Annotated in this window: 42 protein-coding genes and 2 tRNA genes (2 of these 44 running past the window's edge); 7 read left to right on the forward strand and 37 right to left on the reverse strand. The window is 65.6% G+C overall.

All coding sequences use genetic code 11. From position 1 onward, the window contains the following. On the forward strand, positions 1-110 hold the 3' portion of the coding sequence (locus AC24YW_RS34510; RefSeq protein ID WP_487486884.1) for a hypothetical protein. 13 nt of this gene lie to the left of the window's left edge; the window shows 110 of its 123 coding nt (coding positions 14-123); its start codon lies off the left edge, out of view; its stop codon occupies positions 108-110. 166 nt (positions 111-276) lie between these two features. Here the strand turns inward: AC24YW_RS34510 and ntrC are convergent, their stop codons facing one another. Genes ntrC through dusB form a run of 3 tightly spaced genes read right to left on the reverse strand, consistent with a single transcriptional unit; the run spans position 277 to position 3,902 of the window. After that, entirely contained in the window at positions 277-1,719 is a 1,443-nt protein-coding gene (gene ntrC / locus AC24YW_RS34515) for a nitrogen regulation protein NR(I) (protein ID WP_025036261.1), read from the reverse strand. A 9-nt stretch (positions 1,720-1,728) separates the two neighbouring features. Further along, positions 1,729-2,904: a two-component system sensor histidine kinase NtrB gene (locus AC24YW_RS34520; RefSeq protein WP_487486885.1), complete on the reverse strand. Its 1,176-nt coding sequence runs from the start codon at positions 2,902-2,904 to the stop codon at positions 1,729-1,731. Beyond that, positions 2,901-3,902 carry a tRNA dihydrouridine synthase DusB gene (gene dusB / locus AC24YW_RS34525; RefSeq protein WP_487486919.1) on the reverse strand — a complete coding sequence of 334 codons (1,002 nt, stop codon included), beginning with the start codon at positions 3,900-3,902 and terminating at the stop codon, positions 2,901-2,903. Before dusB ends, AC24YW_RS34520 begins: the two co-directional genes overlap by 4 nt. 275 nt (positions 3,903-4,177) lie before the next feature. Between dusB and AC24YW_RS34530 the strand changes: the two genes are divergently transcribed. Both AC24YW_RS34530 and AC24YW_RS34535 read left to right on the forward strand, forming a co-directional pair. Further along, positions 4,178-5,359 (forward strand): bifunctional 2-C-methyl-D-erythritol 4-phosphate cytidylyltransferase/2-C-methyl-D-erythritol 2,4-cyclodiphosphate synthase, encoded by a 1,182-nt coding sequence (locus AC24YW_RS34530; protein ID WP_487486886.1) that lies wholly within the window; start codon positions 4,178-4,180, stop codon positions 5,357-5,359. A gap of 4 nt (positions 5,360-5,363) precedes the next feature. Then, positions 5,364-5,972: a CinA family protein gene (locus AC24YW_RS34535; protein WP_157284384.1), complete on the forward strand. Its 609-nt coding sequence runs from the start codon at positions 5,364-5,366 to the stop codon at positions 5,970-5,972. Between the two features lie 6 nt (positions 5,973-5,978). Here AC24YW_RS34535 and AC24YW_RS34540 read toward each other — a convergent pair whose 3' ends face one another. The 3 genes from AC24YW_RS34540 to lipA form a co-directional block, all read right to left on the reverse strand. Continuing rightward, on the reverse strand, positions 5,979-6,761 hold the full coding sequence (locus AC24YW_RS34540) for a mechanosensitive ion channel family protein (protein ID WP_487486887.1): 783 nt from the start codon (positions 6,759-6,761) through the stop codon (positions 5,979-5,981). Between the two features lie 149 nt (positions 6,762-6,910). Further along, positions 6,911-7,381 (reverse strand): type II toxin-antitoxin system RatA family toxin, encoded by a 471-nt coding sequence (locus tag AC24YW_RS34545; protein ID WP_487486888.1) that lies wholly within the window; start codon positions 7,379-7,381, stop codon positions 6,911-6,913. 6 nt (positions 7,382-7,387) lie between these two features. Beyond that, positions 7,388-8,344: a lipoyl synthase gene (gene lipA / locus AC24YW_RS34550; RefSeq protein WP_487486889.1), complete on the reverse strand. Its 957-nt coding sequence runs from the start codon at positions 8,342-8,344 to the stop codon at positions 7,388-7,390. 131 nt (positions 8,345-8,475) lie between these two features. Here lipA and AC24YW_RS34555 point away from each other — a divergent pair, with 131 nt between their 5' ends. After that, positions 8,476-9,078: a DNA-3-methyladenine glycosylase gene (locus AC24YW_RS34555; protein ID WP_487486890.1), complete on the forward strand. Its 603-nt coding sequence runs from the start codon at positions 8,476-8,478 to the stop codon at positions 9,076-9,078. Positions 9,079-9,188: 110 nt separating this feature from the next. On the opposite strand, the gene AC24YW_RS34560 is transcribed toward AC24YW_RS34555, so the two are convergent. The 11 genes from AC24YW_RS34560 to AC24YW_RS34610 all read right to left on the reverse strand — a co-directional run bounded on the left by AC24YW_RS34560 (position 9,189) and on the right by AC24YW_RS34610 (position 21,071). Further along, the gene (locus AC24YW_RS34560; RefSeq protein WP_487486891.1) at positions 9,189-12,065 is read right to left on the reverse strand and encodes a valine--tRNA ligase; all 2,877 of its coding nucleotides are present in this window, start codon (positions 12,063-12,065) and stop codon (positions 9,189-9,191) included. 150 nt (positions 12,066-12,215) lie between these two features. Continuing rightward, positions 12,216-12,986 (reverse strand): PopZ family protein, encoded by a 771-nt coding sequence (locus tag AC24YW_RS34565; protein ID WP_487486892.1) that lies wholly within the window; start codon positions 12,984-12,986, stop codon positions 12,216-12,218. A 305-nt stretch (positions 12,987-13,291) separates the two neighbouring features. Continuing rightward, a complete protein-coding gene (locus tag AC24YW_RS34570; RefSeq protein ID WP_487486893.1) occupies positions 13,292-14,677 on the reverse strand; it encodes a TolC family outer membrane protein in 1,386 nt (461 codons plus the stop codon). 201 nt (positions 14,678-14,878) lie between these two features. Beyond that, positions 14,879-15,541 (reverse strand): protein-L-isoaspartate O-methyltransferase family protein, encoded by a 663-nt coding sequence (locus AC24YW_RS34575; RefSeq protein WP_487486894.1) that lies wholly within the window; start codon positions 15,539-15,541, stop codon positions 14,879-14,881. A 137-nt stretch (positions 15,542-15,678) separates the two neighbouring features. Beyond that, entirely contained in the window at positions 15,679-15,858 is a 180-nt protein-coding gene (locus AC24YW_RS34580; protein ID WP_128261698.1) for a hypothetical protein, read from the reverse strand. A gap of 208 nt (positions 15,859-16,066) precedes the next feature. Further along, positions 16,067-16,141: transfer RNA gene (locus AC24YW_RS34585), tRNA-Asn, on the reverse strand. A gap of 137 nt (positions 16,142-16,278) precedes the next feature. Then, positions 16,279-16,647, reverse strand: coding sequence for a hypothetical protein (locus tag AC24YW_RS34590; protein WP_275517129.1), 369 nt, complete (start codon positions 16,645-16,647; stop codon positions 16,279-16,281). 208 nt (positions 16,648-16,855) lie between these two features. Beyond that, the gene (locus tag AC24YW_RS34595) at positions 16,856-18,550 is read right to left on the reverse strand and encodes a flotillin family protein (protein ID WP_487486895.1); all 1,695 of its coding nucleotides are present in this window, start codon (positions 18,548-18,550) and stop codon (positions 16,856-16,858) included. 23 nt (positions 18,551-18,573) lie between these two features. Beyond that, positions 18,574-19,233 (reverse strand): OB-fold-containig protein, encoded by a 660-nt coding sequence (locus tag AC24YW_RS34600; RefSeq protein WP_487486896.1) that lies wholly within the window; start codon positions 19,231-19,233, stop codon positions 18,574-18,576. 10 nt (positions 19,234-19,243) lie between these two features. Then, the gene (locus tag AC24YW_RS34605; RefSeq protein ID WP_487486897.1) at positions 19,244-20,407 is read right to left on the reverse strand and encodes a PspA/IM30 family protein; all 1,164 of its coding nucleotides are present in this window, start codon (positions 20,405-20,407) and stop codon (positions 19,244-19,246) included. A 403-nt stretch (positions 20,408-20,810) separates the two neighbouring features. Beyond that, a complete protein-coding gene (locus AC24YW_RS34610; RefSeq protein WP_487486898.1) occupies positions 20,811-21,071 on the reverse strand; it encodes a hypothetical protein in 261 nt (86 codons plus the stop codon). 262 nt (positions 21,072-21,333) lie between these two features. Between AC24YW_RS34610 and AC24YW_RS34615 the strand changes: the two genes are divergently transcribed. Then, complete coding sequence (locus AC24YW_RS34615; RefSeq protein WP_487486899.1) at positions 21,334-21,543, forward strand: hypothetical protein; 210 nt, start codon at positions 21,334-21,336, stop codon at positions 21,541-21,543. Positions 21,544-21,622: 79 nt separating this feature from the next. Here the strand turns inward: AC24YW_RS34615 and AC24YW_RS34620 are convergent, their stop codons facing one another. The 7 genes from AC24YW_RS34620 to AC24YW_RS34650 form a co-directional block, all read right to left on the reverse strand. Beyond that, positions 21,623-21,769 carry a hypothetical protein gene (locus AC24YW_RS34620; RefSeq protein WP_167361661.1) on the reverse strand — a complete coding sequence of 49 codons (147 nt, stop codon included), beginning with the start codon at positions 21,767-21,769 and terminating at the stop codon, positions 21,623-21,625. 175 nt (positions 21,770-21,944) lie between these two features. Continuing rightward, positions 21,945-22,018, reverse strand: a tRNA-Cys gene (locus AC24YW_RS34625). 84 nt (positions 22,019-22,102) lie between these two features. Then, positions 22,103-22,843 carry a tRNA-uridine aminocarboxypropyltransferase gene (locus AC24YW_RS34630; RefSeq protein ID WP_487486920.1) on the reverse strand — a complete coding sequence of 247 codons (741 nt, stop codon included), beginning with the start codon at positions 22,841-22,843 and terminating at the stop codon, positions 22,103-22,105. Between the two features lie 37 nt (positions 22,844-22,880). Continuing rightward, a complete protein-coding gene (locus AC24YW_RS34635) occupies positions 22,881-25,988 on the reverse strand; it encodes an efflux RND transporter permease subunit (RefSeq protein WP_487486900.1) in 3,108 nt (1,035 codons plus the stop codon). Then, a complete protein-coding gene (locus AC24YW_RS34640; protein WP_487486901.1) occupies positions 25,988-29,137 on the reverse strand; it encodes an efflux RND transporter permease subunit in 3,150 nt (1,049 codons plus the stop codon). Before AC24YW_RS34640 ends, AC24YW_RS34635 begins: the two co-directional genes overlap by 1 nt. Positions 29,138-29,174: 37 nt before the next feature. Beyond that, positions 29,175-30,563, reverse strand: a complete 1,389-nt coding sequence (locus AC24YW_RS34645; RefSeq protein ID WP_487486902.1) for an efflux RND transporter periplasmic adaptor subunit — start codon at positions 30,561-30,563, stop codon at positions 29,175-29,177. After that, positions 30,553-32,037: an efflux transporter outer membrane subunit gene (locus AC24YW_RS34650; RefSeq protein ID WP_487486903.1), complete on the reverse strand. Its 1,485-nt coding sequence runs from the start codon at positions 32,035-32,037 to the stop codon at positions 30,553-30,555. The genes AC24YW_RS34645 and AC24YW_RS34650 overlap by 11 nt, the downstream gene beginning before the upstream one ends. Positions 32,038-32,732: 695 nt before the next feature. On the opposite strand from AC24YW_RS34650, the gene AC24YW_RS34655 reads away from it, so the two are divergent. Then, the gene (locus AC24YW_RS34655; RefSeq protein WP_487486904.1) at positions 32,733-33,767 is read left to right on the forward strand and encodes a cysteine synthase A; all 1,035 of its coding nucleotides are present in this window, start codon (positions 32,733-32,735) and stop codon (positions 33,765-33,767) included. Between the two features lie 61 nt (positions 33,768-33,828). On the opposite strand, the gene AC24YW_RS34660 is transcribed toward AC24YW_RS34655, so the two are convergent. The 7 genes from AC24YW_RS34660 to AC24YW_RS34690 all read right to left on the reverse strand — a co-directional run bounded on the left by AC24YW_RS34660 (position 33,829) and on the right by AC24YW_RS34690 (position 45,490). Continuing rightward, the gene (locus tag AC24YW_RS34660; RefSeq protein WP_487486905.1) at positions 33,829-36,066 is read right to left on the reverse strand and encodes a tetratricopeptide repeat protein; all 2,238 of its coding nucleotides are present in this window, start codon (positions 36,064-36,066) and stop codon (positions 33,829-33,831) included. Positions 36,067-36,285: 219 nt separating this feature from the next. After that, a complete protein-coding gene (locus AC24YW_RS34665; protein WP_487486906.1) occupies positions 36,286-38,538 on the reverse strand; it encodes a tetratricopeptide repeat protein in 2,253 nt (750 codons plus the stop codon). Between the two features lie 112 nt (positions 38,539-38,650). After that, complete coding sequence (locus tag AC24YW_RS34670) at positions 38,651-40,882, reverse strand: O-linked N-acetylglucosamine transferase, SPINDLY family protein (protein ID WP_487486907.1); 2,232 nt, start codon at positions 40,880-40,882, stop codon at positions 38,651-38,653. A 94-nt stretch (positions 40,883-40,976) separates the two neighbouring features. Beyond that, positions 40,977-41,714, reverse strand: a complete 738-nt coding sequence (locus AC24YW_RS34675) for an amino acid ABC transporter ATP-binding protein (RefSeq protein ID WP_487486908.1) — start codon at positions 41,712-41,714, stop codon at positions 40,977-40,979. Positions 41,715-41,725: 11 nt separating this feature from the next. Further along, positions 41,726-43,246, reverse strand: coding sequence for an amino acid ABC transporter permease (locus AC24YW_RS34680; RefSeq protein WP_487486909.1), 1,521 nt, complete (start codon positions 43,244-43,246; stop codon positions 41,726-41,728). Continuing rightward, positions 43,243-44,448, reverse strand: a complete 1,206-nt coding sequence (locus AC24YW_RS34685) for an amino acid ABC transporter permease (protein WP_487486910.1) — start codon at positions 44,446-44,448, stop codon at positions 43,243-43,245. The genes AC24YW_RS34680 and AC24YW_RS34685 overlap by 4 nt, the downstream gene beginning before the upstream one ends. A gap of 25 nt (positions 44,449-44,473) precedes the next feature. Next, positions 44,474-45,490, reverse strand: a complete 1,017-nt coding sequence (locus AC24YW_RS34690) for an amino acid ABC transporter substrate-binding protein (protein ID WP_487486911.1) — start codon at positions 45,488-45,490, stop codon at positions 44,474-44,476. Positions 45,491-45,888: 398 nt separating this feature from the next. Here AC24YW_RS34690 and metC point away from each other — a divergent pair, with 398 nt between their 5' ends. Then, positions 45,889-47,073 (forward strand): cystathionine beta-lyase, encoded by a 1,185-nt coding sequence (metC, locus tag AC24YW_RS34695; RefSeq protein WP_487486912.1) that lies wholly within the window; start codon positions 45,889-45,891, stop codon positions 47,071-47,073. 65 nt (positions 47,074-47,138) lie between these two features. Here metC and AC24YW_RS34700 read toward each other — a convergent pair whose 3' ends face one another. From AC24YW_RS34700 to AC24YW_RS34725, 6 genes are all read right to left on the reverse strand, one after another. Beyond that, positions 47,139-47,477, reverse strand: coding sequence for a lipid-A-disaccharide synthase N-terminal domain-containing protein (locus tag AC24YW_RS34700; RefSeq protein ID WP_025036223.1), 339 nt, complete (start codon positions 47,475-47,477; stop codon positions 47,139-47,141). Continuing rightward, complete coding sequence (locus AC24YW_RS34705) at positions 47,474-48,211, reverse strand: glycosyltransferase family 2 protein (protein WP_487486913.1); 738 nt, start codon at positions 48,209-48,211, stop codon at positions 47,474-47,476. Before AC24YW_RS34705 ends, AC24YW_RS34700 begins: the two co-directional genes overlap by 4 nt. Before the next feature lie 78 nt (positions 48,212-48,289). Continuing rightward, the gene (locus AC24YW_RS34710; RefSeq protein WP_487486914.1) at positions 48,290-49,135 is read right to left on the reverse strand and encodes a phosphatase PAP2 family protein; all 846 of its coding nucleotides are present in this window, start codon (positions 49,133-49,135) and stop codon (positions 48,290-48,292) included. Position 49,136: 1 nt separating this feature from the next. Next, a complete protein-coding gene (locus AC24YW_RS34715) occupies positions 49,137-50,879 on the reverse strand; it encodes an ArnT family glycosyltransferase (RefSeq protein WP_487486915.1) in 1,743 nt (580 codons plus the stop codon). 50 nt (positions 50,880-50,929) lie between these two features. Continuing rightward, positions 50,930-53,041 (reverse strand): penicillin-binding protein 1C, encoded by a 2,112-nt coding sequence (gene pbpC, locus AC24YW_RS34720; protein ID WP_487486916.1) that lies wholly within the window; start codon positions 53,039-53,041, stop codon positions 50,930-50,932. Positions 53,042-53,169: 128 nt separating this feature from the next. Continuing rightward, positions 53,170-57,671, reverse strand: the 3' portion of a protein-coding gene (locus AC24YW_RS34725) for an alpha-2-macroglobulin family protein (RefSeq protein ID WP_487486917.1). 694 nt of this gene lie beyond the right edge of the window; the window shows 4,502 of its 5,196 coding nt (coding positions 695-5,196); its start codon lies off the right edge, out of view; it ends in the stop codon at positions 53,170-53,172.

Here is a 57,671-nt window from a genome sequence, read left to right on the forward strand (position 1 = left end):
TTCTGCTGCTGATCGTGGCCGCCGACCTCCTGGTCAACGGCCTCGGCCTTCAGCAGCCGCCCCTGAATGTCGCGAGCGTGGTGCCGGCTTCCGGTGGACTGGTCAGATAGACGATCGCCGCGTTGCAGCCGGGATGATCAATTTGAATGTGCGGGCGGAACATTCCAGTCCCGTCAGGACTTCTGCTCACCGCGTCAGCCACAACGGCCAGCGCGATCCGGACAGGCTCAGCTCTGCCTTGGTAGGGGGAGCTGAGCCACCGGTCGCTTCGAAAGATTAGCCCCCGCTCCGATACACCTGGATGTCGAGATCCCGGATCTTCTTCCGCAGCGTGTTGCGGTTGAGGCCGAGCAGATCCGCGGCGCGGATCTGATTGCCGCGGGTGGCGGCGAGCGCCGCCGTGAGCAGCGGCACCTCGATCTCCTTGAGAATGCGGTGATAGAGGCCGGGCGGCGGGACGCCGTTCGGAAAGCCCTGGAAGTGCGAGGACAGATACGCTTCCACGGCGCCGCCGAGATTGTCGACGCCCTGCTGGACCGCGGCGCCCGGGCTGACCGAGGGCGGCGCGAGCTCGCCGTCGATGACCGAGGCCGTGATCACGTCCTGCGGATAGAGCGCGGCGAGACGCCGCGCGAGGTTCTCCAGCTCGCGCACGTTGCCGGGCCAGCGGTGCTGCTTCAGCCGCTCCAGCGCCAGCGTGTCGAGCTTCTTCGGCGGCAATCCGTCCTTCTCGGCCAGCGTGAAGAAGTGCCGCACGAGATCCGGCAGGTCCTCGATGCGCTCGCGCAAGGGCGGCAGCCGTAACGGAACGACGTTGAGGCGGAAGAACAGGTCTTCGCGGAACAGACCCTGCTGGATCAGCACGCGCAGGTCCTTGTTGGACGCCGCGACGATGCGCACGTCGGTCTTGATCGGGGTGCGGCCGCCGACGGTGGTGTATTCGCCCTGCTGCAACACGCGCAACAGGCGGGTCTGCGCCTCCATCGGCATGTCGCCGATCTCGTCCAGGAACAGCGTGCCGCCTTCAGCCTGCTCGAAGCGGCCGGAGGCGCGGGTGTTGGCGCCGGTGAAGGCGCCGCGCTCATGGCCGAACAATTCGGATTCGATGAGATCGCGCGGGATCGCGGCCATGTTGACCGCGACGAACGGGCCGTTGCGGCGCTTGCCGTAATCGTGCAACGCGCGCGCCACCAGCTCCTTGCCGGTTCCGGACTCGCCCGTGATCATCACGGTGAGGTCGGTCTGCATCAGGCGCGCCAGCACGCGGTAGATTTCCTGCATCGCCGGCGAGCGGCCGACCAGCGGGATCGCCTCCATCTCGGCGTCCTCGTCCGGCGTCGAGGTCCGCTCCTTCGGCTCGGCGAGCGCGCGGCCGACGATGGCGATCAGCTCCTTCAGGTCGAACGGCTTCGGCAGATATTCGTAAGCCCCGCGCTCGGAGGCGCGGATCGCGGTCATGAAGGTGTTCTGCGCGCTCATGACGATGACGGGCAGGTTCGGCCGCATCTTCTTGATCCGCGGCAACAGGTCGAAGGCGTTTTCATCCGGCATCACGACGTCGGTGATGACCAGATCGCCCTCGCCCTGGCTGACCCAGCGCCACAGCGTTGCGGCATTGCCGGTCAGCCGCACTTCGTAACCGGCGCGGGACAGTGCCTGGTTGAGAACGGTGCGGATGGCGGTATCGTCATCGGCTACGAGAATGCTACCTGCGGGCATCGTGGATCCTCATTTTGCCCCCTGTGACGCAGGCGACGACTTCCCGGCAGAGCCGTCGCGACTGCTTTGATCGGCATGTTTGACCGATGTGGAATACATCGGCATCAGCACACGGAAGGTGGTTTTGCGCGGCTGAGATTCGCATTCGATGATGCCCCCGTGATCGCCGATGATCTTGGCGACCAGCGCCAGGCCGAGACCCGAGCCGGTCTGCTTGGTGGTCACGAAGGGGTCGAACAGGTTGGGCAAGAGATCGTCGGGCACGCCGGGTCCGTTGTCCTTCACGCAGAATTCGAGCGGAAGGGATACCCGGGATTTTTGACCGGGGACTGACAGGCGCACACCGGGACGGAACGCGGTGGTGAGCTGGATTTCGGCGTCGGGCACGTCAATCAGCGCTTCGGCGGCGTTCTTCACGAGATTGAGGAACACCTGGATCAGTTGATCCTGGTTCGCCAGCACCGGCGGCAGCGAGGGATCGTAGTCCTCGACGAAGCGGATGTTGCGGGCAAAGCCCGACTGCGCCAGCCGCTTCACGTGATCGAGCACCGAATGGATGTTGACCGGGCCGCGCACCACGGGGCGCTCGTCGCCGAACACCTCCATGCGGTCGACCAGCGTCACGATACGGTCGGCCTCGTCGCAGATCAGCCGCGTCAGCATGCGGTCCTCGGACGAGGCCTGCTGCTCGAGCAGCTGCGCTGCGCCGCGAATGCCCGAAAGCGGATTCTTGATTTCGTGGGCGAGCATTGCTGCTAGCGCTATCACCGAGCGCGCTGCGCTGCGATGGGTAAGCTGCCGATCCATCTTGTCGGCGATGGTGCGCTCCTGCAGCATCACGACGATATGGCCGGGCCGCTCGGTGAGCGGCGCCACATGCAGGTCGACCTGGCGGTCACCGCCCATGCGCGGCGTGCCGAGATCGACCTTGTATTCGTTGACCGGCGAGTTCGAGGAACGCACCTGGTCGATCAGCGCGAGCAACGGGCTCCCGAACGGCACCAGCTCCTTCAACGACTGCCGCTTCAGGAATTGCGTCGAGATCTCGAAGAAGGCTTCGGTGGCGATGTTGGCGGCGACGATCTTGCCGTCCGGCCCGATCATGAGCACGGGATTGGGAAGCGCGTCCAGGATCGCATCGCTGTCGGACAGAAGCGGCCGACGATGTTCAGCGGCTGAGCTCATGCAGCAGCGCTCCATGCGAAGTCGTCGAAGGCGTCTTGCAGAGAATGGTGAACGAGGCGCGGATCCTCCGAGACGAGGATCTTTTGCCGCCAGGATTTCAGCTTCTCGGCCGGCGCGCGGCTCGCCTGCGCTGCGACGTCGAGCGCCCAGCCCAGATGCTTGCGGGCATGCCTCAGCCCGATGCGCAAACCATAGAGTTCACAAACGCCGTCATAGAGCGTGCGCACATAATGCAGCTGCGTCTCGAGCGAGGGCACGGCTTCCTCGGCCCCGCCCTTCAGACGGCGGCCGATCTGACCCGGCAGCCAAGGCTGTCCCTGCGCGCCGCGGCCGATCATCACGGCGTCGGCGCCCGAGGCGTCCAATGCCGCCAGCGCCTTCTCGTAGGAGGTGATGTCGCCGTTGACGACGAGCGGAATGGAGATGGCCTCGCGCACGGCGCGGATCGCATCCCAATCGGCCTCGCCCTTGTAGAACTGGCAGCGGGTGCGGCCGTGCACGGTGACGAGTTTAACCCCGGCGGCCTCCGCGCGCCGCGCCAGCTCGGGCGCGTTGCGGCTGCGGTCGTCCCAGCCGAGGCGCATCTTCAGCGTCACCGGGACCTTCACCGCCGCGATCGTCGCTTCGATCAGGCTGACGGCATGGTCGAGGTCGCGCATCAAGGCCGAGCCGGACTGGCCGCCGGTGACGTGGCGGGCGGGACAGCCCATGTTGATGTCGATGACATCGGCGCCTTCCGCTTCGGCGATCCGGGCGCCTTCCGCCATCCAGTGCGTCTCGCAGCCGGCGAGTTGGACCACGTGCGGGCCGATGCCGGTGGCTTCGCAGCGCAACCGGGACATCCGGTGGCCATTGGCGAGCTCATCGCTCGCGGTCATTTCGGACACGACGAGACCAGCGCCAAGCTCGGCGGCCAGCCGGCGGACGGGCGAGTCAGTCACACCCGACATCGGCGCCAGGAAGACCGGGGTGGCGACTTCAATATCGCCTATTTTCAACGGCTTAGAGCCTGATACTGCCGAGCCGGTCACGGGGGTCTCGTTGACTGGGCAGGGCCTCATCGCGCCTGCCATGATCTATCTTGCGCACAATTCTTGTGCAGTCAAGCGTCATGCCTACAGTTTAGACAGTTCTGTAGATCTTTCAAGTGCAGTGCAACAAAATGCTGTTTCCCACAATCCGGGGAAACCCCCTTTTTTTGCGGGCCTGCCGTGCTAGAGGCATGCCGGCAAATCACCCCCTGCTCTTATTGGCAACTGAGTATTTGAATCCTATGGCGAAATCACAGCGCACCGCGGTCGTCCTCGTCGCTGCCGGGCGTGGACTGCGCGCCGGCGCCGGCGGGCCGAAACAATATCGCGAGATCGGTGGCGTGCCCGTGATCCGCCGCGCCATGGAAGCCTTCAGCCGTCACGCCGAGGTGTTCGCGGTGCAGCCGGTGGTGAACCCCGACGACGGCGCCATGTTCACCGCAGCGGTCGCGGGGCTCAGGCACGAGCCGCCGGCCAATGGCGGCGCGACGCGGCAGGCTTCGGTGCTCGCCGGCCTCGAAGCCCTGGCGAAGCACAAGCCGGACATCGTGCTGATCCACGACGCCGCGCGGCCCTTCGTCTCGGAAGGCGTGATCTCGCGCGCCATCGAGGCGGCGAGCCGCACGGGTGCTGCGATCCCAACCGTTCCCGTCACCGACACCATCAAGGTCACCGGCGAAGGCGGCAACGTCGAGGCCACGCCGGATCGCGCCTCCTTGCGAATCGCACAGACGCCGCAATCCTTTCGTTTCGACGTCATCCTCGAGGCGCATCGTCGCGCGGCAAGGGACGGACGCTCGGATTTCACCGACGATGCCGCGATTGCCGAATGGGCGGGATTGACGGTTGCAACCTTTGAAGGCGATGTTGCCAACATGAAGCTTACCACTCCGGAGGATTTCGTGCGCGAGGAAGCGCGCCTGGCCGCCCAACTCGGCGACATCAGGACCGGCACCGGCTACGACGTGCATGCCTTCGGCGAAGGCGACCATGTCATGATCTGCGGCGTGCGCGTTCCGCACACCAAGGGTTTCCTTGCTCATTCCGACGGCGATGTCGGCCTGCATGCGCTGGTCGACGCCATTCTCGGGGCGCTCGCCGACGGCGACATCGGCTCGCACTTTCCGCCGAGCGATGCGAAATGGAAGGGCGCCTCCTCCGACCAGTTCCTGAAATACGCCATCGAGCGCGTGGCGGCGCGCGGCGGCCGCGTCGCCAATCTCGAGGTGACGCTGATCTGCGAGCGGCCGAAGATCGGCCCGTTGCGCGACACCATGCGCGCCCGCATCGCCGAGATCTCCGGCGTCGACATCTCGCGCGTCGCGGTGAAGGCGACCACCAGCGAGCGGCTCGGCTTCACCGGCCGTGAGGAAGGCATCGCGGCCACCGCGAGCGCCACCATCCGCCTTCCCTGGAGCGCGTAAAGCCATGGGCGGCAGCGACGCACGCGCCCTCTCCCGCTCGCTGCTCGATCTATGCCGGATGCGCAAGCTGACGATCGCGACCGCCGAATCCTGCACCGGCGGGCTCGTTGCGGGCGCACTGACCGACATTCCCGGCTCGTCCGATGTCATCGACCGCGGCTTCGTCACTTATTCCAACGAGGCAAAGCGCGCGATGCTTGGCGTCGAGGCGAGCACGCTTGCGAATTTCGGCGCAGTGAGCAAGGAGACCGCGACCGCGATGGCGATCGGTGCGCTGGAGCGCGCCGATGTCGATCTCGCCGTCGCCATCACCGGCATTGCCGGCCCCGGCGGCGCCACGCCCGGCAAGCCGGTTGGTCTGGTGCACTTCGCCGCCGCCGCCCGCGACGGCCGCATCATCCACCGCGAGCACCGCTTCGGTGCCATTGGCCGCAGCGCGGTGCGCGCCCGCTCGGTCGTCGAGGCGCTGCGCATGCTGATGGATCTGGCCCGCGGTCCGCAAGTCGCGGCCAAGCCGCAACGTGCCGCGGCAAGCCGCCTGCGCCCGCGCGTCACGCGCTCACCGCGCCGGCATGTGGTGAAACGCAGGCCGCCGCGTTCGCCGCGGGGATAAAGCGCCTCAGGCCGCCGTGGCAAGCAGCGCGCTCGCATGATCGAGCACGCACTGCTTGACCGCGTCGGCTTCGGATGGCTTCGCTTTTGCGCTGACCGTCAATTCCAGGATCGGCGCCGCGGGATTGGCGACATCGAGGACTTTGGTAACGGAGACGGCGGGCGCTGCGTGATCGTCGATGCGGGAGTCGTTGCGCAGTTCCTTCAGGATTCGGTCCGCCAGCGCGTTTGCGGCGCCCGCCGGGACCGGAAACGCGACCTTGACCTCGCCCGTGCCGGGATAGGCGCTGTGGTTGATGATGGCCGCGCCCCAGACCTGTCCATTCGGCAACAGGATCTGCGTGTTGTCCGGCGCGACCAGCTCGGTCATGAACAGCGACAGCGACCTCACCTTGCCCGCCTTGCCGGCGACCTCGACATCGTCGCCGATGTGAAAGGGCCGGAACAAGAGCAGCATCACGCCGGCGGCGAGATTGGACAGCGTGCCCTGCAAGGCGAGACCAATGGCGAGCGAGGTCGCGCCCAACACGGCGACGAGACTCGCCGTCTGGATGCCGAAGAGCTGCAGCACGGCGATGCCGACGACCGCGAGCACGCCATAGCGCGCAAGGCTGCCCACGAACAGCGTCACCAGCGGATCGACACGGTGTGTGACGCTGAGGACGCGCGTGACGAAGCGCTGCATCGCACCGGACAGATACCAGCCGACCGCGAGCAGCAGGACCGCGTAGATCGCGTTCAGGCCATACAGGACAAGCGAAGCTTTCAGCGTGTCGAAATTGATGGTCATGGCGGCTCCAACCCGGACAGTCGGTTGAGAACGCGCCGCGATGCGAAATGATCCCGGTGGAGGCTGATGGGGAACACGGAGCGATGTTGAATTGGGAGGGCACGCCGGCCGCTCCATTGTCATTGCGAGCGCAGCGAAGCTGATCGCGACTACGTCGACGCCAGCTTCGGCCGCCCGTAGATCGCGTCAGCCCGTTTCTCGAACGCGGCAGAGAACCGCGCGAAGGCGGCGTCGAACATCGAACCCATCAGCATCGCCAGCATACGGCTCTTGAATTCGTAAGACAGGAAAAAACCGACGTCGCAGACGCCCTCGCCTTTCGGCTCGAACGTCCAACGGTTTTCCAGATTGCTGAACGGACCTTGCAGATACTCGACCAGGATCTTCAGATTGGCGCGGTCGAGCGTCACCCGGCTGGTGAAGGATTCCTTGATCAGCTTGAAAGACACCGTCATGTCAGCAACCAGCACCTCGGTGCCGTCGGGCTTGGCCATCCGCTGCCGCACCTTCAGCGCACTGCACAGCGGCACGAATTCCGGGTAGCGCTCGACATCGGCGACCAGATCGAACATCTCGGATGCGCTGTGATTGACACGGCGCTTGCTCGAAAAACGGGGCATATCGGTTCAGCGGGCAATCGCGGCCCGCGCGGCCTTCAGTCTCGCGAAGTCCTCGCCGGCGTGATGCGAGGAACGGGTGAGCGGGCTCGCCGACACCATCAGGAAACCCTTGGTGTAGGCGACCTTCTCGTAGGAACTGAACTCGTCCGGCGGCACATAGCGCATCACCGCGTGATGCTTGCGGGTCGGTTGCAGATATTGTCCGATGGTCAGGAAGTCGACGTCGGCCGAGCGCAGATCGTCCATCACCTGGAGCACCTCGTGGCGCTCCTCGCCGAGGCCGACCATGATGCCGGATTTGGTGAAGATGGTGGGGTCGAGCTCCTTGACCCGCTGCAGCAGCCGGATCGAATGGAAGTAGCGCGCGCCCGGCCGCACCGTGAGATAGCGCGACGGCACGGTCTCGAGATTGTGGTTGAAGACGTCGGGCTTCGCCGCGACGACGATTTCGAGCGCCGCTTCCTTGCGCAGGAAGTCGGGCGTCAGGATCTCGATCGTGGTCGAGGGGCATGCGGCCCTGATCGCCCGGATGGTCTGAGCGAAATGCTCGGCGCCGCCATCAGTGAGGTCGTCGCGATCGACCGAGGTGATGACGACGTGGGCGAGGCCGAGCTTGGCCACGGCCTCGGCGACGTTCTGCGGCTCGGCCGCATCCAGTGCATTCGGCAGGCCGGTCTTGACGTTGCAGAAGGCGCAGGCCCGGGTGCAGGTATCACCCATGATCATGAAGGTCGCGTGCTTCTTGTCCCAGCACTCGCCGATATTCGGGCAACCCGCCTCCTCGCACACCGTGTGCAGGCCGTTGGCGCGCACGATGTTGCGGGTGTCGGCATAACCGCGGGTGTTCGGCGCGCGCACGCGAATCCAGTCCGGCTTCGGCGGCGAAGCGGAATCGGGCCGGTTCACCTTTTCAGGGTGGCGCGGGCGCAGTGGGTTCGAGATGGTATCGACAATAACGACCATGGGGTGTCCGGTCTGATCAGGTCCTACCTAGTCGGTCTGGCCTGGCATCGCAACCCGGCTCGCCCCGCTTCAGGGAACATGGCAGATATGGGCAATATCCTGCTCAGTTCTCAGGCGATTCTTCACCTCGAATGGCTCCAATCTCGAAACCTTCCACACCACGGCTCGGCAAGCTGCTGAAGCGGACCTTTTTCGGCCGCAGCGTCCATGAGGTCGCGCCCGACCTGATCGGCGCCACCATGCTCGTCGACGGCGTCGGCGGGATCATCGTCGAGGTCGAGGCCTATCATCATACCGACCCCGCTGCGCACTCCTATCGCGGGCCGACGCCGCGGAACCAGGTCATGTTCGGCCCGCCCGGCTTTGCCTATGTCTACCGCTCCTACGGCATCCACTGGTGCGTGAACTTCGTCTGCGAGGAGGAAGGTTCGGCCAGCGCCGTGCTGATCCGGGCGCTGGAGCCGACGCATGGCCTGGCTGCGATGCGCCGACGCCGGCACCTGCAGGAGGTGCATGCGCTATGCTCGGGCCCGGGCAAGCTGACCGAGGCGCTCGGCATCACCATCGCGCACAACGCCCTGCCGCTGGATCGGCCCCCCATCGCACTGCATGCGCGGACCGAGGACGTCGAGGTCGCAACCGGCATCCGCATCGGCATCACCAAGGCGGTCGAGCTGCCCTGGCGCTATGGCGTCAGGGGCTCGAAGTTCTTGAGCAAGCCATTTCCGAGGTGATCGTCATTCCGGGGCGGCTCGTAGAGCCGAACTATGGTGCGCAATTGCGCACCTGAGAATCTCGAGATTCCGGGTCTGGTCCTTCGGACCATCCCGGAATGACGGACGTCTCACGACGCCTGCTTCAGCCGCTCCATCGCCTCGAGCAGCTTGGCCTTGCGGGCCAGCGCCGCCTCGCGCTTTTCGCGCTCCTCCTCGACGACCTCCTCGGCCGCGTTGGCGACGAACTTCTCGTTCGCCAGCTTGGACTCGGCGCGCTTGATGTCGGCCTCGGCCTTGGCGAGCTCCTTGTCGAGGCGCGCGCGCTCGGCGGCGACGTCGATCACGCCCTTGAGCGGCAGCGCGGCGACCTCGCCGCGCACCAGCAGCTGGACCGCGCCGTCAGGCGCGCGGTCGGCGAAGGAGATGTCCGACAGCCGTGCCAGGCGCTTGATGACGTCGATCCAGCGCGGCGCGCGCTCCTTGGTTTCGGCGGAGGCGCCTGCGAGCACCAGCGCCGTCAGCGTTGCAGGCGCGATGTTCATCTCGGCGCGCACCGAGCGGATCTGCGTGACGAGGTCGATGACCCAGCCGATCTCGGCTTCGGCAGCCGGATCGGTGAAGTCGGCATGATCGAAGATCGGCAGCACCCAGGCCGGCGAGACGAGCGCATCGGTCGGTCCCGTGGTCGCCGCAAGCATTGCGAGCTGCTCCGGCGTCGGCTCGACCGGCTTCAGCGGCCACGGCGCCAGTGCGAGCAGGCCGTCGCGCCCGGCCGTCACCTCCCACAGCTCTTCTGTGATGAAGGGCATGAAGGGATGCAGCAGCTTCAGGATCTCGTCGCGCGCCCAGGCGACCATGGCGCGGGTCTCGTCCTTGGCAGGGCCGTCCGGACCGAGCAGCACGGGCTTGGCGAGCTCGACATACCAGTCGCAATAGACGTTCCAGACGAAGCGGTAGATGCTGCCCGCCGCGTCATTGAAGCGATAGGCCTCGATCGCCTCGGTCACCTCGCGCGTGGTGTGGGCGGTCTCATGCGCGATCCAGCGGCTCAGCGTCTCCTTGGCCTTCGCCGGCTCGAAACCATCAGGCACGGCACACTGGTTCATCTCCGCGAAGCGGCACGCGTTCCAGAGCTTGGTCGCGAAATTGCGGTAGCCTTCGACGCGGCTGGTGGCGAGCTTGATGTCGCGGCCCTGCGCCGCCATCGCAGCCAGCGTGAAGCGCAACGCGTCCGCGCCGTATTCGTCGATCAGGTTGAGGGGATCGATGACGTTGCCCTTCGACTTCGACATCTTGGCGCCCTTCTCGTCGCGGACGAGGGCGTGGATGTAGACCGTCGAGAACGGCACCTCCTTCATGAAGTGCAGGCCCATCATCATCATGCGGGCGACCCAGAAGAAGATGATGTCGAAGCCGGTCACCAGCGCATTGGTCGGATAATAACGCTGCACCTCGGGGGTCTCGTCGGGCCAGCCGAGCGTCGAGAATGGCCACAGCGCCGAGGAGAACCAGGTGTCGAGCACGTCCTCGTCGCGCGTGATGAAGCCTTCGCGCTTGTTGCGGTCGAGCGCCATCTCGCGGCCCTGCTCGGGCGTGATGACCTCCTGCTCGACGTAATAGCCGAGCGCGTGGCTGACGGCCTCCTCCTCGGTCTCGGCGACGAACACCTTGCCGTCAGGGCCGTACCAGGCCGGGATCTGGTGGCCCCACCAGAGCTGACGCGAGATGCACCAGGGCTGGATGTTCTCCATCCACTCGTAATAGGTCTTTTCCCAGTTCTTCGGCACGAACGTCGTTTCGCCCGAGCGTACCGCCGCGATCGCAGGTCTCGCCAGCGTCTTGGCGTCGACGTACCACTGATCGGTCAGGTAGGGCTCGATCACGCTGCCAGAGCGATCGCCGTGCGGCACCATGTGGGTGTGCGGCTCGATCCGCTCCACGAAGCCGAACGATTCCAGCCGCTCGACGATGCGCTTGCGCGCGGCGAAGCGGTCGACCTTGTGGAACTCCTCGGCGAATTGCGCGGCGCCTTCCGGCAGGTCGCGCAGATAATCCTCGTTGTCGAGGAGATCGAGGCACCCTTCCCTGTCGAGCACGCTGATCCGGCGCAAGCCGTGGCGATTGCCGACCTCGAAATCGTTGAAGTCGTGCGCCGGCGTCACCTTCACGGCGCCCGATCCCTTCTCGGGATCGGAATACTCGTCGGCGACGATTTTGATCTTGCGGCCGACGAGGGGCAGGACGACGTTCTTGCCGATCAACTTCTGATAGCGCTCGTCCTCCGGATGGACGGCAACGCCTGTATCGCCGAGCATGGTCTCGGGGCGCGTGGTGGCGACCACGATGAAGCTCGAGGGATCCTCGGGGCTGAACGTCTTGCCCTCGATCGGATAGCGCAGATACCAGAGGTGGCCCTTCACTTCCGTCTGCTGCACTTCGAGATCGGAGATCGCGGTGAGCAGCTTGGTGTCCCAGTTCACCAGCCGCTTGTCCTTGTAGATCAGGCCCTCGCGGTGCAGCTCCACGAACACCTTGACGACGGCCTTCGACAGGCCCTCGTCCATGGTGAAGCGCTCGCGCGACCAGTCGCAGGATGCGCCGAGGCGCTTGAGCTGGTTGATGATGGTGTCGCCGCTCTCGGCCTTCCACTGCCAGACCCGCTCCAGGAATTTCTCGCGGCCCATGTCGCGGCGACCGGGCTGCTGGCGCTCCATCAGCTGCCGCTCGACCACCATCTGGGTGGCGATGCCGGCATGGTCGGTGCCGGGCTGCCACAGCACGTCGCGGCCGCGCATGCGCTCGAACCGGCAAAGGATGTCCTGCAGCGTGTTGTTGAGGGCGTGGCCCATGTGCAGCGAGCCCGTCACGTTCGGCGGCGGGATCACGATCGTGAAGGGCACGGCATCACGGCGGTCGGGCCGGCCAGCCTTGAACGCAAGGCTGTCCTCCCACACCACGGACATGCGGGTTTCGATATCGGCGGGCTGGTAATTTTTCTCGATCATGGGGCTGCTAGAAAGCCGCGCGAGGGGGCCAAGTCAACGAAAAGTCAACGAAAAGCTCAGGGAAAACGAGGCGGCGACGGCGCTTCCCGGCCCGGTCCGGGGCTCGAATATGACAGCGAAGCCGGGCTTTATGAGGGCCCTTGGCCGCCCTCAGCGGCCCCCGCGCGAGACCCGCTCGATTTCGGCCTTCACGATGCGTTCAACGAGGCCGGGCAGGTTGTCGTCGAGCCAGGATTTCAGCATCGGCCGCAGCATCTCCTTGACCAGGTCCTCCAGCGTCCGCGCATTGCTGCTGAGCACCGTATGGGCCAGGGAGTTGAAGGCGGATTCGACCGCGGAGACCGTCGATTGCGCGAGGATCGGCTGCTGCGGGGGCAGCGGCGGCGCGTCGAAATCGACCGACGCGTAGGACGGCGGCGGAGCGGGCCGCGGCGGCTCGGCGAATTCGAGATCGTCGCGTGGCTCGACCTTGCGGAAGCTCGGCGGTGGCGGGGCCGGCGTGGGGTCCATCGCCATGTCGTCGGTCAGTTCGAGCACGTCGGGCTCGGGCTCCGGCTCGGGCTCCGGCTCGGGCGCGCGAACCTCAGGCGCAGGAGTGGCCGCATCGAGACCCGCCAGCAACGCATCGATATCGTCCTGGCTGTTGGAGGCGTCAGCCGCGGGCGCCGGCGCAGGTGGCGGCGCCGGTTTTGCAGCCGGCGGAGGTGCGGGCTTCTCGGCGGCGGGTTTGGGCGGAGCGACCTTGGATGGCGGAATGTCGTTCATCGCCTGCGGCTTCGGCGGCGCGGCGGGCGCAGCAGCCTTCTCGGGCTTGGCGGCCTCGGCCGGCGGGGGCTTTGCCTCGTCATCGGCAATGATGCGCCGGATCGAGGCCAGAATCTCCTCCATCGAGGGTTCTGTGACCTTTGCAGGCTGCGTCATCTCCGACTCCACATCATCAACGCCCTCGCATGCGTTGTTTTACACCAAGCACGGCAGGATTGGCCGGTTCCGCAACAATGGGTCCGCCATTTTCGTCGCGGCAGCCCGACTTGTCCCCAGATCACGGCTCAACGTGCGGCGGTGCGCCCCTGCCCCCGGCACTCAAGCTTTACGCACACGACATCAACGCGGGGCGAATCGACCCGCATCATCTCGGCAAGGCTATGTCAGGGATTTTGACGATTGCAAGCAAAGCACCGGTCGAACTCGGCTGTTCGCGGAGATCGACCGGATGATTACGGGAATCAGCGCCCGTCAGGCGTGCGCACGCCGGCCCAGCTGTCGCGGACCTGATGGTAGTGAACGCTGGGATCGTAGGTCGTGGTCGCAAGACCGAGGACTTGCGGCGACAGACGCCCGACCGCCGCGAGGACGTTATAGGATGCGACTACGCGATCGTGCTGCGCGGTCACCAGCGCAACGCGCGCGTTCACCAGCGCCTGCTGCGCATTGAGCACGTCCAGCGTGGTGCGCTGGCCGGCCTTGGCCTCCTCGCGTACGCCGTTGAGGGCGATCTCGGATGCCGTCACCTGCGCCTGAGCCGACTGCACCTGCGCCTTGGTGGCCTGCAGCGAGCCCCACCATTGCACAACGGTCGCACGGGTCTGGTCGCGAGTCGTTTCGAGGTTGAGGCGCTGCTGCGCCAGGTTCTCCTTGGACTGGCGGATCAGCGCGTATTCGCCACCGCCGTTATAAATCGGCACCGAGAGCTGCGCGACCGCCGAGGCTGTGTACGATCGCATCTGAATCAAGGATTGTTCGTCGGCCCGCTGGGCCGTGGCCTGAAGCGAAAGCGTCGGCAGCAACGCACCCTCGGCGACTTTAACCTGCAGGTAATTGACGTCGATGCCGAACATCGCCGCCGTGACGTTGGGATGCTCGATGAGGCCTAGCTCGATCGCGGCGGCAAGGGTTGGTGGAAGGAAACGATCGACAGGCGAGCCAGGCGCCAGGTTTGTCGGCTCGTTGCCGATGATGCGGCGGAAGTTCGCGCGCGTGGTGGTGAGATTTGCTTCCGCGGTGAGAGCCTGCGTCCTGCCGGCCGCCAGTTGCGCTTCCGATTGGGCAACGTCTGTGCGGGTCACTTCGCCGACATTGAAGCGGTCACGGGTCTGCTTGAGCGTCTGCTCGAGCACGCGCACGTTGCTGCGCTGGACCTCGAGCGTGGCTGCGTCGCGCAGATAGTCCATATAGGTCGTGGCGGCCTGGAGCAACACGGTCTGATCGAGACTGCGCAGCGCTTCGCGGGCACCCGATACCTGACTCTCCGCGGCGCGGGTCCGGTTGGCAGTCTGGTTGCCATTGTAGAGCGTCTGCGTCGCGGTCACGCCGACGCTGCGAGGCACTCTGGTTCCGTAGACTGAGTTAGTCCCCGGGGCACTCTGCAAGTCCTGATATGAATAGCCGCCGCTCGCCGTCAGATTGACCCTGGGCCGGTAGCCGGACAAAGCCTGCGGCACGTTCTCGTCGGTCGAGCGCACCTGGGCACGCTGCGCGTTGAGCTGCGGATTGTTCTGATAGGCGCGCACCAGCGCGCCATCGATCGTATCCGCCAAGGCGGGCGTCGGCCCGGCAAGCGCCAGCAGCAGGACCGAAACTGCAGCTCCGGTGAAGAGCTTCACCCCATGCATCCGTGAAATTCCGTTCGTTCTAGCGCCCTGCTCGTGCCCGCGAGCCGGGGTGCCGTACCAATGGAGTCGTTGCCCCGCCGCAACATAGGACGCGGTCAAGCGCGACGGAACTACCTGAGGGTGGTTCTCAGTGGAAACTCTTCACGTGCAGCATCCCGGCCACACTTCTGATTCAGAACGGGATTTTAACGGGGCCCGGGCTCAGAACACGAAGGCAGCCGCCCGTTCCAGCCCGGGAAGGACCGGGGCGGCGGCGTCGAACAGGACCCGATGGCCGAACTCGCCGTGGGTGCGGGTCACGATCGTCGCGCGCGGCGGCCTCGATTCGGCCGACACCCCCACCAGGCGCCCGCCCTCCTTCAGCTGCCCGAGCAGGGCTTCCGGCATCACCTCGGCCGCGCCGTTGAGGACAATCACATCATAAGGGGCGGCAGCAGGGTCCCCGTCGGTGCAGGCCGCAGCCTTGCAGGCGACATTGGAAAGTCCCTGGGCGGTGAAGGCGTCTCTGGCCTTGGCAGCCAACGCCGAATCGCACTCGGTCGCCGTGACCTGCCGCGCGAGCTTGGCAGCCAGTGCGGCGAGGTAGCCGGTGGCGCAGCCGACCACCAGCACGTTATCGTCCCCGCCGATTTCGGCGGCCTGGAGCAGCTTGCCGGTCAGCGCCGGCTTGATCAGGAACCGCTTGGCGGCGCCTTCGCTCACATCGAGATCGAGATCGAGGTAAGCCAGCGCCTGCCAGCCGGCCGGCACGAATGCCTCGCGCGGCACCGTGAGCATGGCATCGAGAACACGACGGTCGGTGACGTCATTGGTGCGCACCTGGCCATCGACCATTTTTTGGCGCGCGGTCGAAAAACCGGACATTTGCGGACCCTGCAATGCGGACGATGCCGCGGAGAAAAATCGCGGCATCTTTTGGAGCATGCTCGGTCAAAACGCAACATGGCGGTTGGCGATGCGCATTCGCGCTCCGCAATCCCCTGAGGGAGGGCCCGGCCAACCTATTCGATGGCGACTGCCAGGCGGCCAATGAGGCCGGCGACCTCGTCCAGCCGCGCCGAATCCGGCGCCTCGACTGCGCGCGCGAGACAAGCGAGGCATTCATCGTCGCTGAGCTCGGGGATGCCGGCCGGCAGAATCGAGGGGGCCATATCCGAACGGTCGACCTTGATGTCTGGCATGGGGGATCAGCTCCGCAAGTGTCCGGCAGATCCACGCTCGACGGAAATTGAGTCGATTTGGCGCCGTCCGAATGGCAGGACCACGCCGACGCACAAATGTGTTTGAGACCGATTCCTGCTGCACCCCGATGCAGTGCTCAAAAATTCAGGCGAAGATCGCGCACCGCATGAGGATGCGAGCGCAAGCTATTGAGTTTTCGGTAAGATTTGGCTCCCCGGGCTGGATTCGAACCAGCGACCATCCGATTAACAGTCGGATGCTCTACCGCTGAGCTACCGAGGAAAAGGGCGAACCGTTCGTTCGCGCGCGGCTGCGTATAACAAAGCCGCTTGCGCTTGCAAAGGACGAATTCGTCGTCATCCGCAACGCGCCCGGGAGAGGCCAGGAATGGCCTCTCCTCCGGCCGAGCCGGGCAAGGGCTATTCCGCCAGGAACGAGGTGGTCTTGGTGCCGGGGTCGTAGCGCAAGCGGAGCGCGGTGAGCTTGCAGAGATTGACGTTCTTCCACAGCACCGACTCGTCATAGTTCTTCCAGTCGACCCGGATGTTCCAGACGCAGCCTTCGTCGTCGTCGTCGAACTCCACATAAGTGCTGGCCTGGTTCTGCAACACCTTGTCGAGCTCGTTCTCCCATTCGTCCAGCCCATCATCCGGCGCGTTGAAGCCGAGGAACTTGATGGCATAGCCGGTCTCGTTGACGACGGTAACGTTGCGGGCATCGGCCGCAAGCGACGGCGCGGCGGCGATCGACAGGCCGATGGCGATCAGTCCAGACAGAAATTGCTTCATTGGGAAATTCTCCGATCGAAACAGGTCTCGGCGCCCGACATCGATCGACGGTAGGCGCCGTGGCAAACAAAACGTTGCCTCAAGACAAGTCCGGAGCGGGATCGAGCGACTCAAGGCACGATCGATCTGCACTCCGGAACATTCGCGCGACGCGAGACGCGCCCCGCCTGTTTATCGTTTCGAATTCTCCGCAGCAATGAACGGGCATTCACAGTTCGGCGGCGTTTGTTTTCTCCGCTACTGGTGCCGGCACGGCCGCGCCATTGCTCTTTCCCGTCACGGCGCCGACCAGCGCCTTCACCGGATCGTCGCCCGGCGCAAAGCCGCTCTGGCGCAGGATCTCGTCGATCATCGGACGCAGCGCATGGACCTTGAGCAGCTCGCCGGCCAGACCTTCGCCGAAGCCGACATTGCCTCCGCTCGCGCCGTTGCCGCCGAACGCGCCGCCGGTGTGCAGGATGCGGACGTCCTTGAGGTTCGCGATCGGCTTCACCATCTCGGCCAGCGCGGCCGGCATGGTCTCGATCCGCTTCTTGGCGATCTCGAAATCGATGACGTTGCTGCCGAGCTTGTTCTGCGCCTCGTTCTTCATGGTGATGACGGCGGCTTCCGCCTCGCCGATGTTGCGGACACCGACTGCCTTGATCTTGTTGGATTCGGCTTCCGCGGTGGCCAGCGTCTTGACGGCCTCGGCGCGATCGAGCGAGGCTTTCTTCTCGGCCTCGGCGGCGACGATCAGCTCGGTCGACTTGCGTTCGGCCTCGGTGCGCGCGGCCAGCACCTGGGTCAGGCGGGCACGATCGGCGACCTCGATGGCGCGCGCGGTGACGACCTTTTCCTCCGCGGAGACGGCCAGCGCCTCGGCGGTCTTGGCTTCGGCGACGGCTTCCGACGTCTCCTTGCTCTTCGCCGCGATCTGGATTTCGTTCTCCTGCGTCGCGATCTGGATCTCGCGCTGGGCGTCGGTCTTGCGCTTGTTGATCGCCAGCTCCGACTCGATCACCGCGGTTTCCTTGACCTGCTTGGCGCCCGCCTCCTTCTCGGCAACCGCACGATCGGTGTCGATGCGAGCGTTCTCCTCGGTCAGACGCGCGGTTTGCGTCGCGGTCGCGACCTCGGCGCGGGTGCTCGCCGTCTTGTTGGCGATGTCGCGCTCCTGGGAGAGCTCGGCTTCCTTCTTGGTCCGCTCGATCCCAAGGGTCTGCTGTCGCGCTTCGAGATCCTTTTGCGCGATCGCCACCTCATTGTCGCGGACGATGGCGTTTCGATCGCGCCGCCGGGTTTCGGTGACGGTCTTCAATTGGGTGAGACCTTCGGCGTCGAAGAAATTCTCCGGGTTGAAGAACTTGACGTCAGTCTGGTCGAGCTTGGTCAGCGACACCGATTCCAGCTCGAGGCCGTTCGACTTCACGTCGGACTCGACCGTGGACTGCACGTGCTTGACGAAATCCGAGCGCTTCTCCTGAAGCTCTAGGATGCTCATGGTCGCGGCGACCGAGCGCAGGCCGTCGACGAATTTCGCCTCGACCTGGTTGCGCAGCGCCTCGGCGTCATTTGTCAATGCGCCGAGCGTCTGGCTCGCGAGCGCGATACTCTCCTCGTCGGGACGGACGCGGACGTAGAACTCGGCAACGATGTCGACACGCAGGCGGTCCTTGGTGATGAGGGATTCCCGCTCCTTGCGCTCGACGGTGAGGCGCAGCGTCTTCAGATTGACGCTGGCATAGGAGTGGAAGATCGGCAGGATCATGGCGCCGCCGTCGAGCACGACCTTCTTGCCGCCGAGCCCGGTGCGCACGAAGGCCTCGTCGCGGGTGGCGCGCTTGTAGAGGATGGTGAAGACGATCCCCAGGACGACGATCAGCGCGACGCCGATCACGGCCGGGACTGCGATGTCGAACATGGCTTTCTCCGCTGTGGGACTTGCTAATTGCTTAGAGTGGGCTTGGACGGCTTGAGTTCATCGTCGGCCTTCACCGCGACGAAGCGCGTGCCATCGCGGTCGACCAGGAGGACCATGGTTCCCTGCGGCAAAGGTGCCGAGGACGGCGCCGCGACCGCCGAGACGAAATGGCGGTTGCCGTGGATGTCGGCGACGCTGACGCGGCCGGGCGGCCCCTGGTCGAGCGGACCAACGACGACCTCCCCGATGCGACCGACGAGATCCCCCAAGCCGACGACGTAGCTTTCGTCCTTGGGAATGATCCGCGCGATGGCACGGCTGGCAACGCGGACCAGCGGAACCGATGCGGCGACGGCCCCGATCGAGGCGACCGTCGCCGGCAAGGGGCCCGCAACCATTCGCGCGAGGTCCTGGATCAGAAAGCCGGTGATGGAGAAGGCGCCGAGCAGCAGCAGCAGGAATATCAACAGCGGCACGCCGCCGACATTGATCCAGGAGATGACGTTGAGCACGCCGTTGTCGCTGGGATGAGCAAAATCGATGTTGGTACCGAGCATCTCGCTCAAGGAGGCCCCGACCAGCATCGAGATCACCTCGACCGCGCCGACGATGACGATCATGGCCGCCGCAATCGCGAACGGCCTGACCTCAGGCGCCATGACATGTTCGAGCAGAGCGCTCATGTCACGGCACTCAGGCGCCCGACTTCAACCGGGCCAGCCTCGCTGCAATTTCCTTGTCGCGATGGAGCGTGCTCAGTTCGTCGATGTCGCTCGAATAAGGAATTCCCGGCGGCACTCCGGTGGCCCGTGCCACCGCCCGGCCCGCCCGCAGCGCCTTCGCGGCAGCCGACGTGCCGCCGGACTTCCGGGACGACGTCGATGCCTGCGGGCTGGCCTGTGCCTCGCTCTTTTCGAGATCGGCGCGGCGCTGCTCGGCATCCTGGAGCGCCGACAGCACCGCGCGGAGCGACGTGACGCACTGCTCTATCTTCTCGTTGTTCTCGTCGATGGCGCGGGAGAGCACCTCGAACTGCGCCTCCAGGTCCATTTGCCGCGCAATGCCGGCGCGGGCGAGATCATCGCGCCCGTCTGCGATCGCGGCCTCGATCTTGGCGGTCAGATCGGTCATCGCCCGCTCGATCTCGCTGCGGCGTGCGTTGAGGCGATATTCCTCGGCCCGCGCCGCGGCGAGCGCTTCGCGCGCTTCGGTCTCGGCGCGCTCGATCTCGCGGATGGCCTGGCCGACCACCTTCAGCTTGTTCTTGCCTTCCGCCTGCTCGATCGCATCATACGCGATCCCGGCGATCAGGCGCCCGACACGGGACAGGAAGTTGTCGGGAGCGGCGGCGATGTTATCCATGGCGTTCTCCTCCTCTGGCAGGCTGTTCGGCGTGACGCCGTAGTGAACTTCGAAACCGTCGTCGGTGCGGATGAGGCGCGCCGGCACGCTCTGTCCCCAGCCCTCGGCATAGCCGGCGTAGTCAAAGGGCACGCTGAAGCGCCCCTGCACGGTTGCAATCGAAATGGTGGCGGGCCCCTTGATCTTGGCGAGCTTGTCGTCGAGCGGCAGGCGGCGCCCTTGCGCGGCGCGATACTCTGTGCGGTCGCGCAGCCCAAGCGTCACCAGCCGCGAAGGCAGCGCGGTCTGTTTGCGGATCGGCTCGTAGGCATGCGCGTGGAGCAGGACCACGTTGGAACCCACATTGTGGAGCCGCGCCACCTCGTCGAGGATTTCCATCATGCGGTCATAGGCCTGGAATGTCGCCTCGATGGCGGACTTGGCGGCCGGGTCAGGGGCAAGCCGGCAACGCAGCGCGGACGGCGCGTTTCGGGACGATTGGCTCATGGAAAGCACTAAAGCACCATTTTGGTGCTTTAGGAAGAGGAAGCTCGATCACGTTCTTCTGATTCCTGTGCACTCTGCCGGTTAGTCGCCGCGGTCCGGGACTGCGTTCAACCGGGCGCGATCACTCCTAACCCACGAACGATCAAGACTTCCTGCACGCTCTGGTTGCAATTTTACATGAAATGCGGCGGGCATTCCGTGGGCCATCACTTTAGACGCGCCATTGAGCGGAGCTCTTGCGACGAAACGATCCGGACTACTTTCGAACGAGACATTCTCGAGGCGCGCGCTAACAGACTGCGCAAGGCGAGATCGATCCGCAGCAAATCCACAGCATATCCACAGGGTACTTGTTGCGGATTCAAGAGCCGATGCGAGGCACTTGCTGCGCACAAACCCACAAGGGGGTCGTTCAGCCACCCGCCTGGTCGAACACGGATCGGCAGCCCTCACTGAGGCTGGCGCGGTTCCGGCGCAGGCAGGCGGTGATGGCGCGGACGTTGGGGATTTCGCCGGCGCAGAGCCGGTAGACGTCGGGGGTGCATGCCCGCCGCTGCTCCGCCGTTCCCTGGGCATGAGCCGCGGAGGCAAACAGCGTCAGGAACAGCCCGACCGTCGAGGCGCCTCGCGCCCGGCTTTTCACGCCCGCAAACCGCAAGAACCTCGCCTTCATGACCGGTCTCCCGCTCTGCCCTGCCAGCGCCGGCCTGCATTGGCCGGCATGGGCAAAGGGGTTACGAGAAATAAACCGCCGGGAATGTGATCTCCTTCACACCCGCCGCGCAGCGGCGGCACGTAGGGTTGCCGCGGGGATTTTCATGAATCGATAACCATTCGGGTCCCGATCGCCGCATCGCTAAAATGCGAACGATCGGGTCAATCCGGAAACAAGCCGGCTTTGCGACATTGCGCCGTCCGCGTTCTGCGAGGGTGTGATGAGCGAAGCCGAATTCAATTTGCTGCTGGATGCTGTCCGGGACGCCATGGTCTTTGAGGATTTCGCGCCTGCGCCGGTGGAGGAATTCGTGCCCCGCTCGTGGAGCTTCGACTCGACGCTCAAAGCGGCGAATGACAAGGCTGCCAATGACAACGAGGGCGCCTGGCCGCTCCTGCCCTTTCCCGACGGCTGGTACGCGGCCTGCTGAGGCCACTTGAAGTGAGCCGATGCGTCCGCCATTCGGGCGGTTCGGCATGACCAAGCGCCGGGGACCGGCGCAGCCCCGATCAAGTCTTGACGCGTTCCTCGCCCTGCTGCGGCGCCCGGTCGGGTGCAGCCGGCGGGAAGATGCTGTCATAGATCGCGCGCGCCTCGGCAATGAGGCGGGCCCGCTCCAGCTCGGATTTCGGGACAAATCGAACGACGTCGCCCACGTGCTCTCCAGCTCAGGGTTTGGGTGCGTCTCTTCGCAGATGCGAAGTCTATGCCAGAGGACCTGAATCGCACCTTTCCACCAAGCCCCGGGCAAATCCGGAGGCTGGCGCGCGCGAGCGGCTCGGCGGAACCGCCGCATAAGCCCAAACTTTGCGGAAAATCAGAGACTTGTGATGGAGGCCACGACCAGAATTGAACTGGTGTACACGGTTTTGCAGACCGTTGCGTAACCACTCCGCCACGTGGCCCCGTAAGGGCGGACCAATATAGGGGATCAATGGCTTAGGCAACCCCGCGGCCCGCCGGTGGCACAGCGAAATGTCCGGCCGAAATCAGGCACGCTTGCCGCGCCGGAAGTCGCGTCGGCGGCCCTTGGGCACGGGCTTGGGTGCCAGTTCCGGCATCTCGGCCTGGACCTCGCGGTAGCGAGCCAGCATCCGTTCGAAACTGGCATGAAGCGTCGCGGCGATATCAGGGCGCCGCTCGAGGCCGGCGAGGATCGTGGCGGCAGCTTCGATCGTCGAGAGGCCGTCGCGGCGCGGCTCCTTGCGCAGGCGCCCGTAGCGAGAGGGATGCGCCGGATTGAGGATCACGCGCTGGCATTTCAGCATCCAGGGATTGCGCCACCACAGCGCCTTGGCCTGGCTCCAGGTGCCGTCGAGCAGCACCACGCCTTCAAGCTTGCCGAGGATCGCGCGCTGGTTCTCCGCGACCTCGCCCTTGCGGTTGAGCGCGACGATCTCAACTTCGGCATCGAGATCGGCCGCGCGTGCCGAGCCGAGATAGAGCACCGCCCAATGCGACGCATTCTCGACCGGCCGTCCCAGCGCCTTGGACAGGCTCGGCCAGGACAGGCCGACCCGCACCGTGGCATCGGCAAAATGCCTGGCCAGCAACCGCGCCGTGCCGAGCGCCCTGTCCTGTTCCTGCGGATGCTGCAGGATCAGGAGCGAGAGCCGGTTCTCGATCGGCGTCACGCTGTCGCAAATGCAGAGCGGCATCGGCTTCTGGCAATGCGGGCATTCGGGGATCGGCTCGGCCGGCGCGGCGGCGGTGTCGGGCGGATTGGACATGATCGCCGCTATACGCTTGACGCGGCGCTGCAACAACCTATTCCGCCGGGGCCGCCAGCGGACGCGGCTCGGATCGCCGCCGCAGGCGGTCGATCAGGAGGTAGATCACGGGCGTCGTATACAGCGTCAGGATCTGCGAGACAAACAGGCCGCCGATGATGGTGATGCCCAGCGGCCGGCGCAGCTCCGTGCCGGGGCCGGTCGCGATCACCAGCGGAATGCCGGCAAACAGCGCCGCCATGGTCGTCATCAGGATCGGGCGGAAGCGCGCCTGGCAGGCCTCGAAGATCGCCTCGGCCGAGGACAGGCCGCGCTGCCGCTCGGCATCGAGCGCGAAGTCCACCATCATGATGCCGTTCTTCTTGACGATGCCGATCAAGAGGATGATGCCGACGAAGGCGATCACCGTCAGCGGCGTGTTGGTGAGCTGCAAGGCGAGCAGCGCACCGAGGCCTGCCGAGGGCAGTGTCGAGATGATCGTGAGCGGATGGGCGAGGCTCTCATAGAGCACCCCGAGCACGATATACATCGCGACCAGCGCGCCGAGGATCAGGAGCGGCTGGCGACCGCTGGTCCTGGCGAAGTCGCCGGCATTGCCGTCGAAGCTGCCGCGAATGCCTTCGGGCATGTGCAACTCGTCGACCGCACGCTGGATGTTCTGGGTCGCCGCCTGAAGCGGCACGTCCGGCATCAGGTTGAAGGACACCGTGGTCGATGGGAACGACTGCGAATGATAGACGGCGAGCGCAGCGAGTCCGCGGCTCGCGCGCACCACGGCCGACAGCGGCACCTGCGAGTCTCCCGCGCCGGCGACATAGATGCGATCGAGATTGGAAGGGTCGACCTGGAACTTTGGGTCGATCTCCAGCACGGTCATGTACTGGTTGCGCTGGGTATAGATGATGGAGATCTGGCGCTGTGCGAAAGCGTTGTTCAGCGCGTTGTCGATGTCCTGAACCCTGACGCCGAGCGCGGACGCCTTCTGGCGGTCGATGGCGAGCGTCAGCTGCAGCCCGCCCGGGTCGCGATCGCTGGAGATGTCGGTGATGCCCTCCACGCTCTCCAGGCGCTTGGCCACGATCGGCGCCCATTTCTGCAGCAGGCCGAGATCGGTGCTGGTGAGCGTATATTGGTAGTCGGAATCGCTCTGACGCCCGCCGGCCCGCACGTCCTGCGCGGCGAACATGAAGAGGCGGATGCCGGGCACGGGATACAGCGCGCGCCTGAGCCGGTCGATCACGACCTCAGTCGAGACGTGGCCACGTTCCTCCGGCGGCTTCAGGCTGATGAACATGGTGCCGCGGTTCGAGGTTGCCGGACCCGGGCCCCCGCCTCCGCTGCCGACCGTCGATCCGATGCCGGCCACGGCCGGATCCCGCATCACGATCTCGGCGAGCCGCTGCTGCAGGCCGAGCATGGACTGGAACGAGATGTCCGCCGAGGCGCGCGTCGCGCCGATGATGAGGCCGGAATCGTCGGTCGGGAAGTAGCCTTTGGGGACCTTGATGTAGAGCGTCACCGTGAGCGCGATGGTGGCGAAGAACACCAGCAGCGTCAGCAGCGGAAATTCCAGCACGGTGCGCAGGGTGCGGGCGTAGAACGCGATGGTGCGCGATAGCGCGCCTTCGATGATGCGGTCGAACAGCGTTGCCGTGCCGGAGGTGGTCTGCCGGATGTAATGGGCGCAGATCATCGGCGTAACCGTCAGCGACACCAGCGTCGAGACCAGGATGGCAAAGGTCAGCGTCAGCGAAAATTCGCGCAGGAGCCGGCCGACGACGCCGTCCATGAAGATCAGCGGCGTGAAGGCGGCGATCAGCGACAGGCTGATCGAGACCACGGTGAAGCCGATCTGCTTGGCGCCCTCCTGCGCCGCGCGCAACGGCCGCATGCCTTGCTCGAGGTTGCGGAACATGTTCTCGATCATCACGATGGCGTCGTCGACGACGAAGCCGACGGAGATGGCGAGCGCCATCAGCGACAAATTGTCGATGGAGAAGCCCGCGACCCACATGCCCGCGCAAGTGCCGGCGAGTGCCAGCGGCACCGAGATGCCGGCGGCGATGGTCGGCGTCAGCCGCCGCAGGAACACGAACACGACGACCATCACCAGGACGGCCGTCGCCAGCAGCGTCCATTGCATGTCCAGCACGCTGGCGCGGATCGTGCCGGTCCGATCGACCAGGGTGGAGATCTCGACACCGGCCGGAATCCACTGCTTCAGCTCGGGGATCAGCGCCTTGACCCGGTCGACGGTGTCGATGACGTTGGCATCGCCCTGCTTGGTGATCTGGATCAGAACCGCCGGTTGCCTGTTGAACCAGGCGATCGAGCGGACGTTGCGGACGGAATCCTCGATGTCGGCGACGTCCGACAGCCGTACGAAATTGCCGCCCGAGCTCTTGATGACGATGTCGCGGAACTCCTTCGCGGTGCGCATCTGCTTGTTCAGCGACAGCGTCTCGCTTTGACGCTCGCCTTCGAAGATGCCGACGGGGCCGAGCGCGTTGGCGGCGACGATCGCGGTCCGCACGTCGTCAGTGCCGATTCCGGCATTGGACAGCGCAACCGGGTTGAGCTGCACGCGCACGGCCGGCTGGTCGGCACCGGAGATCGATACGTTGCCGACGCCCGGCACCTGGGAGATGCGTTGCGCCAAGACGCTGTCGGCGACGTCGTAGATCGCCGACGGAGAGATCGTCTTTGAGGTCAACGCCAGCACGAAGATGGGTGCGCCGGCCGTGTTCGCCTTGCGGAAACGCGGCAGCGTCGGCAGGTCGCTCGGCAGGTCGACCATCGCGGCGTTGATGGCCGCCTGCACGTCGCGCGCGGCCTTGTCGATGTTGCGGCCGATGTCGAACTGGAGCTGGATGCTGGTGGTGCCGAGGCTCGAGGTCGAGGTGATCTGGTTGATGCCGGCGATCTCTCCCAGCCGCCGCTCCAGTGGCGACGCCACGGTTGCCGCCATCACGGACGGATCGGCGCCGGGCCGGCTGGCGGAGACGAAGATGGCGGGGAAGTCGACGTTCGGGACCGAGGCGACGGGCAGGAAACGGTAGGCGACGACACCCAGCAGGAACAGCCCGATCGACAGCAGCGTGGTCGCGACCGGGCGGCGGATGAAGGGCTCCGAGATCGATGCCATCACTGCATCCCCTCGGTCGCGCCGGCGACCGGCGGGCCGCCGGATCCGGCAGGTGGCACCGCCTGCTCGAGACGGCGGTTGATGCGGTCGAGCGCCAGATAGATCACGGGCGTCGTGTAAAGTGTCAGGAGCTGGCTGAGCAGCAGGCCGCCAATGATGGAGATGCCGAGCGGAAAGCGCAGCTCGGCGCCGGTGCCGCTTTCGATCGCCAGCGGCAGCGCCCCGAACAGCGCCGCCAGCGTCGTCATCATGATCGGGCGGAAGCGCAACAGACACGCCTGCACGATCGCTTCGTTCGGCGACATCCCCCGCCCGCGCTCGGCCTCGAGCGCAAAGTCGATCATCATGATCGCGTTCTTCTTGACGATGCCCATCAGGAGAATGATGCCGATCAGGCCGATCACCGAGAGGTCCTGTCCGCACAACATCAGCGCCAGGATGGCGCCAACGCCGGCCGAGGGAAGCGTCGACAGGATCGTGATCGGATGGATATAGCTCTCGTAGAGCACCCCTAGCACGATGTAGATCGTGATGACGGCGGCGAGCAGCAGCCAGGGCTGACCGGCGAGCGCCTTGGCAAATTCGGCGGCATCGCCGGCATAGACGCCGACGATGCTGCCCGGCATGCCGATACGAGTCTCGATCACCTTCACGGCTTCGACGGCATCGCCGAGCGCCGCGCCCGGCGCCAGGTTGAAGCTGAGTGAAACGGACGGGAATTGCGCCTGGTGCGAGATCGCCAGCGGCGCCGTGGTCCGCTTCAGCGTCGCCACGGCCGACAGCGGCACCTGCGCATTGGGCGCGCCGGCGGTGGCGCTCGCGGCACCCGGCAGATAGAGCTTCGACAGGATCGAGGGATCGCGCTGGTACATCGGCAGCGCCTCCAGCACCACGCGGTACTGGTTGGCCTGACCGTAGATGGTCGAGATCTGCCGCTGTGCGAAGGCATCGTTCAACGTGTCGGTGATTGCTTGCAGGCTGACGCCGAGCTGGCCGGCGCGCGTGCGGTCGACGTCGAGCTGCGCCCGCAGGCCGCCCTCCTGCGCTTCGGAGGAGACGTCCCGGAACAAGGGATCGCGCCGCATCTCCGCAACCAGCTTGCGCGCCCATTCCGAGACCAGCGTCGCATCGGTGCCGGTCAGCGTGTACTGGTATTGCGAGCGGCTCGACTGGGTCGAGATCTGCACGTCCTGCACCGGCTGGAAATAGACGGTCATGCCGGGGATGCCGGAGACCCGCTCCTTCAGCCGGGTCACGACCACGCCGACATCGTCGCGGCGCTCGCCGCGCGGCCGCAAGCTCATGACGAGGCGGCCGACATTCGTGGTCGGGTTGACGGAGCCCGCACCGATCACCGAGACGACGCCGACCACATCAGGGTCGGCCCTGATGGCATCGGCCGCCTCGGCCTGCCGTCTCTTCATCTCCGTAAACGACACGTCGGGCCCGGCCTCCGTCACCGCGGTAATCGAGGCGGTGTCCTGCAGCGGAAGGAAGCCCTTGGGCGCGACGACATAGAGCACCAGGGTCGCGATCAGCGTGGCGAAGGTGACGACCAGCGTGGCGCGCTGGCGCTCCAGCACCCACAGAAGCGAGCGATGATAGGCATCCGCCGTGCGGTCGATGAAGCGGCTGATCGCGGCCAGTCCCGGCACCGCCAGCTCCTCGTGCGCGTGCTTGAGCAGCCGCGAGCACATCATCGGCGTCAGCGTCAGCGAGACCACTGCCGATGTCACGACCGCAATCGTCAAGGTCAGCGCGAATTCGCGGAACATGCGTCCGACCAGGCCCGACATGAACAGGAGCGGGATGAACACGGCTATCAGCGACACCGTCAGCGAGATCACGGTGAAGCCGATCTCGCTGGCGCCCTTGAGCGAGGCTTCCATCGCGCTGTCGCCGTTTTCCATGTGGCGCACGATGTTTTCGATCATCACGATGGCGTCGTCGACGACGAATCCGGTGCCGATCGTGAGCGCCATCAGCGAGAGATTGTCGAGGCTGAAGCCGGCAAAATACATGACGCCGAAGCTCGTGATCAGCGACAGCGGCAGCGCGACGCCGGCGATCACGGTCGCGCGCAACGAACGCAGGAACAGCAGCACCACCAGCGTCACCAGCACGACGGCGAGCACCAGCGTGAATTGTACGTCGCGCACCGAGGCGCGGATGGTGACGGTGCGGTCGGAGACGATGGTGAGGTTCACGCCGGCCGGGATCGCGCGCTGCAGTTTCGGGATCTCGGCGCGGATCTGGCTGACGACGTCGATGACGTTGGCGCCCGGCTGGCGCTGAATGTCGATGATGACGGCCGGCGTGCCCTGGTACCAGCCGCCGGTGCGCTCGTTCTCGAGGCCGTCGACGATCTGGGCGACGTCGGCAATGGTCACCGGCGACCCGTTGCGATAGGCGATGATGACGGGCTTGTAGGCCTCGGCGGCTGCGATCTGGTCATTGGCGGCGATGATGTAGGATTGCTGTGCGCCGTCGAGCGAGCCTTTCGGTCCCGACACATTCGCATTGGCGATCGCGGTGCGCAGATCTTCCATCGCGATGCCGTAGGCTGCAAGGCGCGCCAGATCGGCCTGGATGCGCACGGCCGGCTTCAGCCCGCCGAGCACGGAGACGCGCCCGACGCCGGAGATCTGGCTCAAACGCTGTGCCAGAATGGTGTCGGCGATGTCGCTCATCACCCGCAGCGAGATCGTGTCCGAGCGCAGCGCCAGCGTCATCACCGGTGCATCCGCCGGATTCACCTTGGCGTAGATCGGCGGGTAAGGCAGCGTCTTTGGCAGCACGCCCGCGGCGGCATTGATCGCGGCCTGCACGTCCTGCGTCGCCCCGTCGATGTCGCGGTTGAGGTCGAACTGCAGCGAGATCTGGCTGACGCCGAACGAGCTCGTCGAGTTCATCGCCGAGAGCGAGGGGATCTGGCCGAGCTGCCGCTCCAGCGGCGCGGTGATCAGCGAGGCGATCACGTCTGGACTCGCGCCCGGCAGCTGCGTCGTCACCTGCACGGTCGGGAAATCGACCTGCGGCAGCGCCGAGACCGGCAGCGCGAAATAGCCGAGCAGCCCGCCGATCAGAAGCGCAATGCCGAGCAGCGAGGTCGCGATCGGCCGGCGGATGAAGGGTTCGGAGACACCCATGGGTTATGCCTGCCGCTTCAAGCGGCTGTTGTCGGAATCATGGCTGCTTGGCTCCGCTCTCCGATGCTCCCGGCCCCGGCGCCGGTCCTGTCTGCCCCTTCTGGTCGCCCTCGCTGCTCTTACGCTTGGCACGCAGCTCGGAGTCCTTGCCTTGTCCGTCCTTCTGGCCTTCCTTGGCACCGTCCTTCTGAGCCTCCGGTGCGCGCGAGCGCTTGCGCGGGGCAAGATCGGCCGACGGAGTCTGATCGTCGCGGCCGACGATCACCCTGGAGCCGTCGGACAGATTGGCAAAGCCCGTGGTGACGACCCTGTCGCTCGCCGACAGGCCGCCGGCGATCACGGCGTCATGCTCGTTCTGCTGGGTCACCGTCACGGCCCTTGCCGAGACGATGTTGTCCGCGCCGATGACGTAGCTGAAAGTGCCGATCGGGCCGCGCTGCACCGCCGAGGTCGGCACCACCAGCGCCCGCGTCAAGGTCTCGACCTTGAGGCGGACATTGACGAACTGGCCCGGCCAGAGCTGGTAATTGGCGTTCGGGAATTCGGCCTTGAGCTTGAGCGTGCCGGTGGTCTGGTCGACCTGGTTGTCGATGCCGACGAGCTTGCCGGTATCGATCACCGTGATGCCGTCATTGCCGAACACGTCAACCGCGAGCGGCCCCTTCGCCGCCGCCGCGTTGACGCGCATGATCTGCTGTTGCGGCAGGCTGAACCACACCGCGATCGGCTGCAATTGCGTGATCACCACGAGGCCCGTGGTGTCGGAGGCATGGATGATGTTGCCCTGGTCGACCAGGCGCAAGCCGGCGCGGCCGGAGATCGGCGCCACGATCTTGGTGTAGCTCAGTGTCGCCGCCGCGTTGTCGATCGCGGCCTGGTCGGCCTTGACCAGTGCCTCGGTCTGCGCGACCAGCGCGCGCTGGGTGTCGGCCTGCTGCTTGGAGCCGGCGTTGGAGGCCGCAAGCTGCTCGTAGCGCGCGAGGTCGATGCGCTGGTTGGCGAGCTGAGCCTGATCCTGCGCCTTCTTGGCAACCGCCTGGTCGTACTGCGCCTGATAAATCGCCGGATCGATCTCGCCGAGCACGTCGCCCTTCTTGACGTCCTGGCCTTCCGTGAAGTTGACCGCGATCAGCTTGCCGTCGACCTGCGAGCGCACGGTCACAGTGTTGAGCGCGCGGATCGCGCCGACGCCGTCGAGATAGACCGGCACGTCCTGGATGCGCGGGCTCGCCGCCAGCACCGGCACCGGCAGATCGGGGCGCTGATTGCGGTTGTTCGTCTGCTGCTGATGCATGACGATCCAGCCAACATAGCCGAGGCCGCCGAGGATCGCGAGCGTGATCAGGGTCATGACGAAGCCGCGGCCGCGCGATCTCTTCGCCGCCCCCTCTCCCGCGCCCTGCTTCGTGTCCGGCTTAAAGAGCATTGACCGGTTTCTCCATTCGCGGCTCCCAGCCGCCGCCGAGCGCCTGGTACAGGCTGACGATGGCCAGAAGCCGCGCGAGCTGGGCCTGCGAGAGCGCGTCTTCCGCCTGGAACAGGGTCAGTTGGGTGTTGAGCACGGTCACGATGTCGGCGGTGCCGGCACGCAATTGCTGCTCGGAGAGATCGAAGGCGCGGCGCGAAGCGGCGACGACGTCGCGCTGCAATTGCAGCCTGATCGTGGTCTGCTTGATCGAGAACAGCGCGTTGTCGACGTCGGCAAAGGCCTGGACGATGGTCTTGCGATAGGTTTGCAGCAGCTCGTCCTGCCGCGCCTTGGCCAACTCGAAATTGCCGAGGATCCTGCCGCCGTCGAAGATCGGCTGCGTCGCACTGCCGACCAGCTGGAAGAAGGCCGCATGCGGCTGGAACAGCGAGACCAGCGCCGCGCTCTGGTAGCCGCCGTTGCCGGTGAGCTGGATGGTCGGGAAGAACTGTGCGCGGGCATTGCCGATGTTGGCGGTGGCCGAGGCGAGCTGCGCCTCCTGTCGGCGGATATCCGGCCGCTGCGTCAGCAGCTCCGACGGCAGGCCGGGCGTCACGCGCGGGATCGCGATCCGGTCCAGGGAGCCGCCGTGGACGCGCACGCTCTCCGGCGGGCGCGACACCAGCACGGCCAGCGCATTGACGTTCTGGTCCAGCGTCTGGCGCAGCGGCGGCACCAGCGCCTTCTGGTTTGCCAGCACGCTCTCCTGCTGGGCGACGTCGAGATCGGTGCCGGTGCCGGCCCTGCGGCGCTCCCTGACCGCATCGAGGATGCGCTGGGCGCTCGCGATGTTGCGCTGTGAGGTCCTGATGCGGTCCTGCGAGGCCAGCACCTGGAAATAGGCATTGGCGACGGCGGCAAGCGTCGTCAGCGCGACCGTGTCGCGATCGAAACGGTTGGCGTTCGCCGTCTCCTCGGCCGATTGCAGCGCGTCGCGGTTCTGGCCCCAGAAATCGAGCTGATAGCTCGCGCTCAGCGAGGCCGAATAATTGACGACTTCGCGCCCGCCGATGGACAGCCCCGATGCGCTCGAGCCCGATGTGCGCGAATAGGTTTCGGATCCGCCGGTCGAGACACTCGGCAGCAGCGCCGCGCCGGTCTGCCGCGCCTGGGCGTCGGCCTGGACGATGCGCGCCACGGCTGCGGCGATGTCGAGGTTGACGGTCTGCGCCTCCTCCATCAGCTGCGTCAGCTCCGCGGAGCGGAAGCCGCGCCACCAATCCAGCGACGGCGGCGCATCGCCCTTGCCGGCATATTTGTATTGCGTGGGAACGTCGAGCGCGGGATCGGGAAGATCCTGGGTCAGCACGCAAGCCCCCGAGCCGGCGGCGAGGCACAGCACCGCGATCCATCGCGCCGCGCGCAGCGTTCCGAATGCAGAACCGAGAGACCGCCGCGAGGCGATCACTGGAACTTGCCGTGTCACATCCACCCCCCGCGGGGCAGATCAAGCCGCCGCAACGCTGCCGGATTAACCGATTCGCGGCGAGGTGGTCGGGAGGCTTTGGACGACGCGTTCACGGTGATGATGCTTTCTGCGGAACCTGAGCTCCATACTAGCCGGGCGCGGAACGGCGGGACAGTGCCGCAATTGCGAGAAGCCGAGCCAACGAGCCGGGACCGAACCAAGAAGAATATAAAAAGTACCTGTCCTGCAGTGATTTCTTTCATTGCTAAACATTCAGAAACGTAAGCAAGCTTACCAAGATTTCATGTGATATTGCCGCCACAGCCGTTGTTGCATCGCTATCGCATATGAATTTACGAGGATTGTCCGCGGACTCGCTTCGCCTTTCCCACTTGGCAAACGGGAGGGGGAGCCCAGTCCCCTTGCAGAAGCATCAGTCACCCTGCGGCAACCCGGCTCGCCCGAGGGATGAATTGGTTCGCAGCAACGCTGATCAGGAGCGCAATCGTTTCGTGCCCTGGCCGGGTCTTGGCCGTTTTCTGCTACCGATATCCCGCCTCACGGCCGCGTGCATCATAGCCGCCCTCGTCTTGAGCATATCACTGTTTCCGCGGGCGTTTCGGTCGGGTTCGCCGCAGCGCAAAAGCCTTCCCCTTTGCCCTCCCAAGCACTACGTTCTGCCCAGCCAGATCAACCCCTTGCTAGCGATTTCCCCCGACATGACCATTCGCAACGACGTTGTCGAAGCCATCGGCAACACCCCCCTCATCAAGCTCAAGCGCGCTTCGGAATTGACCGGCTGCACCATCCTGGGCAAGGCCGAGTTCATGAATCCGGGTCAGTCGGTGAAGGACCGCGCCGGGAAATGGATGATCCTGGAGGCCGAGAAGCGCGGCGAGCTGAAGCCCGGCGGGCTGGTGGTCGAGGCGACCGCCGGCAATACCGGCATCGGCCTTGCCGTTGTTGCGAGCGCGCGCGGCTACCGCACCCTGATCGTGATCCCGGAGACGCAGAGCCAGGAGAAGAAGGACTTCCTGAAGCTGTGCGGCGCCGAGCTGATCGAGGTGCCCGCCCTTCCCTACGCCAACCCCAACAACTACCAGCATGTCGGCCGGCGGCTCGCCGACGAGCTGCGCAAGACCGAGCCCAATGGCGTGCTGTTCGCCGACCAGTGGAACAACCTGGACAACGCCAAGGCGCACTATGAATCCACGGGGCCCGAGATCTGGGAGCAGACCGGCGGCAAGCTCGACGGCTTCGTCTGCTCGGTCGGCAGCGGCGGCACGCTCGCCGGCGTCAGCCGCTATCTGAAGGAGAAGAGCAAGAACGTCCGCATCGCCTGCGCCGATCCGCACGGCGCCGGGATGTACGAATATTTCAGGACAGGCGATCCCAAGGCGACGCCGGGCGGCTCGATCACGGAGGGCATCGGCCTCAACCGCGCCACCGCGATCGTCGAGACCGCCAAGGTCGACGACGCCTATCTTATTCCTGATACTGACGCCGTCAGTGCGATCTACGAGCTGCTCCAGCACGAAGGTCTGTGCCTCGGCGGCTCGACCGGCATCAATGTCGTCGGCGCGATGCGGCTTGCGAAGCAGCTCGGGCCCGGCAAGACGATCGTCACCGTGCTGTGCGATTCCGGCAGCCGCTATCTGTCGAAGCTGTTCAACGCAGACTTCATGCGCGCCAAGAACCTGCCGGTCCCGGAATGGCTGGAGAAGCGCAGCAACATCAAGCCGCCCTTCGTGTGATCGTCGAGTGCTTCATCCGGCCAAGGGCGCAGATCCACAAAGTCTGCGCGGTTCGGCCGGTTCAAGCGACCTGCCCGCTTTCCGAAGCGGCGGCACAATAGTCGCGCCAGAACTTGCGGTAGCCCTCCTCGACCCTGCGCGTGTAGGTTTCGACATTGCCCGCGGCCGAAGCCGCGATCCGGGCCGGCAATTCCGCGCGCAGCTTTGCCAGATGCGCGGGCTGGGCAGCAAATTTGCACGCGATCGCGGCGTAGCCCGCGTCGTCCTCGGCCACCCAGTCGTCAAGACCGACGGCGGCCACGATGGAGCCGCCGGCGCGCGAGGATGCGCCGTGGCCGAGCTTGGCGACGACCGGAACGCCCGCATAGAGGGATTCCCAGGTGCTGACGCCACCGTTCTGCGGAAACGGATCGAGCGAAATATCGACCAACGCGAAGGCTCGCAGATGATCGGCGCGGTCGGACGAGCCGAGGCAGGTGATCCTCTCCTCGGCAATCCCGCCGGCCACAAAGCGCGCGAGAAGGCCGTCGCGTACCAGGGGATCGTCGAGCAGCGTGTGCTTGATGATGATCTTCGATCCGGCGACCTCCCGCATGACGTTCGACCACACGCGGATGGCCTCGTCCGAGATCTTGTTGACGCGGTTGAACACGCCGAAGGTGACGTAGCCGTTGCGGAGCATGGGAGGCTCCGACGGCGGCACATCCAGGATGGGATCGATCGTGATCAGGCACGGCAGGTCATAGACCTTCTCGGTCAGCAGATGCCGAGCCGATGGCGGGATGAAGACGGGGTCCGCGAGCACGTAGTCCATCGTCCGAAGGCCCGTCCCGGTCGCGTGTCCGAAGCCCGTGACCTGGATGGGGGCCGGCTTGCGGGCGAAGATCTGAAGCCTGTTGCCCGACGAATGCCCGGACACGTCGATCAGGATATCGACCTTGTCGGCCTCGATACGATCGGCCAATTCGTCATCGAACATTTGCCAGGCATCGACCCAGACGTCTGCCGCCGACTTGAATTCGGCCGTGATCGCATCTTGAGTCGGCGAACACGAATAACAGACGACCTCGAAGCTGGCATGATCGTGATGGCGCAGCACCGGCAGCAGGCCGAATGCCGCCGAGTGGTACCAGAATTCGGCAGAAACATAGCCGATCACGATCCGCCTGTCGGGATCGAGCTGCCGGGGGGCGAGCTTCCTCTGCGGCACGCGAGCGCCGATCGCATCGCCCCAGGACCTTCGTGTCGCCTGCTGAATGGTGAAATCGGCGTCCGGGAGGAAGTCCAGATAGTAGATCTTCCGCGCCATCAAGTCTGGATCCGGCGAGATCGCCAGCGCGGCGTCGAGATGTTCGATTGCGGACGCGATTTCTCCCTGGTTTGCAAAGCAGGAGCTCAGCAACGCCAATGCGATCGTGGAACGTGGATTTTGCTCGAGCAAGGTCGTGCAGGCCAGGATCGCCTGTGCGGTGTTTCCGAGGCTGAGCGCGACCTCCGCCTTTCCCCGCAAGGCCATTTCGAACCGGGGCGAAAGCGCGAGTGCCGCATCGAAGTCCGCTGCTGCCTGTTCGAACCGCGACAGTGCCGAGTTGAGGCGTCCGCGTTGCGCCAGGATCTTCGCCGAGTCCGGCTTGATCGCGAACGCCGCTGCGAGCGCAGCTTCGGCCTCGTCGTAGCGCCTGAGCTCGATGCTGACCACGCCTTTGCCGATCAGCGCTTCGACGTGGCGCGGCTGAAACAGCAGCGCGCGATCAAAGCTCTCCCTGGCGCGGTCAAACCGGAACAGCGCCAGCTCCGCCACGCCACGATTGCAAAGCGCGTCGGCGTAGTCGGGCTTCAGCTTGATGGCGCGATCGTAGACCTCGATGGCCTGTTCGGGCAGGTTCATCTGAAGCAAGGTGTTGCCGAGGCCGGCCAGGGCCGGCGTAAAATTCGGCTTCAGTGCGATCGCTTTCTCCTGACAGGCGCGGGCCGCTTCAAATTTCTGAAGCACGACGTAGAGGGCCGCGAGATTGCTCTGCGCCTCGTGCGAGCGCGGATCGATCGCAATCGCGCGCTCGAGCAGCTGTTGCGCCTCGTCGAGGCGCCCGCCCTGCTGCACGCTGAGGCCGAGCACGTGCGTGGCGTCGAAATGATCCGGAACGGCTTGCAGGATCTGGCGGCAGAGCGCCTCGCTCTCCGCATATCTGCCCTGACCATAGGCGCTCGCCGCGGCGGCAATGACTGCGTCCACCTGCTTCTTCAATTTCTTCTGCAACCGCGCATTCTGGAATGCGCGCGCGCCGACGCTGCTCTGCAAGGTGTCTCTCCGGAAGATGGCCTAATGCGCGATGACGACTACGATGAATCGTCATCGCGCATTAGGTGATCGTTTGAGCATGATCTTTTCGGCAAACCGCTGCGCACTTTTCCGGATCATGCCCTAGGGCCGAGTCTAACTGATTCGCGCACCGACCCGGCTGGACTGCCGGAGCAGAAATCCGTCCGGGATATCCCGGGGGTGCCTGCAGGATGCGGCTCAGGAACTGACCGCAGCGCCCCCGTGCTCCGCGGCAGCGGCACAATAATCGCGCCAGAACTTTCGGTATCCCGCTTCGAGCTCACGCGTGTAGATCTCGACGTTGCCGGCGGGCGAGGCTGCGATCTGGGCCGGCAAGCCAGCGCGCAACTTCGCCAGATACTCCGGCTGCGAGGCGAACTTGCGGGCGATCTCGACATAGCCGTCGTCGTCGTCCGCGACCCAGTCGCCGAGGCCCACGGCTGCCACGATGGAGGCGCCGGCACGCGAGGAGGCCCCAATGCCGAGCTTGGCCACGACCGGAACGCCCTTGTAGAGGGATTCCCAGGTGCTGATGCCGCCGTTCTGCGGAAACGTGTCGAGGGAAATATCGATCTTGTCGAAGGCCATCAGGTGGTCGTTGCGCGAGGTGGTGCCGAGGCATGTGATGTCCTCCTCCGCAATGCCCTGCGCGATGAAGCGCGCGATCAGGCTATCGCGCAGCAGGGCATCGTCGAGCAAGCCATGCTTGAGGATGATCTTCGATCCCGGCACCTCCCGCATGATGCGCGACCACACGCGGATCGCATCATCCGAGATCTTGTAGATGCGGTTGAACACGCCGAAGGTGACGTAGCCGTTGCGAAGCATCGGCAGCTCGGACGGCTGCAGATTGGTCACCGGCTCCATCGTGATCAGGCACGGCAGATCGTGGATCTTCTCGGGAAACAGATGCCGGGCCGATGGCGGAATGAAGATGGGATCGGCGAGCACGTAGTCCATGGTCGGCATGCCCGTACCCGTCGCGTGTCCGAATCCGGTGGCCTGGATCGGAGCCGGCTTTCGCGCGAACATCTGCAGCCTGTTGCCGGTCGTGTGGCCGGACACGTCGATCAGGATGTCGACATTGTCGGCTTGAATGCGATCGGCGAGCTCATCGTCGGAAAGGTCCCAGGCATCGACCCAGACATCCGCCAGCGCCTTGAACTTGGCCGTGTACTCGTCCGCGCCCGGCCAGGAGTAATAGCAGATGATCTTGAACTTGGCGTGATCATGGTGGCGCAGTACCGGCAGCAAGGTGAGCCCCGCGGAGTGTTGCCGGAACTCGGCCGCGACATAGCCGACCACGATCTGCTTGTCCGGATCGAGCGGCCGCTTCGGCAGCGTCCGCCGCGGCTGCTTGGAGCCGATCCGGTCCCACCAGTCGCGTCTTACCGCCTGCTGAAGGACGAAATCGGCCTCGGCACGATAGTCCTGCAGGAAGATCTTGCCCCTGATTGCATCCCCATAGTCCGGCCTTATCGCCAGCGCGCGATCGAGATAGTCGATCGCGGAGTCCATGTCGCCCTGGTTCGAATAGGCAAAGCCCATCAGCGCCAGCCCCATCTCGGAGCGCGGATTCTGCTCGATCAAGGCCGTTGCCGCCGCCGTCGCCTGCGCGGTCTTTCCCATGACGAGGCAGACCTGCGCCTTGCCGCGGAGCGCAAGCTCGAGCTTGGGCGAGACCGCGAGCGCCGCATCGAAGTCCGCAAGCGCGGGCTCCAGGCGTTGCAGCTCGTAACTGAGCCGCCCGCGCTGGGCCAGGATCCTCGGCGCGCCCGGCTTGATCGCGAGCGCCATGGCAAACTTGGCCGCCGCCTCCTCGTGGTGCCGGAGCTCCATGGCGACCATGCCGAGGCCGACGATCGCCTCGGCGTGGCGCGGCTGAAACAACAGGGCGCGATCGAAGCTCTCCTTGGCCTTCGTGACCTGTCCCAGCAATATCTCGATCATGCCGCGATTGCAGAACGCGTCGGCATAGTCCGGTTTGATCTTGATGGCGCGTTCGTGCATCTCGAGCGCCTGCGCGTACTGCCCCAGATGCATCAGCGTGTTGCCGAGATTGGTCAGCCCGACCGCGAAATTCGGCTTCAGCGCGATCGCCTTCTCCTGGCAGCGCCGTGCGTCTTCGAGATTGCCGAGGTCGAAATGCACGGTCGCGAGGTTGTTGTGGGCATCGTGCAGTCGTGGATCGAGCGCAATCACGCGCTCGAGCAGCGCTCTCGCCTCCTCCAGGCGCCGGCCGTCATGGGCGCACATGCCGAGCAGGTGAAGCGCATCGACGTGATCCGGAAGGGCTTTCAGGATCTCGCGGCACAGCGCCTCGGTCTCGGCATATCGGCCCTGGCCATAGGCGTCCGCTGCAGCGGCAATGACGGCGTCGGCCTGCTTCATCAACTTCTTCTGCAATCGCGCATTCTGGAACGCGCGCGCGCCGCCGCCGCTCTTCTGCAAGGTGTATCTCCGGAGGATGCCCTCGGCAGAGTCTAACTGATTCGCGAGCCTGCCCGCCGGTCACCGGAGTCCCCTCGCCCCCGGGATTTCCCGGGGCCCGGCGCAAGATTTCCTACGCCACGTCCGAAGCGGCGGCGCAATGATCGCGCCAGAACCGGCGATAAGCCGCTTCGACCTCACGCGTGTAAAGTCCGACATCGCCGGCGGGCGAGGCAGTGATCCGAGCCGGCAGATCCGCCCGCAGCTTTGCCAGGTGAGCCGGCTGCGCCGCGTATTTGCGCGCGATCGCGGCATAGCCCGCGTCATCCTCGGCGACCCAGTCCTCCAGGCCGACGGCCGCGACGATGGAGCCGCCGGCACGCGACGAGGCGCCGCGGCCGAGCTTGGCGACGACCGGAACGCCCGCATAAAGGGATTCCCAGGTGCTGATGCCGCCGTTCTGCGGGAACGTGTCGAGGGAAATGTCGACCATCGCAAAGGCCCGCAAATGCTCGGGGCGCGAGGTCGAGCCCATGCAGATGACATTCTCTTCGGCGATGCCCTGTGCCGCGAACCGCGCGATCAGGCGTTCGCGCAGCAAGGGATCGTCAAGCAGCCCGTTCTTGACGATGATCTTCGATCCCCTCACCCCATGCATCACGTTCGACCACACCCGGATGGCCTCGTCCGAAATCTTGAAGATGCGGTTGAACACCCCGAACGTGACGTAGCCGTTGCGGAGCATGGGAGGTTGCGAAGGCGGCACGTCCAGAATCGGATCGATCGTGATCAGGCACGGCAGGTCATGGACCTTCTCGGCCAGGAGATGACGCGCCGATTGCGGGATGAAGATCGGGTCCGCGAGCACGTAGTCCATGGTTTGAAGGCCCGTCCCCGTGGCATGCCCGAAGCCCGTCACCTGGACCGGCGCCGGCTTGCGGGCGAAGACATGAAGCCTGCTGCCGGTCGTGTGCCCGGAGACGTCGATCAGAATATCGATCCCGTCGGCCTGGATACGGTCGGCGAGCTCGTCGTCGGACAATTGTGCAGCATCGACAAAGACATCCGCGAAGGACTTGAAGGTCTCTGTCATCTCGTCCTGCACCGGCCAGCAGGAATAGCAGACGACCTTGAACTGGGCGTGATCATGGTTGCGCAGCACCGGCAACAGAGAGTACGCCGCCGAGTGGTTCCTGAATTCGGACGCGACGTATCCGATCACGATCCGCCGGTCCGGATCGAGCGGCCGCGGCGCCAGCGTCCGTTGCGGCAGCTTCGCGCCGATCGCGTCCCACCAATATTTTCGCGCGGCCTGCTGCGCGGCGAAATCGGCCTCCGGCAGGTAGTCCAGCACGAAGATCTTGTATCCGATCGCCTCCGGAAAATCGGGCGCGATCTCGAGCGCCGCATCGAGGTGCGCGAGTGCGGTCCCGATATCTCCCAGGTTCACATGGCAAGCCGCCAGCAGCGCTAACCCCATCTCGGATCGCGGATTGACCTCGAGCAGCGTCTTGACGCCTGCCATCGCCCGCGCCGTGTTTCCCGCGAGAATGTCGATCTGCGCCCGCCAGCACAGCGCGAGCGCGAGCCGTGGCGATTGCGCCAGCGCCGCGTCGAGGTCCGCGGCCGCCTGCTCCAGCCGGGATAAACTCAAATTGAGCCGTCCACGCTGCAGCAGAATCCGCGGCGAACCCGGCTTGATCGCGAGCGCGGCGTCGAAGGCGGCGGCAGCCTCCGCGAAGTGCCGGAGCTCGAGGCTCACCATCCCCCTGCCCGCGATCGCCTCGGCGTGAGATGGCTGAAATGTCAGGGCACGGTCGAAGCTCGCCTTGGCGCGCTCGAACTGGCCCGTCATCAATTCCGCCATGCCGCGGTTGCAAAACGCATCGGCATAATCCGGCTTCAGCCTGATCGCCCGCTCGTGCAGCCCGATCGCCTCATTGCCGAGGCCGATATGCAGCAACGTATTGCCGAGATTGGTCAGGGTGATCGGACAATTCGGCTTGAGCGCGAGGGCCTTCTCCTGGCAGGCGCGGGCGTCGTTGAATCTTTCCAACGCAGAATAGACCGCTCCGAGATTGCCGTGCGCATCGGGCGAACGCGGCTCGAGTGCAATTGCACGCTCGAGCAGGAATTCCGCCTCGTCGAGCCGCCCGCCGTCGAACGCGCGCAGGCCGAGCAGGTGCGTGGCATGGAAATGATCCGGCACCTCCTTCAGGATCTCGCGGCAGAGCATCTCGGCCTCATCAAGCCTGCCCTGCCCGAGCGCCTCGATCGCGAAGGCCATGACGGCGTCCGCCTGCTTCTTCAGCTTCTTTTCCAGTCGCGCATTCTGGTATGCGCGCACACCGGCACTGCTCTGCAAGGTCTCTCTCCGGAGGATGGTCCGGAAAGAGGCAAGCCGATTCGGATGGTGCCAGGCTTGCGATCCGACCGGCGCGGCCGCCGGTCGTCGGGGCTCAGCGCAGGATCTGGCTCAGGAACAGCTTGGTGCGGGCGTGCTGCGGGGCGGCGAAGAACTCGTTCGGGGTGTTGGCCTCGATGATCTGCCCGGCATCCATGAACACGACGCGGTTGGCGACCTCGCGGGCAAAGCCCATCTCGTGGGTAACGACCAGCATGGTCATGCCTTCCTCGGCGAGGTCGACCATGGTGTCGAGCACCTCCTTGACCATTTCGGGGTCGAGCGCCGAGGTCGGCTCGTCGAACAGCATTACCTTCGGGTTCATGGTCAGGGCCCGCGCGATCGCGACTCGCTGCTGCTGGCCGCCGGACATCTGGCCCGGAAACTTGTTGGCCTGGTGCGGGATCTTGACCCGCTCCAGGAACTTCATCGCCGTCGCCTCGGCGTCCTTCTTGGGAATGTTGCGAACCCAGATCGGCGCCAACGTGCAATTGTCGAGCACGGTCAGATGCGGGAACAGATTGAAGCTTTGGAACACCATGCCGACTTCACGGCGGACGGCGTCGACGTGCTTGAGGTTCGGCCCGAGCTCGATGCCGTCGACGACGATCTCGCCCTCCTGGAATTCCTCCAGTGCATTGATGCAGCGGATCAGCGTGGACTTTCCCGAGCCCGAGGGGCCGCAGATCACGATGCGCTCGCCCTTCTGCACGGCGAGATCGATGTCACGCAAGACGTGGAATTCGCCGTACCATTTGTTCAGGCCGGAAATCTTGACGATGGACTCGGACATGGTGGTCTCGATCAGTTGCGGCGGTGGGCGTTGAGGCGATGCTCGACGAACAAGGAATAGCGCGACATGCCGAAGCAGAACAGGAAGTAGATGATCCCGGCGAAGGCGAAGCCGGTGAACGCCGTCGACGGCGTCGACCATTTCGGATCCGCGAACGAGGCGCGCAGCGAGCCGAGCAGATCGAACAGCGCGACGATCGAGACCAGCGAGGTGTCCTTGAACAGCGAGATGAAGCTGTTGACGAGGTTCGGAATGACGTGCCGCAGCCCCTGCGGCAGCACGATCAGCGAGGTCGTCTTCCACCAGGACAGCCCGAGGGCGGCGGCCGCCTCGCTCTGCCCGCGCGGGATCGCCGCGAGCCCGCCGCGGACATTCTCGGCCTGATAGGCGCCGGTGAACAGCGCGATGCCGATCAGCGCACGCACCAAGCCGTCGACGGTGAAATTGCCGGGAAGGAACAGCGGCAGCATGTAGGTTGCGAAGAACAGCACGGTGATCAGCGGCACGCCGCGCCAGAACTCGATGAAGGCGATCGAGAAGATCCGGATCAGGGGAATGGTCGAGCGGCGCCCGAGCGCGAGCGCGATGCCGATCGGCAGCGAGGTGACGATGCCAGTGACGGAGACGACCAGCGTCACCAGGAGGCCACCCCACAGATTCGTCGTTACGATCGGCAATCCGCCGTGATCGAGATCCATCAGCCTGATGACGATGGCGATGGCGATGAAGGTGGCGATGCTCGACGCCAGAGCCCGCCCGCCGGTGCGAACGCCGCCGCCGAGAACGAAGGCGATCAGGCAGACGATCGCAGCTGTGACGCCGAAATCCGCCCAGACCGACTGGCCGGTGCCCTGGATGTAATCGCGCAGCCAGGTGAGCGGAAAGATCAGCCAATGGATCACCGTGCCGAGCAGCACGATGAGGCTCCCCAGCGCCCACAGCAGCGGACCGACCGCGGAGGTCCTGCTCGAGGTGAGCAGCGCCTGTCCGGCGCCGACGATGCTCTCGTCGAACAATTGCAACAGGCCGGCCGTCCAGCTCAGCCCGAAGCCCTTGATGCCGCCGCCGTGCAGCAGGAAGAATGCCACCACCGGAAAGGCGACGAAGAACAGGCCGGCGTTCAGGCTCTTGGCCGGCAGCCGCGGAATCAGCAGCGGCAACAGCAGGACGACTGCGAGCAACAGCGTCAAGTTCACCCGCCAGCGCTCGGCCTCGGGATAGAAGCCGTAGATCAGTTGCGGGAGCTTCGCCTGGATGTAGGGCCAGCAGGCGCCGACCGCAAAGCCGGCGTTCTCGGCGAGGCACGCGGTGCGGTCCTTACCGCTCCAGACCGCATCGACCATCAGGAACTTGACGGAGGGAACGATGGTGAACCAGAGCAGCAAGGCGCCGAGGATCGTCAGCAGGATGTTGGTCGGCGAGTTGAACAGGCGCGTGCGCATCAGGCCGATGAAGCCCGTCGTCTTCACCGGCGCCGGACGCTCGGCGAGCAGATCCTCGCGGACGAAGTTGGATGACATGACATCGCTCATGCGCCGAGACTCCGGCTGACGCGCCAACCGTAGACGCTCATGATCGCGCTGGTGAGGAGCGAGATCAGGAGATACACGCCCATCGTCATGGCGATGATCTCGATCGCCTGCCCGGTCTGGCTCAGCGACGTGCCGGCAAACACCGACACCAGGTCAGGATAGCCGATCGCGACCGCCAGCGATGAGTTCTTGGTGAGATTGAGGTATTGGTTGGTCAGCGGCGGCACGATGACGCGCATGGCCTGCGGCACGACGATGAGACGGAGCGTGGCGCCGCGGCTGAGGCCGAGCGAAGATCCCGCCTCCATCTGCCCCTTGTGAACGGACAGGATGCCGGCGCGCACGATCTCGGCGATGAAGGCGGCGGTATAGGTCGACAGCGCCACCGTCAGCGCGACGAACTCCGGGATGATGCGTGAGCCGCCGGCGAAGTTGAACCCCCTCAGCTGCGGCAGCTCGAAGGTGAACGGCAGGCCGAACACCAGCACCGTGGCCAGCGGAAGCCCGAACAGCAGGGCCAGCACGGAAGGCCAGATGCGGATCACCTGCCCGCGCTGAAACAGTGCTCGCCTTGCGTGGAAGTGCAGGGCCAGCGAGGCGACGATGCCGAGCGCCAGCACCGCGAGGAACGGCGCGAGACCGCTCTGACCGATCGGGCTGGGAATGACGAGGCCCCGATTGCTGATGAAGGCAATGCCGAACAGGGAAATGCTCTGCCGCGGATTGGGCAAGGCCGCGAGCACCGCCAGATACCAGAACAGGATCTGGAACAGCAGCGGCAGGTTGCGGATGACCTCGACATAGATCTCGCCGATCCGCGACAGCAGCCAATTGGGCGACAGCCGGCACAGCGCGACGATGAATCCGAGCACCGTGGCGAAGACGATGCCCACCACGGAGACCACGAGCGTGTTCAACAGCCCGACCACGAACACGCGCAGGAACGTGTCCGAGCCGGTGTAGGAGATCAGGGTCTGGTTGACGTCGAAGCCGGCATTGTTCCTGAGGAAGCCGAAGCCGGCGGCGATGTGCTGGTTCTCGAGATTGGCCCGCGCATTGGAGACGATCTCGTAGCCGATCCAGCCCAGGATCGCCGCGAAGGCAAACTGGACGGCAACGCCGTTCCAGCCTGCCTTGCCGCCCAGAATGCGCCGGATCTTCAGCGCGATCTGGGGCGGCGGTTTTCGAGCCTCGGTGCTCATGCCGCTGCCGGCCGATCAGGGCTGATCAGCGGATCGGCGGCGCGTACTGGAGACCGCCCTTGTTCCAGAGATTGTTGACACCGCGATTGATGCCGAGCGGCGAACCGGCGCCGACGTTGCGATCGAACACCTCGCCGTAATTGCCGACGGTCTTGACGATCCGCACCACCCAATCCTTGGTCAGGCCGAGCTGTTCGCCGAAATTGCCGTCGCTGCCGAGCACGCGCTTCAGCTCGGGATTTTCCAGCTTCGCCTTCTCGTCGATGTTCTTCGAGGTCACGCCGAGCTCTTCGGCGGTGAGCATCGCGAACAGCGTCCATTTCACGATGTCGAACCACTGGTCGTCGCCGTGCCGCACCATCGGGCCGAGCGGCTCCTTCGAGATGATCTCGGGCAGCACCATGTGGTCGTTGGGGCTGGCGAGCTTGAGGCGGTTGGCGTACAGGCCCGACTGGTCGGTGGTGAAGACGTCGCAGCGGCCGGCTTCATAGGCCTTGACGGTTTCGTCGTTGGTGGCGAACGCGATCACCTCGTACTTCATGTTGTTGGCCTTGAAGTAGTCGGCGAGATTCTGCTCGGTGGTGGTGCCGGTCTGCACGCAGACCGATGCGCTGTTGAGCTCGAGCGCCGAATTCACCTTGAGCGACTTCTTCACCATGAAGCCCTGCCCGTCGTAATAGGTCACGCCGGTGAAATTGGCGCCGAGCGAGGTGTCGCGCGAGATGGTCCAGGTGGTGTTGCGCGAGAGCACATCGATCTCGCCGGATTGCAGCGCGGTGAAGCGGTCCTTGGCGGACAGCGGCACGAACTTGACCTTGGTCGGATCGTTGAAGATCGCACCGGCAATGGCGCGGCAGACGTCGACGTCGATGCCGGTCCAGTTGCCCTTGTCGTCGGGCGAGGAGAAGCCGGGCAGGCCCTGGCTGACGCCGCAGGACACCATGCCCCGATCCTTGACGGTCTTGAGCGTTTGCGCATCGGCGGCTTGGGCGGTGAGGCCGGCGGCGAGAGCAAGGGAGAGAGCCAGGGTTACGCGTTTCATGGGCTTTGGGCCTTTCAAGGTCGTCTCAAGGTCAGGAATGTTGTCTTAGGATCGTCTCTGCCAGGCCAGGTCCTTCAAGAGCCTGGCCTTGCAAGAGTCATGCTGGAAAACCTTGCCGAACACTCGCCGATCTCGGGAGGCCATACCTTCATCCCCGCCGCCGGCGTCCGCCATCTCTTGGCTGCGACGCGACGTCCGGTCAGGCAATGGATCGAAGGTCGCGGCAGGCCCCTCAACATGCGGCGACTGAATAGCACCTGCGCATCACAGAACGACTGGCGAGCCGGGTCAAGGGGTTGACGGGACTCTTCTGTGTTCTGTTATTAACGACCGCGGCCTTTCGGGCCGGCCCAGGGGCGCGATGCGTCCGGTGGAAACGCGGTTTTGAAAGCAGACGCATGGATTCTTCGCACCCCCAAGAGCAGCACGCCGAGACCCGGCTGGTCACCTCCGGCCGCGACACCAAGGCGCAGAAGGGGTTCGTCAATCCGCCGGTCTTCCACGGCTCGACTGTGCTCTATCCGACCGCGGAGGACTTGCATGCCCACCGCGGCGAGTTCACCTATGGCCGTCACGGTTCCCCAACCACCAAGGCGTTCCAGGAGACCCTGATGGCGCTGGAGGGGCCGCAATGCGCCGGCGTCGGCATCGTGCCGTCGGGGCTGTCGGCGATCTCCACCACCCTGCTCTCGGTGCTGAAGGCGGGCGACCACATCCTGGTGGTCGACAACATCTATCGGCCCTCGCGCAATTTCTGCAACGGCATGCTGACCCGCTACGGCATCGAGACCACCTATTTCGATCCGCTGATCGGCGCCGGCATCGACAAGCTGTTCAAGTCCAACACCCGGGCCGTCCTGGTGGAGGCGCCGGGCTCGCAGTCGTTCGAGATGCCCGACATCCGCGCCATCGCCGAAGTCGCACATGGGCGTGGCGCGCTCGTCATCGACGACAACACCTGGGCGACGCCGCTCTATCACCGCTCGCTGGAACAGGGTGTCGACATCAGCATGCAGGCCGCCACGAAATATATCGGCGGCCATTCCGACATCATGTTCGGCACCATCTCGGCCAACGCCAAGGCCTGGCCGATGATTGCCGAAGGCATCCGCCTGCTCGGCGTCTGTGCCGGCCCCGACGACGTCTTCCTGGCGCTGCGCGGCCTGCGCACGCTGTCGGTGCGGCTCGCGCAGCATCATCGCTCCGGGCTCGAGATGGCGCGCTGGCTCGCTGGCAGGCCTGAGGTTGCGCGCGTGCTGCATCCCGGGCTCGAGTCCGATCCGGGTCATGCGATCTGGAAGCGCGACTTCACCGGCGCCTCGGGCCTGTTCAGCATCGTGCTGAAGCCGGCGTCCCAGCAGGCCGTCGACACCATGCTCAACACGCTAAGACTGTTCGGCATGGGCTTTTCCTGGGGCGGGTTCGAGAGCCTTGCGATTCCGTTCGATTGCGATGCCTATCGCACCGCGACCAAATGGGCGCCCGGCGGCCCGACGCTGCGTCTCCACATCGGGCTCGAGAGCACCCACGATCTCAAGGCCGATCTCGATCGCGGCTTCGCTGCCCTCAAAGCGGCCATGTGAGCATCAGGATCGGGCATCGCGCCCAGTAATGTGCCGGGCTTCAACAAGCGGAGCCGAACGCTGGATCAGCGGTCCAGCGTCTTCGAGGCGGTGCCGCGGTTCTTCCAGATCAGCATGATGTTTCTGATATAGATGATGGTCGCGAGCGACTGTCCGAGGATGATGACGGGCTCGCGCTTCACGACGCCATAGACCAGCGTCATCAGCCCGCCGCCCATCGAGCAGAACCAGAACGCCATCGGCACCACGCTGTTGCCGGCGCGCTCGCTCGCGATCCACTGCACCAGGAAGCGCGCCGTGAAGAACAGCTGCGCAACCAGGCCGAATGCCAGCCAGAAGTCGAATTTGGCGACGAAGACGTCATAGAGATAATTGCTTAGCGCCTGACCGTATTGAATGATCATGCGTCCACCTCGGTCACTTCTGGCGTCGGCTTCTTGCGGCGGATCAGCCACCACACGCCGGCGAGATCCATGATGCCGATCCACAGCCGGTCGAAGAAACCATAGTTGGACACGCCCGAATGGCGCGGCCGGTCGATCACGTCGACATAGGCGATGTCGTAGCCTTCGCGGCGGACCAACGCGGGAAGGAAGCGATGCAGCCCGTCGAAATAAGGCAGCATCAGGAAAACGTCGCGGCGGAACGCCTTCAGCCCGCAGCCGGTGTCGCGCGTGCCATCCTTCAGGATGGCGTTGCGAACACCGTTGGCGACGCGCGACTGGAATTTCTTGAAGCCGGTATCCTTGCGTCCGATCCGCTGGCCGGCCGCGAGGCCGACGCGCCCTGCCCCCTTCTCGACCGCCGCGATCAGATCGGGCAGGAAGGCCGGATTGTTCTGGCCGTCGCCATCGAGCGTCGCCACGATCTCTCCGCGCGCCGCGCGTACGCCGCTGCGCACGGCCGCCGACTGGCCGCCCGATCGTGTGTGGCGAATCTGACGCAGATTGCTCCGCTGTTTCATGATCGCGCCAAGCCGCTCGCCGGTGGCGTCGGTCGAGCCGTCGTTGACGTAGATGATCTCGTAGGGCCAGCGGCCATCGAGTGCCGCGCCGATCTCCGCGATCAGCGGCGCGATGTTGTCGGCTTCGTTGCGCACGGGAACAACGATGGAAACCGAAGGCTGAGACGTCGACAAATCGAGGCTCGTGGTTGGAATTGGCCTGCCCAAATTGACCTGCCCGAGGGAACCGGCGGTCCCGGCAGGCAGCCGCTTTTATGGGGCGGATGCCCGGTGGGCAACCCTTTTGAGGCGGTCGGAAAACGTCCCCGAAAGCGGCACGATGGTGCCGTCCGCACGGATGGCAAATCCGAGCCTTCGGGCCGCGAACCAGTAACGGACGGCCATGGCGCCGACCGTTCCGACCAGAGCGCCGGCGACCACGTCGCTCGGATGATGGGCCAGCAACACCAGGCGCGTCAGCACGATCACGATTGCGTAAGTGAACATGAAGACGCGCAGACGCGGCCACAGTGCCGAGACGGCAAACGCCAGGGCGAACGCGGCCACGGCGTGGCCTGACGGCAGGCTGGCATAAGCCCCCGTCCCCTCGAACGGGACGAAGTTGAACGGATTGGCCTTGCCGCCAACGAACGGACGTCCGCGGCCGATGACATATTTCAGGATCTCGGCGACGAAGGCTGACACGGCAACCGACAGAAACAGGAATTGCAGCCGCGTGCCGAGGCCGAGCAGCAGCGCGCGGCGGCTCCCGCGCAGCCCGGTCGCGACGAGCGCCAGCAGCACCAGCGCAGCCCCCAGCACCGAGAGGATATACTCGTCCTTGCCGAAATCGGTCAGGATGCGGATCGGCCACAGGCTCGGCGTGCCGCGCGGCGGCATCAGCAGGATTTCGGTGTGATCGAACGCGACCATCAGCACGATGACGAGCGCTGCACCTGCCATGGCAAGCCACAGCGAGTGGCGCGCCAGCTTCCGGGCGGCCTCGGCGCGGCGCGAATGCGAGGGCGACCGCACAAGCTGCGCCAGCGCGCGCCAGGACACCGCGAGCAATTGCGCGGGATAGCCGGCATGCGGTGTCATGTCGGTCGGAGTCCGCATCCTATTCGGTACCTTCCGAGCGGAAGATCGAGATCGAGATCGCGCGCCCTTGCGAGAAATTATAGCCGTCGATACGCGTGCCGACCTTGTAGCGCAACCCGATCGCCTCGGCGCGCTGCGCGAAGCTGCGCTCCGAGCGCTGCTCGATCAGCGCGAAGCGGCAGCTGCCCTGCCCGAGGAAATCGGCGGCACCGGAACCGTCGGTGAGCAAGGTTCGGGTGCCTACCAGAAAGACGAGACTAGGCTCGTGATAACCAGCCGCAGCCGCCTTCGGCCCGACGCAGGTGACATTGCGCAGCGCGCGCGCGATTTCGATGCTCGGAAACAGCGGCGTCAATGACGGCAGCACGATGCCGTAGACGGCCACCGCCAGCATCAGCGCGGCGACCAGCGCATTGAGCAGCGAGCGCTCGGCGCGATTGTTGTCGTAGAGCCACCAGGCGAACAGGCCGAAGATCAGCGCAGCCGCGAAGAATGGCCAGGCCACGAAGGCCGGCTGCCGCGTCAGGATCACCGCCCCGACGACCGCGATGATCGAGGCGGCCGCGGGAATCGCGAACCACCAGGCCGAACCGCGCGCCAACCAGGAACGCGACAGCACGCGCTGCTCGACCGCGCCTGCGGTCAGGATCGCGATCGCCGGATACAGCGGCAGCACGTAATGCGGCAGCTTGGTCAGCACCGCCTCGAACACGATCCAGGACGGGATCAGCCAGGCCAGCAGGAACTGCGCGCCGGGCTCGCGGCGGGCCCGCCACACCGCGGGCGCCGCCATCGCCGCCAGCGGCGCACCTGGCCAGAACGTGATCCAGAACAGAGCCAGGTACAGTCCGGGCGGTGCGCCGTGGGATTCCTGGGCGCCGAGCTTGCTCAGCATGTCGCCGCCGACGGAGGTGGTGAAGAAGGTCTCGCCCGCGCGCCAGAAGATCGCGACGAACCAGGGCAGCACCAGCACCAGCATCCACATCAGGCCCCAGACCGGCCGCAGCTTCCACAGCCAGGAGGCGTCGCGGTCCTGGATCGCGAGCGCGACGATGGTCAGGCCTGCGAACATCAGGATCAGCGGGCCCTTGATCAGGATGCCCACCGCGAGTGCGGTCCAGAAGATCGCCGGCCAGCTCCAGGGCGGATGCGTCTCGTCCTCGGCGCGCTGCCAGGACAGATAGGCTCGCGCCATCGCCCCCATCGCGGCGACCACACAGAGCAGCAGCATGGCGTCGGTCTTGGCCAGGCGCGCCTCGACGCCGAGCAGCACGGAAGCGCTCATCATCAGCGCCGCCAGAACCGCGGCGCGCCGTGTGATGAATCCGAGCGCGGCCCAATAGGTCATCAGCACGGCGCCGATCGCGCCCATCAGCGACGGCAGCCGGTAAACCCAGATGCGCAATTCGGCCTTCGGCAGCTTGAGCATCGAGGCGGCTTCGACGGTTGCCGATTGCAACCAGTAGATGCCGACCGGCTTCTTGTAGCGGACGTCCTCCTGAAAGCGGATGTCGACATAGTCGCCGCTCTCCACCATCTGCTTGGTGGCCTGCGCAAACCGGGCCTCATCGCGGTCGATCGGCGGGATGGTGAAGAAGCCCGGCAGGAACAGCAGCAGCGCACACAGCACCAGGAAGCCGACCGCGCGCGGGTGGCTGGCCGTGACGATGTCGAGCATGCGCACGAGCCCGCTGCCCGGATTTGCGGGCGATTTCGACTCGCGGGGGGCTCCAAAACGGGGGCTTGGGTAGGTCTCGGCCATTGGTTCCGCTTACGCTGAAACCGCCATCGCCACAACCGCTTGAGGCAGGGTCATTGAATTCGAATGACGACTGTGTCCGCGGCGCCCGTGGCGTCGATCACGGTGAGCCGTGCAAAGCCCGGGCCGGGCGGATCGATCAGTCGCTGACGGCGGCCGTCGATCTCGCCGAGCGCGGTGCCGTTAACCATGACGGTCATGGGCAGCACGCCGCCGGCGACCTTGACCGGCATGGCCGCGCTCTCCCGGCCACCCGATCGATCGACGTCGATCCGCGAGCCGTTGAGGGGAAACTGGATGTGCAGCGGCTGCTCGCCCCCGCTTCGCACCAGTTCGCCGACGGGACGGAACCGCTTCAAGGGCAGCGGCAGTTTCGCGTTGCTCGCGACCGGGGTTCCCTTGGGCGGCTTCGGCAGGGCGGTCAGCGTCTTGCCGCTGCGGGCGAAGGCATCGAACAGGATGGGCGCTGCGGCGACGCGTCCGATCAGGCCGGGAACCGGCGCCCCGTCCGGACGGCCGACCCAGACGCCGATGGTCATGCGGCCGTCGAAGCCGACCGACCAGGCGTCGCGATAGCCGTAGGAGGTGCCGGTCTTGAAGGCGATGCGGTTGTGGACGGCGTTCTCGGGCGGAGGCGTGCCGAGCAGGACGTTGCCGACCTGCCAGGCTGCGACCTGGTCCAGCAGACGCAGCGGCTCGCGATCGTCCCTGTCCGTGACGATCTCGCGCAGCGGCTTGGTGGTCCCGAGGCGGGCGAAGCCGGCATAGAGCTGGGCCAGATCCTGGAGCGTCACGCCGACGCCGCCGAGGCCCATGGCGAGGCCGGGCGCTTCGTCCTTGGGCAGGATGAGGTTGCCGCCGGCCTGCCGCAGCCGCGAGGTCAGCCGGCTCGAGCCGACGCGGTCGAGCAGCACGATGGCCGGCACGTTCAGCGACAATTGCAGCGCCTTCCTCACCGGCACCGTGCCCTGAAAGGTCATGTCGAAATTTTCCGGCGCGTAGGAGCCGAAGCGGACCGGGCGGTCGTCGATCAGACTGTCGGGATGGACAAAGCCGTCCTCGAAGGCGAGCCCGTAGATGAAGGGCTTGAGCGTCGAGCCTGGCGAGCGGATGGCGCGGGTCATGTCGACCTGGCCTGCCCGGCTCTCGTCGAAATAATCGGCCGAGCCGACGCGGGCGAGCACGTCGCCGCTCTCATTGTCGACCACGACGATGCCGACCGAGATGTTCGGACCCAGGGCGATCGCGCGGTCGCGCGCCAACGGCTCCAGCACCTTCTGCAGGCTCGCATCGAGCGTCAGCTTGATGATCGGCGTGTCCTTGACCGTCGACAGCGCGGAGTCGGAGGCATGCGGCGCCAGGATCGGCATCGGCTTGCGCAGTTTCGGCACCGGCACCGCCTTGGCCTGATTGGCGTCCTCAGTGCTGACCACGTGCTCCTCGACCATGCGGTCGAGCACGCGGTCGCGCGCCTTGCGCGCAGCCTCCGGGAAGCGATCCAGCCGGCGCGTCTCCGGCGATTGCGGCAACGCGACCAGCAGTGCAGCCTCCGCCAACGACAGCCGCTTCGGCTCCTTGCCGAGATAGGCGATCGACGCCGCGCGGATGCCTTCGAGATTGCCGCCATAGGGCGCGAGCGCCAGATAGAGATCGAGGATCTGCTCCTTGCTCATGCTGCGCTCGATCTCGATCGCGCGCACGATCTGCCGCAATTTTGCGTAAAGCGAGCGCTGCCGCCGCGGCTCCATCAGACGGGCCAGCTGCATCGTAATGGTCGAGCCGCCCGAGACGATGTGGCCACGCGTTGCGAGCTGCAAGCCGGCGCGCCCAAGCGCCAGCGGATCGATGCCGTCATGGGCGTAGAAGCGCTGGTCCTCATAGGCGAACAGCAGTTTCAGATAGGTCGGATCGACGTTGGTCCTGGCATCGACCGGCAACCGCCAGCGCCCATCCGCCATCGCATAGGCGCGCAGCAGCTTGCCGTTGCGATCGACGATGGTGGTGGAGACCTGGCGGGCTTCGTCGAGCGGGAGCGGGCCGAGCGAGTAGACCCAGGCAACGAAACCGACGACGGCGAGGATGAAGGTGAGCGCCGCGGCGGAGAGAAGACGAAAGGCGATCCGCCCTCTCAGCACGTCATGGCGGGGCTTGACCCGGCCATCCACGCCAACCCCCACCGCCGGCGCGGCCGTGGATGCCCGGGCCTTCTCCGCGCCGTAGCGGCTTCGACCGCGCAGGCGGGTCAAGCCCGGGCATGACGACGGTGTCTGTCGCTCGGCCTCGCTCATCTCACTCACTTCGCCGCCCGCACCTCGACCGTCCCCGTGCCGGTCCGGCCATAGCGCGAGGGATTGTACATGTCCTCGACAAAGGCCTGCGGCAGCACGTATTTGCCGGGCGATACCGCGCGCACGACATAGGCGAGCGTGAAGACTGACTTGGAATCGGAGGCCCGGTCCACGGCCGCGGTGAAGCGGTCGTCGCGGAATTCGGTATGTTCCGGCTCCTCGCCGTCCTCGATCCAGTCCAGCGTGCCGCTGTCGCCGGACGAAACCAGGTTCGGATTGTCGATTTCGAGGCCCGCCGGGAGATAGTCAGCCACCATGATATGGCCGTATTCGGGCTTGGCCTCGGTGATCTTCAGCACCACCGCAAAGCGCTGGTTCTGCTTGACCTTGCTGATGTCGGCGGGCTTGCCGTCGAGCGTATAGTAGCTGCGCTCGATCTTGAAGCCGTTGGACGCCGCCGGCTCCGGCGTCACCGGCGAGCCCGATACCGAGACGACCGCCTGGACCGGCGCATCGCCGGTGTTGGTGATCTTCAGCGGCTTGCCGCTCAGGCTGTCCGACTTATAACTGCGGTACAGCGCAGTCTTGACCGGCTGGCCGTCGACCTCGAGCGACAGGTTCTCCTTGGCGAGCGCCCGCGCCGCCAGCACCAGCCACGCATTCTCCTGCGTGGAGGTGTAGGGCGTCAGCCCGCGGGCGGACTCGACCCGCGACACCGCCTGCGTCAGCGTCGCCCTCGGCGCGTTGCCTTCGCTGGCGAGCGACACCAATGCTGCGGCATCGCGCAGCTGCGAGCCATAGTCGGTGCGGCCGAATTCCAGCGCCGGCTTGGGTGCGAGGCTGTCAAGCGCGGCGCCATAGACTCGCTCGGCGCGGTTGCGGTCGCCGACCAGGGCCAGCGCCGCCGCAAGCTGCGATTTCGCGATTGGGGTCGCGAGGTTGGCAAGCTTGGTATCGGCGAGATAGCGGAGATCGCCGATCGGAGCTGCGCCGTTACGCGCGAGCACGTAGAGGCCGTAGGCGAGATCGCGGCCACCGTCCTTCTCCGGCTCATCGGCATTGACGACGGAGTTGCGGATGCGGTCCAGCGCGTTCTTGAACAGCACGTCCGGCACCGCAAAGCCCTTCTCGCGGGCGCGGGTGAGGAAGTCCGTCACGTAGGCATCGAGCCAGGCATCGTCGCCGCCGGCCATCCACAGGCCGAACGAGCCGTTCGAGCCCTGCCGCGCCAGCAGCCGCTCGATCGCATCGCGGATGCGCTGGTCGACCTCGGTGTCCATGGCAAGATGCGCGCCGGCCGCGAGCTCGTTGACATAGAGCAGCGGCATCGCCCGGCTCGTGATCTGCTCCGAGCAGCCGTGGGGATAGCGGTCGAGCGCTTTCAGGATCGTTGCCGCATCGAGCGCGGTCGACAGGCTGGCCGAAACCGAGACACTGCCGGTGCCTGGCACGAGGTCGGAGAACATGTCCGAGGTCAGCGTCAGGCTCTCGCCCTTCGCCAGCGTCCGGATCGAGCGCCGCGCCAGCACCTGTGTGGCCGGCTTGACGTCGAACGCATAGTGACGCGCCAGCACAAGGCCATTCGGGCCCTTGATGTCGACGTCGAGCGTCGCCTGCCCCGCCGCGGTCGCATCGAGCGCGAGCGAGAACGAATTGCGCTGCTTGGCGGCCAGCTTCACCGTGGTCGCGGGATTGCCGGTCATCTTCACCGGGCCACCCGTCTTCACGTTGATGACGTAGTCGCCGGCCTGGCCCTCGACATTGTCGATCTCGAGGTTGACCGTGCCGTGGTCGCCATTGAGCAGGAAGCGCGGCAGCGTCGTCGTCAGCACCACGGGATCGCGGATCACGACGTCGGTATTGGCGCGGCCGAGCTTGGTCGCGGTCCACGCCACCGCCATCACGCGCGCGGTTCCCGCGAACTCCGGAACATCGAAGCTCACTTCGGCCGAGCCGTCGGCGGCGACCGTGACGATGCCGGAATAGAGCGCCAGAGGCTTTTGCGTGGGCGGCGAGCCCTGGAGCTCGCCACCGGCGTCGCCGCCGGACTTGATCTGGCCGCGCGTGCCCGACATGCCGTCGATCAGCTGGCCGTAGAGATCGCGGATCTCCGCACTCAGGCGGCGCTGGCCAAGATAATAATCGTCCGGCGCCGGCGGCTTGTAATTGGTGAGATTGAGGATGCCGACATCGACCGCGGCAATCACGACCTTGGCGTCCTCGCCCGGATTGAGGCCGTCGAGCTTGACGGGAATCTTCAACGTGGAGTTCGGCCGGATCAGCGAAGGCGGCGACAGCTTCACCTGCAGCGTGCGGGCCTGCTTGTCGATGCCGAACCATTTCAGCCCGATCGCACGGCCCGGCATGCGCTGGGCGGCGGCATCGAGCGGACGGCGCAGCGTCGCCACCACATAGGCGCCCGTGCCCCAATCCTTGCCGATCGGGAGCTTGACCTGCGCGGTGCCTTCCTTGACGTCGATGGTCTGGGTCGTCAGCAGCCGCTCGCCGAGCACGTTGATGGTCAGCTTGCCGGCGCGGCGGACGTTGACGGACACCGTCATGGTGTCGCCGGAGGAATATTGCGGCTTGTCGATCGAGGTCTCCAAGAGGTCCGGCGTGTCGGCGCTGCCGTCGGAGTACCAGCCGACGTCGAACTGCACTGATGTCACCGGGCCGTCGGCCTCGTTCGACCTGACGTCGAGCCGGTAGCGGCCAGGCTGCGGCGTGAGCGAGATCCGCGTCGGCTTGTCGGCCGTAACAGTGACGTCGCCGTCGGCGACGCGGGAGGTCGACTTGACCGGCTCGTACTCCCAGTAATTGTTCTGGCGGTACCACTGGTAACGCGACTCGATCTTCAGGAGCTCATAGCGCAGGCCGTCGCGGCGCAGCTTCTCGCCCTCCGGCGAGACGAACACGACGTCGAATTCGGCCTTGTCGCCCTCCGCGACGTTCTTGTCGCCGAACAGCGGCTTGATGCCGATCTGCGCATTGGCGGGCGCGACCGGCAGCACGATCTTGCGCTCGACCGCGCGGCCGCCGGTCTCGACCATGCGGACGAAGATCTGCGCCTCCTGCGGGCACGTCGAGGCCGGCTGCTTGTCCAGCGTCACCGGGAAGGTGGCAACGCCATTGGCGTCCGCCTCGGGCAGGTTCTCCAGCGGCGTGCGCTCGTTCGAGGTGGTCTCCTCGTCGTCGACGCCGAACTTGTAGCCGGCAAAGCCGGGCCGCTCGGCCGCGGGCGCGATCAGCATGTCGCCTTCGAGCTGAAGCCCTGAGGCCGGTGCGCCATAGAGGAAATGACCGTCGGCCTTAAGTTCCACTGGAGCGTTAGCTTTGATCAGCTTGTCCTTGGCGGACAAGTCGAATTCGATCCGGTCGGGAACGTAATCCTCGATCATGAAGGTGGTCTCGCCGACCGAAGCTCCCTTCGGATCGGTGAAGGCGCGCACCCGCCAGGTGCCGGTCGGTACGGCCGAATTGAGCGGCACGGACAGCGTGCGGCCGCCGGCGCCCTGATCCGCCAAGACGGCGCGACGATATTCGACGCCATCGGGGCGCTCGACCACCAAAGTCATCGGCCCGCCGGTGACGGCATTGCCCTGCCCGTCGCGGAGCAGCGCGGTGAGGAACACGGTCTCGCTGGAGCGGTAGACGCCGCGCTCGGCATAGACGAAGGCATCGGCGCCGGCGGGCACGGCGCGCCCCGAAACGCCGCGGTCGGACAGGTCGAAGGCCGACGTCTTCAGGCTCAGGAAGGCATAGTCGGCCTTCTCGCCCGTAACGGTGAGCATCGCCGGAGACAATCCGCCCTCTCCGCGCGCAAGGCCGGCCTCGAACAGCACGTGACCGGCATCGTCGGTCTTGCGCGTCGCCAGGATCTCGTTGTTGCGCGCGACCAGCCGCACCTCGGCCTTGCCGACCGGGTCGGTCGACGCCAGCGAGTTGACGAAGACATGGATGCCGTCATTGCCGGAGTAAGCGGCGATGCCGAGGTCGGAGACGATGAACCATTGGGTGGCGAGCTGGTAGTCCTCGTCCGAGGCCCTCGCCGCCGCCGTCATGACGTAGACACCGGGCTGGAGCTCCCCGAGCGCCTGGTCGACCGGGAACGCCGTGGTGACGTCCTGGTTCAGCGTCGTCGCAGTCGCAAGCTCGCCGGTCCAGACCTTGACGCCGCGCTCGTCGCCGAGCTCGCTGAGCTGGTACTTGGACAGCGTCTTCTGGAAATCGCTGTCGACCACCGTGTTGATCAGGTTGCGGTCGCCGATCCGGAAGACGTTGATGTTGACCGCGGGCGTGTTGACGCTGACGACGGGAATGCCGCGCTGGCCGGTCCGGGGCAGCACATAGGCGCGGCTGGTGAAGCGCACGAATGGCTTGCGGTCGCGTACATAAATGTTGAACTCGGCCGATTTCGGCAGCCCCTCCTTCACCGTCGACGGGAGGCCGGCGCGCAGGTTGATGTTGTAGCGCTCGCCGTGCTTCAGCCCGTCGACGCAGAGCTGCT

The organism is Bradyrhizobium sp. USDA3516 (assembly GCF_057651995.1).

Coding starts and splice junctions, on each gene's coding strand:
- metC (WP_487486912.1), top strand. CDS start 45,889: ATGGATTCTTCGCACCCCCAAGAGCAGCACGCCGAGACCCGGCTGGTC.
- AC24YW_RS34580 (WP_128261698.1), bottom strand. CDS start 15,858: ATGCCAGACATCAAGGTCGACCGTTCGGATATGGCCCCCTCGATTCTG.
- AC24YW_RS34715 (WP_487486915.1), bottom strand. CDS start 50,879: ATGGCCGAGACCTACCCAAGCCCCCGTTTTGGAGCCCCCCGCGAGTCG.
- AC24YW_RS34595 (WP_487486895.1), bottom strand. CDS start 18,550: ATGTTCGACATCGCAGTCCCGGCCGTGATCGGCGTCGCGCTGATCGTC.
- AC24YW_RS34535 (WP_157284384.1), top strand. CDS start 5,364: ATGGGCGGCAGCGACGCACGCGCCCTCTCCCGCTCGCTGCTCGATCTA.
- AC24YW_RS34710 (WP_487486914.1), bottom strand. CDS start 49,135: ATGCGGACTCCGACCGACATGACACCGCATGCCGGCTATCCCGCGCAA.
- AC24YW_RS34635 (WP_487486900.1), bottom strand. CDS start 25,988: ATGGCATCGATCTCGGAGCCCTTCATCCGCCGCCCGGTCGCGACCACG.
- AC24YW_RS34600 (WP_487486896.1), bottom strand. CDS start 19,233: ATGAGCGCTCTGCTCGAACATGTCATGGCGCCTGAGGTCAGGCCGTTC.
- AC24YW_RS34640 (WP_487486901.1), bottom strand. CDS start 29,137: ATGGGTGTCTCCGAACCCTTCATCCGCCGGCCGATCGCGACCTCGCTG.
- AC24YW_RS34615 (WP_487486899.1), top strand. CDS start 21,334: ATGAGCGAAGCCGAATTCAATTTGCTGCTGGATGCTGTCCGGGACGCC.
- AC24YW_RS34570 (WP_487486893.1), bottom strand. CDS start 14,677: ATGCATGGGGTGAAGCTCTTCACCGGAGCTGCAGTTTCGGTCCTGCTG.
- AC24YW_RS34540 (WP_487486887.1), bottom strand. CDS start 6,761: ATGACCATCAATTTCGACACGCTGAAAGCTTCGCTTGTCCTGTATGGC.
- AC24YW_RS34680 (WP_487486909.1), bottom strand. CDS start 43,246: ATGAGCGATGTCATGTCATCCAACTTCGTCCGCGAGGATCTGCTCGCC.
- AC24YW_RS34610 (WP_487486898.1), bottom strand. CDS start 21,071: ATGAAGGCGAGGTTCTTGCGGTTTGCGGGCGTGAAAAGCCGGGCGCGA.
- AC24YW_RS34685 (WP_487486910.1), bottom strand. CDS start 44,448: ATGAGCACCGAGGCTCGAAAACCGCCGCCCCAGATCGCGCTGAAGATC.
- AC24YW_RS34675 (WP_487486908.1), bottom strand. CDS start 41,714: ATGTCCGAGTCCATCGTCAAGATTTCCGGCCTGAACAAATGGTACGGC.
- AC24YW_RS34555 (WP_487486890.1), top strand. CDS start 8,476: ATGGCTCCAATCTCGAAACCTTCCACACCACGGCTCGGCAAGCTGCTG.
- AC24YW_RS34575 (WP_487486894.1), bottom strand. CDS start 15,541: ATGTCCGGTTTTTCGACCGCGCGCCAAAAAATGGTCGATGGCCAGGTG.
- AC24YW_RS34520 (WP_487486885.1), bottom strand. CDS start 2,904: ATGAGCTCAGCCGCTGAACATCGTCGGCCGCTTCTGTCCGACAGCGAT.
- AC24YW_RS34630 (WP_487486920.1), bottom strand. CDS start 22,843: ATGTCCAATCCGCCCGACACCGCCGCCGCGCCGGCCGAGCCGATCCCC.
- AC24YW_RS34645 (WP_487486902.1), bottom strand. CDS start 30,563: ATGCTCTTTAAGCCGGACACGAAGCAGGGCGCGGGAGAGGGGGCGGCG.
- AC24YW_RS34560 (WP_487486891.1), bottom strand. CDS start 12,065: ATGATCGAGAAAAATTACCAGCCCGCCGATATCGAAACCCGCATGTCC.
- AC24YW_RS34565 (WP_487486892.1), bottom strand. CDS start 12,986: ATGACGCAGCCTGCAAAGGTCACAGAACCCTCGATGGAGGAGATTCTG.
- lipA (WP_487486889.1), bottom strand. CDS start 8,344: ATGGTCGTTATTGTCGATACCATCTCGAACCCACTGCGCCCGCGCCAC.
- AC24YW_RS34655 (WP_487486904.1), top strand. CDS start 32,733: ATGACCATTCGCAACGACGTTGTCGAAGCCATCGGCAACACCCCCCTC.
- AC24YW_RS34545 (WP_487486888.1), bottom strand. CDS start 7,381: ATGCCCCGTTTTTCGAGCAAGCGCCGTGTCAATCACAGCGCATCCGAG.
- AC24YW_RS34690 (WP_487486911.1), bottom strand. CDS start 45,490: ATGAAACGCGTAACCCTGGCTCTCTCCCTTGCTCTCGCCGCCGGCCTC.
- ntrC (WP_025036261.1), bottom strand. CDS start 1,719: ATGCCCGCAGGTAGCATTCTCGTAGCCGATGACGATACCGCCATCCGC.
- AC24YW_RS34590 (WP_275517129.1), bottom strand. CDS start 16,647: ATGAAGCAATTTCTGTCTGGACTGATCGCCATCGGCCTGTCGATCGCC.
- AC24YW_RS34700 (WP_025036223.1), bottom strand. CDS start 47,477: ATGATCATTCAATACGGTCAGGCGCTAAGCAATTATCTCTATGACGTC.
- AC24YW_RS34530 (WP_487486886.1), top strand. CDS start 4,178: ATGGCGAAATCACAGCGCACCGCGGTCGTCCTCGTCGCTGCCGGGCGT.